At 63.2% G+C, this 56,884-nt stretch carries 50 protein-coding genes and 1 riboswitch (2 of these 51 running past the window's edge); of the genes, 25 read left to right on the top strand and 25 right to left on the bottom strand.

The window, feature by feature from the left end:
- Positions 1–401, bottom strand: the start of a protein-coding gene (locus tag ACT6VE_RS02325; RefSeq protein ID WP_444797006.1) for a carnitine 3-dehydrogenase. 1,090 nt of this gene lie to the left of the window's left edge; 401 of the gene's 1,491 nt are visible here — the first part of the coding sequence; it begins with the start codon at positions 399–401; its stop codon lies beyond the left edge, outside the window.
- Positions 398–1,309, bottom strand: coding sequence for a 3-keto-5-aminohexanoate cleavage protein (locus ACT6VE_RS02330; protein WP_444797007.1), 912 nt, complete (start codon positions 1,307–1,309; stop codon positions 398–400). The genes ACT6VE_RS02325 and ACT6VE_RS02330 overlap by 4 nt, the downstream gene beginning before the upstream one ends.
- 93 nt (positions 1,310–1,402) lie before the next feature.
- Between ACT6VE_RS02330 and ACT6VE_RS02335 the strand changes: the two genes are divergently transcribed.
- A complete protein-coding gene (locus ACT6VE_RS02335) occupies positions 1,403–2,398 on the top strand; it encodes a GlxA family transcriptional regulator (RefSeq protein WP_444797008.1) in 996 nt (331 codons plus the stop codon).
- Here ACT6VE_RS02335 and ACT6VE_RS02340 read toward each other — a convergent pair.
- Positions 2,395–3,558, bottom strand: coding sequence for a LysR family transcriptional regulator (locus tag ACT6VE_RS02340; protein ID WP_444797009.1), 1,164 nt, complete (start codon positions 3,556–3,558; stop codon positions 2,395–2,397). The two genes, ACT6VE_RS02335 and ACT6VE_RS02340, sit on opposite strands and share 4 nt — an antisense overlap.
- A 117-nt stretch (positions 3,559–3,675) precedes the next feature.
- Here ACT6VE_RS02340 and ACT6VE_RS02345 point away from each other — a divergent pair, with 117 nt between their 5' ends.
- The 7 genes from ACT6VE_RS02345 (at position 3,676) to ACT6VE_RS02375 (ending at position 12,420) form a co-directional block, all read left to right on the top strand.
- The gene (locus ACT6VE_RS02345; RefSeq protein ID WP_444797010.1) at positions 3,676–5,214 is read left to right on the top strand and encodes an aromatic amino acid lyase; all 1,539 of its coding nucleotides are present in this window, start codon (positions 3,676–3,678) and stop codon (positions 5,212–5,214) included.
- Positions 5,215–5,227: 13 nt separating this feature from the next.
- Positions 5,228–6,607, top strand: a complete 1,380-nt coding sequence (locus tag ACT6VE_RS02350; RefSeq protein WP_444797011.1) for a dihydroorotase — start codon at positions 5,228–5,230, stop codon at positions 6,605–6,607.
- Positions 6,607–7,887, top strand: a complete 1,281-nt coding sequence (locus tag ACT6VE_RS02355) for a Zn-dependent hydrolase (protein WP_444797012.1) — start codon at positions 6,607–6,609, stop codon at positions 7,885–7,887. The genes ACT6VE_RS02350 and ACT6VE_RS02355 overlap by 1 nt, the downstream gene beginning before the upstream one ends.
- Positions 7,887–8,975 (top strand): DUF917 domain-containing protein, encoded by a 1,089-nt coding sequence (locus ACT6VE_RS02360; RefSeq protein ID WP_444797013.1) that lies wholly within the window; start codon positions 7,887–7,889, stop codon positions 8,973–8,975. Before ACT6VE_RS02355 ends, ACT6VE_RS02360 begins: the two co-directional genes overlap by 1 nt.
- A 33-nt stretch (positions 8,976–9,008) precedes the next feature.
- Positions 9,009–10,676: a urocanate hydratase gene (locus ACT6VE_RS02365; protein WP_444797014.1), complete on the top strand. Its 1,668-nt coding sequence runs from the start codon at positions 9,009–9,011 to the stop codon at positions 10,674–10,676.
- Between the two features lie 8 nt (positions 10,677–10,684).
- Positions 10,685–11,257: a hypothetical protein gene (locus ACT6VE_RS02370; RefSeq protein ID WP_444797015.1), complete on the top strand. Its 573-nt coding sequence runs from the start codon at positions 10,685–10,687 to the stop codon at positions 11,255–11,257.
- A 140-nt stretch (positions 11,258–11,397) separates the two neighbouring features.
- Positions 11,398–12,420, top strand: a complete 1,023-nt coding sequence (locus ACT6VE_RS02375; protein WP_444797016.1) for a glycoside hydrolase family 25 protein — start codon at positions 11,398–11,400, stop codon at positions 12,418–12,420.
- Between the two features lie 16 nt (positions 12,421–12,436).
- Here the strand turns inward: ACT6VE_RS02375 and ACT6VE_RS02380 are convergent, their stop codons facing one another.
- Positions 12,437–13,036 carry a YdeI/OmpD-associated family protein gene (locus ACT6VE_RS02380; protein WP_444797017.1) on the bottom strand — a complete coding sequence of 200 codons (600 nt, stop codon included), beginning with the start codon at positions 13,034–13,036 and terminating at the stop codon, positions 12,437–12,439.
- A 164-nt stretch (positions 13,037–13,200) separates the two neighbouring features.
- Here ACT6VE_RS02380 and ACT6VE_RS02385 point away from each other — a divergent pair, with 164 nt between their 5' ends.
- On the top strand, positions 13,201–13,926 hold the full coding sequence (locus tag ACT6VE_RS02385; RefSeq protein ID WP_444797018.1) for a L,D-transpeptidase: 726 nt from the start codon (positions 13,201–13,203) through the stop codon (positions 13,924–13,926).
- Positions 13,927–14,024: 98 nt separating this feature from the next.
- On the opposite strand, the gene ACT6VE_RS02390 is transcribed toward ACT6VE_RS02385, so the two are convergent.
- From ACT6VE_RS02390 to ACT6VE_RS02410, 5 genes are all read right to left on the bottom strand, one after another.
- Complete coding sequence (locus ACT6VE_RS02390; protein ID WP_444797019.1) at positions 14,025–14,786, bottom strand: SDR family NAD(P)-dependent oxidoreductase; 762 nt, start codon at positions 14,784–14,786, stop codon at positions 14,025–14,027.
- 5 nt (positions 14,787–14,791) lie between these two features.
- Positions 14,792–15,616, bottom strand: a complete 825-nt coding sequence (locus ACT6VE_RS02395) for an ABC transporter permease (protein WP_444797020.1) — start codon at positions 15,614–15,616, stop codon at positions 14,792–14,794.
- A complete protein-coding gene (locus ACT6VE_RS02400) occupies positions 15,616–16,482 on the bottom strand; it encodes an ABC transporter permease (RefSeq protein WP_444797021.1) in 867 nt (288 codons plus the stop codon). The genes ACT6VE_RS02395 and ACT6VE_RS02400 overlap by 1 nt, the downstream gene beginning before the upstream one ends.
- 276 nt (positions 16,483–16,758) lie before the next feature.
- Positions 16,759–17,922: a polyamine ABC transporter substrate-binding protein gene (locus ACT6VE_RS02405; protein WP_444797022.1), complete on the bottom strand. Its 1,164-nt coding sequence runs from the start codon at positions 17,920–17,922 to the stop codon at positions 16,759–16,761.
- 38 nt (positions 17,923–17,960) lie between these two features.
- On the bottom strand, positions 17,961–19,037 hold the full coding sequence (locus ACT6VE_RS02410; RefSeq protein ID WP_444797023.1) for an ABC transporter ATP-binding protein: 1,077 nt from the start codon (positions 19,035–19,037) through the stop codon (positions 17,961–17,963).
- Positions 19,038–19,234: 197 nt separating this feature from the next.
- Here ACT6VE_RS02410 and ACT6VE_RS02415 point away from each other — a divergent pair, with 197 nt between their 5' ends.
- Positions 19,235–20,032, top strand: a complete 798-nt coding sequence (locus ACT6VE_RS02415; protein ID WP_444797024.1) for a helix-turn-helix transcriptional regulator — start codon at positions 19,235–19,237, stop codon at positions 20,030–20,032.
- A gap of 97 nt (positions 20,033–20,129) precedes the next feature.
- Here ACT6VE_RS02415 and ACT6VE_RS02420 read toward each other — a convergent pair whose 3' ends face one another.
- The 6 genes from ACT6VE_RS02420 to ACT6VE_RS02445 all read right to left on the bottom strand — a co-directional run bounded on the left by ACT6VE_RS02420 (position 20,130) and on the right by ACT6VE_RS02445 (position 25,946).
- Positions 20,130–20,606, bottom strand: coding sequence for a 6,7-dimethyl-8-ribityllumazine synthase (locus ACT6VE_RS02420; protein WP_444797025.1), 477 nt, complete (start codon positions 20,604–20,606; stop codon positions 20,130–20,132).
- Between the two features lie 94 nt (positions 20,607–20,700).
- Positions 20,701–20,865: riboswitch (FMN riboswitch) on the bottom strand.
- A gap of 110 nt (positions 20,866–20,975) precedes the next feature.
- The gene (locus ACT6VE_RS02425; protein ID WP_444797026.1) at positions 20,976–22,037 is read right to left on the bottom strand and encodes an ABC transporter ATP-binding protein; all 1,062 of its coding nucleotides are present in this window, start codon (positions 22,035–22,037) and stop codon (positions 20,976–20,978) included.
- Between the two features lie 9 nt (positions 22,038–22,046).
- The gene (locus ACT6VE_RS02430) at positions 22,047–22,829 is read right to left on the bottom strand and encodes an ABC transporter permease (protein WP_444797027.1); all 783 of its coding nucleotides are present in this window, start codon (positions 22,827–22,829) and stop codon (positions 22,047–22,049) included.
- Positions 22,826–23,716, bottom strand: coding sequence for an ABC transporter permease (locus ACT6VE_RS02435; RefSeq protein WP_444797028.1), 891 nt, complete (start codon positions 23,714–23,716; stop codon positions 22,826–22,828). Before ACT6VE_RS02435 ends, ACT6VE_RS02430 begins: the two co-directional genes overlap by 4 nt.
- A 144-nt stretch (positions 23,717–23,860) precedes the next feature.
- Positions 23,861–24,964, bottom strand: coding sequence for an ABC transporter substrate-binding protein (locus ACT6VE_RS02440; RefSeq protein ID WP_444797029.1), 1,104 nt, complete (start codon positions 24,962–24,964; stop codon positions 23,861–23,863).
- A gap of 103 nt (positions 24,965–25,067) precedes the next feature.
- On the bottom strand, positions 25,068–25,946 hold the full coding sequence (locus ACT6VE_RS02445) for a MurR/RpiR family transcriptional regulator (RefSeq protein WP_444797438.1): 879 nt from the start codon (positions 25,944–25,946) through the stop codon (positions 25,068–25,070).
- A 190-nt stretch (positions 25,947–26,136) separates the two neighbouring features.
- On the opposite strand from ACT6VE_RS02445, the gene ACT6VE_RS02450 reads away from it, so the two are divergent.
- The 8 genes from ACT6VE_RS02450 (at position 26,137) to ACT6VE_RS02485 (ending at position 36,354) form a co-directional block, all read left to right on the top strand.
- Complete coding sequence (locus ACT6VE_RS02450) at positions 26,137–26,895, top strand: N-formylglutamate amidohydrolase (RefSeq protein WP_444797030.1); 759 nt, start codon at positions 26,137–26,139, stop codon at positions 26,893–26,895.
- Positions 26,896–27,014: 119 nt separating this feature from the next.
- On the top strand, positions 27,015–28,598 hold the full coding sequence (locus tag ACT6VE_RS02455; protein WP_444797031.1) for an amino acid permease: 1,584 nt from the start codon (positions 27,015–27,017) through the stop codon (positions 28,596–28,598).
- Positions 28,599–28,697: 99 nt separating this feature from the next.
- The gene (locus ACT6VE_RS02460) at positions 28,698–30,062 is read left to right on the top strand and encodes a glutamine synthetase family protein (protein ID WP_444797439.1); all 1,365 of its coding nucleotides are present in this window, start codon (positions 28,698–28,700) and stop codon (positions 30,060–30,062) included.
- Positions 30,063–30,180: 118 nt separating this feature from the next.
- Positions 30,181–31,560 carry an aldehyde dehydrogenase family protein gene (locus ACT6VE_RS02465; protein ID WP_444797032.1) on the top strand — a complete coding sequence of 460 codons (1,380 nt, stop codon included), beginning with the start codon at positions 30,181–30,183 and terminating at the stop codon, positions 31,558–31,560.
- Positions 31,561–31,565: 5 nt separating this feature from the next.
- Complete coding sequence (locus ACT6VE_RS02470) at positions 31,566–32,711, top strand: iron-containing alcohol dehydrogenase (protein ID WP_444797033.1); 1,146 nt, start codon at positions 31,566–31,568, stop codon at positions 32,709–32,711.
- 166 nt (positions 32,712–32,877) lie between these two features.
- On the top strand, positions 32,878–33,636 hold the full coding sequence (locus tag ACT6VE_RS02475) for an AAA family ATPase (RefSeq protein ID WP_444797034.1): 759 nt from the start codon (positions 32,878–32,880) through the stop codon (positions 33,634–33,636).
- Between the two features lie 218 nt (positions 33,637–33,854).
- Positions 33,855–34,571 carry an AAA family ATPase gene (locus tag ACT6VE_RS02480; protein WP_444797035.1) on the top strand — a complete coding sequence of 239 codons (717 nt, stop codon included), beginning with the start codon at positions 33,855–33,857 and terminating at the stop codon, positions 34,569–34,571.
- A 259-nt stretch (positions 34,572–34,830) separates the two neighbouring features.
- The gene (locus ACT6VE_RS02485; protein WP_444797036.1) at positions 34,831–36,354 is read left to right on the top strand and encodes a methyl-accepting chemotaxis protein; all 1,524 of its coding nucleotides are present in this window, start codon (positions 34,831–34,833) and stop codon (positions 36,352–36,354) included.
- A 57-nt stretch (positions 36,355–36,411) separates the two neighbouring features.
- Here ACT6VE_RS02485 and ACT6VE_RS02490 read toward each other — a convergent pair whose 3' ends face one another.
- Positions 36,412–37,605, bottom strand: a complete 1,194-nt coding sequence (locus ACT6VE_RS02490) for a glycoside hydrolase family 5 protein (protein ID WP_444797037.1) — start codon at positions 37,603–37,605, stop codon at positions 36,412–36,414.
- 176 nt (positions 37,606–37,781) lie between these two features.
- The gene (locus tag ACT6VE_RS02495) at positions 37,782–39,158 is read right to left on the bottom strand and encodes a L,D-transpeptidase family protein (RefSeq protein WP_444797440.1); all 1,377 of its coding nucleotides are present in this window, start codon (positions 39,156–39,158) and stop codon (positions 37,782–37,784) included.
- Between the two features lie 281 nt (positions 39,159–39,439).
- Between ACT6VE_RS02495 and ACT6VE_RS02500 the strand changes: the two genes are divergently transcribed.
- Both ACT6VE_RS02500 and ACT6VE_RS02505 read left to right on the top strand, forming a co-directional pair.
- Positions 39,440–40,294, top strand: a complete 855-nt coding sequence (locus tag ACT6VE_RS02500) for a DUF4432 family protein (protein WP_444797038.1) — start codon at positions 39,440–39,442, stop codon at positions 40,292–40,294.
- A gap of 72 nt (positions 40,295–40,366) precedes the next feature.
- Entirely contained in the window at positions 40,367–40,705 is a 339-nt protein-coding gene (locus ACT6VE_RS02505; protein WP_444797039.1) for a TIGR01244 family sulfur transferase, read from the top strand.
- A gap of 187 nt (positions 40,706–40,892) precedes the next feature.
- Here the strand turns inward: ACT6VE_RS02505 and ACT6VE_RS02510 are convergent, their stop codons facing one another.
- The 4 genes from ACT6VE_RS02510 to ACT6VE_RS02525 form a co-directional block, all read right to left on the bottom strand.
- Entirely contained in the window at positions 40,893–42,542 is a 1,650-nt protein-coding gene (locus ACT6VE_RS02510; protein WP_444797040.1) for a thiamine pyrophosphate-binding protein, read from the bottom strand.
- Positions 42,539–43,735 carry a CaiB/BaiF CoA transferase family protein gene (locus ACT6VE_RS02515; RefSeq protein ID WP_444797041.1) on the bottom strand — a complete coding sequence of 399 codons (1,197 nt, stop codon included), beginning with the start codon at positions 43,733–43,735 and terminating at the stop codon, positions 42,539–42,541. Before ACT6VE_RS02515 ends, ACT6VE_RS02510 begins: the two co-directional genes overlap by 4 nt.
- Positions 43,736–43,880: 145 nt before the next feature.
- Entirely contained in the window at positions 43,881–44,825 is a 945-nt protein-coding gene (locus ACT6VE_RS02520) for a DMT family transporter (RefSeq protein WP_444797042.1), read from the bottom strand.
- Positions 44,822–45,781, bottom strand: a complete 960-nt coding sequence (locus ACT6VE_RS02525; RefSeq protein ID WP_444797043.1) for a lysophospholipase — start codon at positions 45,779–45,781, stop codon at positions 44,822–44,824. Before ACT6VE_RS02525 ends, ACT6VE_RS02520 begins: the two co-directional genes overlap by 4 nt.
- Positions 45,782–45,954: 173 nt before the next feature.
- Between ACT6VE_RS02525 and ACT6VE_RS02530 the strand changes: the two genes are divergently transcribed.
- The 5 genes from ACT6VE_RS02530 (at position 45,955) to metF (ending at position 52,501) form a co-directional block, all read left to right on the top strand.
- Entirely contained in the window at positions 45,955–46,707 is a 753-nt protein-coding gene (locus ACT6VE_RS02530; protein WP_444797044.1) for a ribonuclease, read from the top strand.
- A gap of 114 nt (positions 46,708–46,821) precedes the next feature.
- Positions 46,822–48,639: a hypothetical protein gene (locus tag ACT6VE_RS02535; protein WP_444797045.1), complete on the top strand. Its 1,818-nt coding sequence runs from the start codon at positions 46,822–46,824 to the stop codon at positions 48,637–48,639.
- A 127-nt stretch (positions 48,640–48,766) separates the two neighbouring features.
- Positions 48,767–50,416: an energy-dependent translational throttle protein EttA gene (ettA, locus tag ACT6VE_RS02540; RefSeq protein ID WP_444797046.1), complete on the top strand. Its 1,650-nt coding sequence runs from the start codon at positions 48,767–48,769 to the stop codon at positions 50,414–50,416.
- Positions 50,417–50,586: 170 nt separating this feature from the next.
- Positions 50,587–51,594, top strand: coding sequence for an ArsR/SmtB family transcription factor (locus ACT6VE_RS02545; protein WP_444797047.1), 1,008 nt, complete (start codon positions 50,587–50,589; stop codon positions 51,592–51,594).
- 1 nt (position 51,595) lies between these two features.
- A complete protein-coding gene (metF, locus tag ACT6VE_RS02550; protein ID WP_444797048.1) occupies positions 51,596–52,501 on the top strand; it encodes a methylenetetrahydrofolate reductase [NAD(P)H] in 906 nt (301 codons plus the stop codon).
- A gap of 484 nt (positions 52,502–52,985) precedes the next feature.
- Here metF and ACT6VE_RS02555 read toward each other — a convergent pair whose 3' ends face one another.
- The 4 genes from ACT6VE_RS02555 to ACT6VE_RS02570 form a co-directional block, all read right to left on the bottom strand.
- The gene (locus tag ACT6VE_RS02555) at positions 52,986–53,918 is read right to left on the bottom strand and encodes a DMT family transporter (RefSeq protein WP_444797049.1); all 933 of its coding nucleotides are present in this window, start codon (positions 53,916–53,918) and stop codon (positions 52,986–52,988) included.
- Positions 53,919–54,058: 140 nt separating this feature from the next.
- The gene (locus ACT6VE_RS02560) at positions 54,059–55,267 is read right to left on the bottom strand and encodes a lytic murein transglycosylase (RefSeq protein WP_444797050.1); all 1,209 of its coding nucleotides are present in this window, start codon (positions 55,265–55,267) and stop codon (positions 54,059–54,061) included.
- 188 nt (positions 55,268–55,455) lie between these two features.
- The gene (locus ACT6VE_RS02565) at positions 55,456–56,235 is read right to left on the bottom strand and encodes a glycoside hydrolase family 25 protein (RefSeq protein ID WP_444797051.1); all 780 of its coding nucleotides are present in this window, start codon (positions 56,233–56,235) and stop codon (positions 55,456–55,458) included.
- Positions 56,236–56,391: 156 nt separating this feature from the next.
- Positions 56,392–56,884: the 3' portion of an outer membrane protein gene (locus ACT6VE_RS02570; RefSeq protein ID WP_444797052.1), read on the bottom strand. It continues 176 nt past the right edge of the window; only the last 493 of its 669 coding nucleotides appear in the window; its start codon lies beyond the right edge, outside the window; the stop codon is at positions 56,392–56,394.

The raw sequence follows: 56,884 nt of genomic DNA on the forward strand, positions 1-56,884 counted from the left end.
AGGCGTTCGGGGTGTTTCATGTCGCGCTGGAGATCGGTCGGCATCAGGCCTGACGTGGACGAACCGATGAGGGCATCGGGCTTTGCGGCCGCATCGATCTGGGTGAGCACGCCGCGCTTCAATTCGAGGCGCTCGGGAACGCTTTCCTGAATCCAATCAGCGTCTTTGACGGCGTCTTCCAAGCTCTTGCAGAAGGTGATTTTGCCCTTCGGCGGCAGCGGCGCCATGGTAAGCATGCCATAGGCGCGCTCGGCGTTCGCCATCACTTCGCCGATGATGCGCTCGGCTTCCGGATGCGGATCGAAGATGTTGACGTCGATGCCCACGAGCGCGAAGCGCGCCACCCAGGCGCCGCCGATGACGCCGCCGCCGACGCAGGCTGCTTTCTGGATCTGGCTCATTTCGGCGCCCGCTTCTGGAGTTTCAGCTTTTCGCGCACTTCGGCCGGGCCGATGATGCGGGCACCCATGCTTTCAACCACGTTCACGGCCTTTTCGACGAGCTGGGCATTGGTCGCGAGCTGGCCCTTGCCGACATAGAGATTGTCTTCAAGCCCGACGCGGACATTGCCGCCGGCCAGTATGGACGCGGCCGGATAGGCCATGGCGTTGCGGCCGATGGAGAAGGCCGAGAACGTCCAGTTGGCCGGCACGTTATTGACCATCGCCATGAAGGTGTTGAGGTCGTCGGGCGCGCCCCACGGAATGCCCATGCAGAGCTGGATGAGCACCGGATCCTCGATCACGCCCTCCTCGACGAGCTGCTTGGCGAACCACAGGTGGCCGGTGTCGAAGGCCTCGATTTCCGGGCGGACGCCGAGGTCGGTCATCATCTTGCCCATGGCGCGCAGCATGGACGGCGTGTTGGTCATCACGTAGTCGCCGAGCGAAAAGTTCATCGTGCCGCAATCGAGCGTACAGATTTCTGGCAGGCATTCGGCGACGTGGCTGACGCGCTCGGTGGCGCCCACCATGTCGGTGCCGTTGGGGTTCAGCGGCAACGGCTGTTCGGTGCCGCCGAAGATAATGTCTCCGCCCATGCCGGCGGTGAGGTTCAGCACCACGTCCACCTCGGCATCGCGGATGCGCTCGGTCACTTCGCGGTAGAGATCGTTGCGGCGGCTCGGTGCGCCGGTTTCCGGGTCGCGCACATGGCAATGCACGACGGCGGCGCCGGCCTTGGCGGCGTCGATCGCCGATTCGGCGATCTGCTTGGGCGAACGCGGCACGTGGGGCGATTTGCCGGCGGTGTCGCCGGAGCCGGTGACGGCGCAGGTGATGAAGACATCACGGTTCATGGCTAAGGGCATTCGATCTCTCCCAGTATTCTCATTGGGTCCATTACGAGCCAAGAGACGGCGCAATGCTTTCACTTTTCGGATCCATTCTTGACAATTCGAGAGATGAACACGCATGCTTCCGCCATGCTCGATCCCTCTTCCGATACCCTCGACATCGATATCCTCGTGCTGCCCGAGACGAACCTCATCCTCGTCGCCTCGGTCATCGAGCCCTTGCGCGCCGCCAACCGCATTTCCGGCCAGGAGCTTTACCGCTGGCGGATTTTTTCCCCCGATGGCCAGCCGGTCGAGACGCGGAGCCGCATTCCCGTGCCGGTCGACGGCCTGTTCCGGCCGGAGCGGGAGAAAGAGCCGCTCTTCGTGCTTTCGAGCTATCAATGGCAGATGAGTGCGACGCCTCTGTTGCGGCGCCAGCTTTCGCAGACAGCGCGTCACCGCACGATGATGGCCGGCATCGAATCGGGAAGCTGGCTGCTCGCCGAAGCCAGCCTGCTGAACGGCCATTCCGTGACGATCCACTGGGAGGACATGGAGGAGTTCGCCTCCCGCTATCCGCAGATCGCGGTGATGCGCGAGCGCTACGTCATCGACGGCAAACGCATCACCACCGGGGGCTCATTGCCGACGCTCGACCTGATGCTGGAGATCATCCGCCGCCGGCAGGGCTATTCGCTGGCGCTCGAAGTGTCCCGGCTCTTCATTTACGAACACGAGCGGACCGGCGGGCTGCTGCAGGTGCCGGCCCTTGGCAATATGCGCATCGCCGACCAGCGCGTCAGCCAGGCGGTGCGGTTGATGGAGGAGACGGTGGATGCGCCGCTGACGCTGACGCGGCTTGCCAAACGCGTCGGCATCAGCGCACGCCATCTCCAGGACCTGTTCCAGGAATCGATGGGTGTCGCGCCGCACCAGCACTATCTGGCGCTAAGGCTGAACGCCGCCCGGCGGAAGGTCATCGAGACCAAGGCCGAGTTCGCCGATATTGCGGCGCTCACCGGGTTCAATTCCTCCTCCGCCTTTTCGCGCAGCTACCGCGCGCACTACCACGAAAGCCCGACGGAGACCCGGCGGCGATTGCGGGCCGGGGCGAAGGGCTAAGGTTTCGAAAGGAACGCGATCATTGTTTCGGCCGCCTGCCGGGAGAGCGCGTCGCGTGGCCAGACGAGACTCAGTGATTGCTGGTAGGCCGCATCCAACGGCAACAGCGTCGGTGGCGGATTGATGTTGGCGATGGAATGCTCTGGCAGAACCGAAAGATGACCGTGGTTCAGCACGAGATTGATGATGACCGGGATGGAATCGACCTCGACCAGGGTTAAGCGGGCGCGTTCGGCTGTGGAAAGCGTGGCTTCCAGGAAGCGGTCCGTCATCTGCCGCAGGCCGCTGCGTGGACTTGGCACAGCGATTGGGTGGCGGCGCAGAAGTGCTGGAAAATCCTGCGGTTCCGATGCATCCATTGAGCGCGGGCCGGCAAGCGCCAGTTGCGAGCGGCCGATCAATTTGCCGTCGAACTCGGCGGGGTAGTGGTCGGTGTCGAGCAGGATCAGGTCGAAACGGCGGTTTTTCAGGCCGGAGACAAGTTCGTCCGCCGTGGTGGAGGACAGGAAGAGCGGCTGGCGTGGTCGTGCTGAGCGCCATGCGACGGCAAGGCGCGCCAGCATGGCGGCAATCTCGCTTTCATGGCCGAAGGGAATGATCGCGCCGAGACGCCAGGTGGCGGCACTGCGGCGGAAGCGTTCGGCGGAGGCGGCGAAAAGCGATTCCCATGCGGCACCGATCTGTTCGGCGAGAGCCAGGGCCTCGAGACCGGCCGGCGTGCAGCTTATGCCGGTCGCCGAACGGTCGAGCATCTTGCAGCCGATCGCCGCTTCCAGATGGCTGAGCTGGCGGGTGAGTTGCGGTTGGCCAAGGCCGAGGCTTTTGGCGGCGGCGTTGATGCTGCTGGCCCTTGCCGCCGTGGCGAATCGGGCGAGGGCGGAGAGCGAAATGGTGGAGCGTGGCCGCCCACCTTCGCCAAGGATGACGAGGGCGTCGGCGGCGCGCGCGATTTCGGCGAAGCGGGGCAGGCGGGCTTCGGCCTCCAGGGTGGGCACGAGCGCCTGACCGTCCCGCCGCACAAGCGGTACGGAAAGCACGGCCTCGACGCGGCGGAGTGCTGCGCTGGCGCTGGACGCGGGGCGTCCCGCAATGGCGGCTGCCCTGCGGATGCCGCGTTCTTCGAGAATGCTGTGCACAAGGCAAAGCGTGGATAGATCCACAGGCGGTCCTTCGGCTTCCGATGACTGTTCGGCTTATAGCATGAACCGTACGGACTTTGGGATATCTGTTTGCACCGCGATCCGCATAACATCACCTTGAAAACAGGTTTTTTGAAAATGCTCGCTTCCGCCGATATGCTCTATCTGACCGGCCAACCGCTCGACTTCGCCACGCTGGAGGCGATCGGCGGCGGCATGAGCCACCCCGTTGCCTGCGAAATCGGCATGGGTCGTGTCAACGCGTCGCGGCGCGTCATCACGGATCGCCTCGCCATCGGCCTGCCGATCTACGGGGCGAACACCGGCGTCGGTTCGATGAAGGACAAGCTCTGGACGGCGGATGATCTCGACGAGTTCAACAACAACCTCGTCAGGGCGCACCATTTCGGCACCGGCGAACCCTTCACGCTGCCGATCGTGCGCAAGGCAATGGCGATCCGCGTCAACACGGCGCTCGGCGGCTACTCCGGCTGTAGCCCGGAACTGATCGAGGCTTTCCTTGGCCTGCTCGAAAAGGACGTCGTGCCTGTCGTGCGCCGCCATGGCTCGATGGGCTGTGCCGATATCGGCCTGATGGGGCAGATCGCATCGGTCATGACCGGTGAGGGCGAGGCCTGGTATGGCGGCGAGCGCCTGCCTGCCGCCGAAGCGCTGAAGCGCGCCGGCCTCAAGCCTTATCGTATGCAGCCGCGCGATGCGCTGGCAGCCCTCAGCGTCAACGCCATCTCGCATGCCGCCGCCGCCAATGTGGTGCGCGAGGCGGCGAAGGCGATCCGAAATCTCATGGTGACGGGGCTTCTTTCCTCACTGGCGCTTGGCGCCTCGGCGGATCCGTGGCGTGTGGCCGCGCGGCTCTCGGCGCATGGCGAGGCGCTGGCCGGCTGCTGGTTCGAGGCGCAGGCCTCCTCCGGCCATTGGCCAAAGCCGTCCGCGATCCACGATCCGCTCAGCCTGCGCATGACCGCGCAGGTTTTTGGCGCCAGCCTCGATACGCTGATGAACGCCGCGGAGCGCATCGTCGAGGCGACGGCGCAGTCGGATGACAACCCGGTCGTCATCGACAACCACGTCATGGCCTCCGGCGGTTCCCTGCCGCTGTCGACGACGCTCTATGTCGAGGCCGCGCAGACCGGTTTTGCGCATCTTGCGCGCAATGTGCTCAATCGCTGCGTCCTGCTCTCGAATGGCGTGCGTCGTAACCTTCCGGTCAATCTCGTTGCGCCCGGCGAGGCCGCGACGGGTTTCGGCCCGCTGCTGAAACTCGCCGTCGAACTCTATATGCGCATCCAGTCGCTGGCCGTGCCGATTTCCGCACAGTCGATCGTCGTTGCCGGCGGCCTTGAGGAGGAAGCGACCTTCCTGCCGCTTATCGTCGAGCGCATGGAGAGCCAGGTGCGGGATCTGCGCCAGCTCGCGGCGCTCGAAGCGATGCTTTCGGCGCAGGCGATCGATCTTGCCGGCGACAATGTCGAAGGCGTGGCTGCCGTCGCCTATCATCGCACTCGTGCGGTCACGCCCTTCTATCGCAAGGATCGTCCGCTGTCCTCGGAGATTGAAGCGCTCGACCGCGATCTTGCGAGCCCCGAGGCGCTTGCTGCCTTTGTCGAGGCTGCACCGATGGCGCCGGTCGATAGCTTCTTCGCCCTCACGCAATAACGGAGACACGGGAATGGCCGATTTCGATCTCGTTCTGAAAGGCACCGTGGTTCTGGCGGACCGTATCGTCGAGGGCGGCCATGTCGCCGTGCGGGACGGTAAGGTGGTGCATGTCGGACAGGGCGCGATGCCGGCGGGAAAGGAACGGCACGACCTTTCCGGCGCGCTGATCCTGCCGGGCGCGATCGACGCTCAGGTCCATTCCCTGTCGCAGAAGAACCAGGAGGATTTCATCTGGTCGACGCGTTCGGCCGCAGCCGGCGGTGTCACGACCATCGTCGACATGCCCTACGACGAGGGCAACCTCGTCTGCTCGGCGGAAGCCGTGAAAATCAAGGTCGACCACGCCTCGCCGCAGGCGCGTGTCGATTTCGCGCTTTATGGCACGGTCGACCCGGAAGAGGGGCCGGCACGCATCGGCGAGATGGTCGAGGCCGGCGTCGCCGCCTTCAAGTTTTCGACCTTCGGCACGGACCCAAAACGTTTCCCGCGCATTCCGGCGGCTTTGTTGGAGGACTGCTTCCGCGGCATAGCGCCAACGGGGCTGACGGCCGGCGTGCACAATGAGGATGACGAGGCAGTGCGCGCGGCGATCGCCAAGGTGAAGGCTGCCGGCATCACCGACTATCGTGCGCACGGAATGTCGCGCCCGCCGCTGACGGAACTGCTCGCCTCCAACCAGATCTACGAGACGGGCGCCGAAACGGGCTGCCCGGCGCATGTGGTGCATTGCTCGCTCGGCCGTGGCTACGAGATCGCCGCCGCCTATCGGGCACAGGGTTTTCGCGCGACGATCGAGTGCTGCATTCACTACCTGACGCTCGACGAGGAAAACGACGTGCGCCGGCTGGGCGGCAAGGCGAAGATCAACCCGCCGATCCGCCCGCGCGCCGAGGTGGAAAAGCTCTGGCGGCATGTCGCGGAGGGCAATGTGACGCTGGTTTCCACCGACCATGTCAGTTGGTCGGAAGACCGCAAGACCAATCCGGACATGCTGGCCAATGCCTCCGGCGTGCCGGGGCTGGAGGTCATGGTGCCGCTCTTCGTCAAGGGCGCGCTGGAGCGCGGCATTCCGCTGACGCGCGCCGCCGAATTGATGACGCTGAACCCGGCGCGGCATTTCCGGCTCAACCATGTGAAGGGCGCGCTGGAAGCCGGCAAGGATGCCGACATCACCGTGCTGACGCCCGAGCCCTACATCTATGATGCTGCCACGAGCGGCCACAACGTCGTCGGCTGGTCGCCCTATAACGGCATCAAGCTGCCATGGCGCGTCTCGGCAACCTATCTGCGTGGCAAGCTTGCCTTCGACGGCACGAGGGTGCTGGCCGAACCAGGCACCGGCGCCTTCGTGCGGCCGCTGCCGACGCTCGTTTCGTCCGGTGCCCGCTGATGGCGGCGCCAAAAACCAATCTGCCGGTCGATCCCACCCGTATCGCGGATGTTATCGACGGCCTCGCCCGGCTCACCGAGCCCGGCCGGCCCTACACGCGGCGTGCTTTTACCGCTCTGTTCCCGGCGGGGCGGGATTTTCTTCTCGAAAAGTTTCAGGCCGCGGGGCTTGAGGCGCGCATCGATGCCGCAGGCAATCTCACGGCGCGCCGGCCGGGTAAGAAGCCGGGTCTTGGCACGATCATGCTTGGCTCGCATTCCGACACGGTGCCGGATGGCGGGCGTTACGACGGTATTGCCGGCGTGGCGGTGGCGCTGGAAGTGGCCTGCGCGCTGGCCGATCAGGGCATCGAACTCGACCATGATCTGGAGGTCGTTGATTTCCTTGCCGAGGAGGTCTCGATCTTCGGCGTCTCCTGCATCGGCAGCCGCGGCATGGCCGGCGTGCTGCCGGAGGACTGGTTTTCGCGCGAGAGCAACGGACTGACGCTGGAGCAGGGTATCCGCAATGCGGGCGGTGACCCGGCACGCATCCAGGCCGAGGCGCGCAAGGACATCACGGCCTTCCTCGAACTGCATATCGAGCAGGGGCCGGTGCTGGAGACCGAAAGGCTCGATATCGGCGTGGTGACGGCGATCGCCGGCATCACGCGCATCGAGATCATCGTGCAGGGGCGCGCGGACCATGCCGGCACCACGCCGATGGGCAACCGCGCCGACGCGCTGGCCGCCGCCGCGCGGCTGGTGACGGGCATCGAGGCGTTGGCGAAATCGCTGTCTGGAGGACCTAGCCATTTCACGGCGACGGTCGGCGAGTTTTCCATCGAGCCGAATGCCGCCAATGTCGTGCCGTCCTGCGCCCGCCTGCTGATCGATGCGCGGGCGGAGGATCGCACGGCGATGGAGCTGTTCGCGGCGTCGGTAGATCTGCTGGTCGAACAGATCGCCCGAGAGACGGGCACCGTCATAGAGAAGCCGCGCCGCATCTCCGACAACATGCCGACACCCGGCGATCCGCTGCTGCTCAACGTTCTGGACGCCGCCTGCGAGGCGGTGGGGGCGAGCCATCGCCGAATGGCCTCCGGTGCCGGGCACGACACGGCCTGGATGGCGCGGGTGACGCGGTCTGCGATGATCTTCGTGCCGTGCCTTGGCGGGCGCAGCCATGCGCCGGAAGAGTTCGCCGAGACGGACGATATCGCGCTTGGCGCGGCGGTGCTTCTTAACGCAGTGATTCAACTCGACGAAAAACTTCAGAAAGTGATTCAGGGAGACGTCTAATGGGCCGGATTCTAAAGGAAAAAGACGTCGAGGCGGCGGTCAAGGGCGGCTCGGTCTATGCCGCCGGTGGCGGTGGCTGGGCGGATCATGGCCGCATGCTGGGCTATGCCGCGGTGTCGATCGGCAAGCCCGAACTTGTCTCCATCGATGAGCTTTCGGACGACGACTGGGTGGCGACGGCTGCCGCCATCGGTGCGCCCGCCTCGACCACGCCGTGGGAAATGCGCGGCGTCGACTATGTGAAGGCGGTGGAACTTTTGCAGGAGGCGCTTGGCGAAAAGGTCGCGGCGCTGATGGTCGGGCAGAACGGCAAATCCTCGACGCTGAACGGCTGGCTGCCCTCGGCCATTCTCGGCACGAAGGTGCTGGATGCGGTGGGCGACATGCGCGCGCACCCGACAGGCGACATGGGCTCGATCGGCATGGCCGGCTCGCCCGAGCAGATGATCCAGACCGCCGTCGGGGGAAACCGCGACGAGAACCGCTATATCGAATTGGTCGTTCGCGGCGCGACCGCAAAAGTCTCGCCAATCCTGCGCACGGCCTCGGACATGTCCGGCGGCTTCATCGCCTCCTGCCGCAACCCGCTGCGTGCCTCCTACGTCCGCAGGAATGCCGCACTCGGCGGCATTTCGCTGGCGCTGGCGCTCGGCGAGGCGATCATTGCCGCGGAAGGCAAGGGCGGCTCGGCGATCATCGATGCGATGGTCAAGACGACGGGTGGTTCGATCCTCTCCGAAGGCACGATCACCGACAAATCGGTGGTCTACACCAAGGAGGCTTTCGACATCGGCACAGTGACGCTCGGCAAGGGCGACAGTGCGACGGTTCTACATGTGATGAACGAGTATATGGCGGTGGAATCGGCCGAAGGAAAACGCCTTGCCACTTTCCCGGATGTCATCACCACGCTCTCGCCGGATGGAGAGCCGCTGAGCGTTGGTCAGCTTCAAATCGGCATGAACGTTTTCGTGCTGCATGTGCCGAAGACCATCATCCCGCTCGCCTCCAGCGTGCTCGACCCGACCGTCTATCCTTCGGTTGAGAAGGCGATGGGGATTGATCTGGTAAGCTACGCGCTCGCCTGAGGCACAGCCGTACAGAGATTTTAGGAGATAGCGATGCCGAAGCCTAATGCGCGTCATCCGAACTACCCAATCCCAAGCGGCCCCACGCTGCGCGCCAAGGGTTGGCGGCAGGAAGCCTTGCTGCGGCTGCTCGAAAACGTGCTGTCGGTCGGCGAGGATCCGGACAATCTCATCGTCTATGCCGCACTCGGCAAGGCGGCGCGCAACTGGGCGGCGCACAGGGCGATCGTCAAGGCGCTGACGGAGATGGACGAGGATCAGACGCTGGTCATCCAGTCCGGCAAGCCGGTCGGGCTCTTGAAGACCCATGCCAAGGCGCCGCTCGTCATCATGGCGAACTGCAATATCGTTGGGCAGTGGGCGAAGGCCGAGGTGTTTTATGAACTCCAGCGCAAGGGGCTGATCTGCTGGGGCGGGCTGACGGCGGGTGCCTGGCAATATATCGGCAGCCAGGGCGTCATTCAGGGCACCTATGAAATCTTCATGCGCATCGCCGAAAAGCGGTTCGACGGCAGCCTTGCCGGGCGTTTCATCCTCACTGCCGGGCTTGGCGGCATGGGTGGCGCGCAGCCGCTCGCCGGCCGCATGGCGGGTGCCGCCATTCTCTGCGTCGATATCGATCCGGCACGCGCCGCGGCCCGCAAGGCCGTCGGCTATCTGGAACATGTGGCGCCGGATCTCGATACGGCGCTCGCGATGATCGACGCGGCTGTGCAGGACAAGCGGGCGACCTCGATCGGCCTCGTTGGCAATGCGGCGGAGATCTATCCGGAAATCGCCCGGCGCGGCATCGTGCCTGACATCGTCACCGACCAGACTTCGGCGCATGACCTCGTTTACGGCTATGTGCCGAAGGGCATGAGTCTCGACCAGGTGAAGGGGTTGCGCGACGACGGGCAGGGGCAGTTGATGGCGGCAAGCCGGGCTTCGATCGTCGAACATGTCTCGGCCATGCTGGACTTCCAGAAACGCGGTTCCGAGGTCTTCGACAACGGCAATCTCATCCGCACGCAGGCGCGGGAAGGCGGTGTCGCGAATGCCTTCGACATTCCGATCTTCACGGAGGCTTATCTTCGCCCGCTCTTTGCGCGGGCTATCGGGCCGTTCCGCTGGATGGCGCTGTCCGGCGAGGAGAGCGATATCGCGCGTATCGACGACCTCGTCATGGACATGTTCCCGGACAACCAGATCGTCACCAACTGGATCCGGCTTGCCCGCGAGAACGTGCCTTTCGAGGGGCTGCCGGCGCGCATCGCCTGGCTTGGTCATGGCGAACGCACGGAGCTGGCGCTGGCGGTCAACCGGCTGGTGGCGGCTGGCGAACTCAAGGGGCCGATCGCTTTTTCGCGCGATCATCTCGATGCCGGCGCCATGGCGCATCCAAACATCATGACGGAACGCATGAAGGACGGTTCGGACGCCATCGCCGACTGGCCGCTGCTTGACGCCATGCTGCTGTGCTCGTCGATGGCCGACCTCGTCGTCGTGCATTCCGGCGGGGGCGGTTATGCCGGTTACATGACGAGTTGCGGCGTCACGTTGGTCGCCGACGGGACGGAAGCGGGGGCGGAGCGGTTGGAGCATGCTCTGACGAACGATACCTCGCTTGGTGTGATCCGGTATGCTGATGCCGGCTACGAAGAATCGTTCGACGAGATCGAGAAGAAGCAGATCGGCCATGTCAGGATCGGCAACGCCTGAGGGGTGGAATGCTGTTCAAGGCGAAGATGCTTGAAAGGATCGGGCGAGGCGAGGTGACGCTCTCCTTTCGCCGCTGGGCAAAGCCCACCGTGCGGGCCGGCGGCACGCTGCGCACTGCGGCGGGCGTGCTTGCCATCGACAGTATTGAAAGGATGGACCTCGATGCCGTCTCAGCGGGGGATGTCCACGCGGCAGGTTACGCCTCGCGGGAAGAACTCGCGCGCGATCTTCGGCCCGGTGGCGAACTCTACCGGATCGCCTTCCATGTCGCCGGCAAGGACCCGCGAGAAAACCTGCGTGAAAACGATACGCTCGACCCGGGTGAAATCGAAGCCTTGAGGGAGGCGCTTGCGAAGCTCGACCGTGCGGGATCCTGGACGAACACGGCTCTTTCCATGATCGCGGAACGGGACGGTCGGACGGCCGCGGAGATGGTCGAGCGCCTCGATATGGAGAAGCTGACACTCAAGCGAAAGATACGCCAGCTCAAGGAGTTGGGGCTGACGGAAAGCCTGGCCGTGGGCTACCGGCTTTCGCCGCGTGGACACGCTTTCGTGAAGGGCAATCGTCAGGAATCGTGAGAGCTTTCGAGCCTAAGTACCTGAAATGTCGACTCCGCCGTAAACCTCGCATTTAACATTTCGCGGTAATCTTCCGTTAGTAATTCCGTCCATGTGTCGAAAGGGCGGGGCCTTCGGTTAGTTTTGCGTGCGAGTGCCTTATGCGTCTTTCGGTCCTTACAGCGGTCCTTCTTGGCTGTGCCTCCATGGCCGGCTGTGCGTCGAGCTCGAATCCCGAGGCGGTGCTATCCATAAAACCGTCGGCGGAAATCACCAGCTCCGTTTCCAAGGGCAATAGCCCCGTTCCTGAAGTCGCAGTCGGTGAAAGCCGGGTGACGGCGGATGGTGCGGAAATGCTGGCCTGGGCCGGGCCGGGGCCGGACGGTAAGGTCTTCGAATCCGTCACGAAACAATCGGCGGTTCCTTCCGAACGGCCGGAGGACGCGGTTTCCGTCATCGAGATGCCGTCCGAGGGGCGCTCGCGCAAGCGTTCGCGCGTCTACAGCCAGCAGTTCCGCGACGCGCACCCGATCAATTTCGGCAAGCGCGCGCCAAAACACTATCAGGTGCACGGCGTGGACGTCTCGCGCTGGCAGGGTGACATCGACTGGATGAAGCTGCGCACGCAGGGCGCCAACTTCGCCTTCATCAAGGCGACGGATGGCGGCGACCACCTCGACCCGATGTTCCAGAAGAACTGGCGCAAGGCCAAGGAAGCGGGCATGCGGCGCGGCGCCTATCATTTCTTCTACTGGTGCCGGGTCGCAAGCTCGCAGGCCGAATGGTTCATCCGCAACGTGCCGAAGGATCCCGATGCGCTGCCGCCGGTGATCGATGCGGAATACAATGGCGAATCGAGCTGCAAGAAGCGGCTGACGCGTGCGCAGTATGTCGAGAAGATCAAGGTCTTCTCCGACATGCTGGAACGCCATTACGGCAAGCGGCCGATCATCTATACCGCGCCGGATTTCTATGAGGACAACCTTTCCGGCGAGCTCCAGAACCATCCGTTCTGGCTGCGCTCGGTCGCCGCGCACCCGTCCAAGCGTTATCCGAACCGCCGCTGGATGTTCTGGCAGTATTCCGGCTCCGGCCTGTCGCATGGTGTCGAGGGCAAGATCGACCTGAATGTCTTCTCCGGCAGCGAGAACGACTGGCACAACTGGTTGAACGGCCAGTCCTGAGCGAACATAGGGCGGTCTACTTCTGCTTCTGCGGGTAGATCGTCTCGCCGCGCTTCAGCATGTCCACGAAGGTGTCGACGTTTCGCTTGCGCGCGACATCCGTCTTGATGTTGTGCATGCGGAAGGCCAGCGCAAATCGGTTTTGCTCGGTGAGCTTGCCGAGCATCTCCTTCGCTGCTGGCTCCGCGTCGATGGCTGTCTGGAGGTCGGGCGGGATTTTCAGGTCCTTGCCGCTGCCATAGGCCTTGTCCCAGCGACCGTCTGCCTTTGCGGCGTCCACCTGTTTGAGGCCGTGTTCGGTCATTCGGTTGTCTGTGATCAGCCTGCCGACGGTCTCGACATTCTTCTTGCTCCACACGCTCTTCTTGCCGCGCGGGCAATAGCGTTGGAAGAAGCTCTTCTCGTCCAGTCCCTTGCGGATGGCGTCGATCCAGCCCCAGCAGAGCACGGCCTCGATCGCCTCTTCAGGATTGATGGATTTCAGCCCGGAGCCGCGCTTGTGGATCTTGATCCAGACTTCGGGAGCGGAGTCATGGTTTTCAGCAAGCCAGCGGTAGAAGCTTTCCGGGTCGGTGAACTCCCGCACATGGGCGGGATTGATTTCCACAGGTGCCATTGCGTTTTCCCCCTCATCGTTCACCGGACGTGACTGCTTTGCATCGGTCGGGCGGAATGAATAACCGTTGCCGAAGATGTGATGCCATTGCTTCTTGCCAGCCCGCTCACGGTCTGGCTAGCCATCACTCCTAACCAGTCTTTCCCATTGGAGTCTTATCGAGAATGCCTACGGTGTGCTCATTGTCGCGCAGGGCCTTTTTCCTCGGCGCTGCGGCGACGCTTGCGGGCTGCGCGACCACGGAACAAACGCCGGTCAAGATTGCGCCAGTCCCCCAGAAGGTCAGTTATCCCATCGTGCCGGCAGCGGACGAGGAACTGGTGGCGCGTTATGCGGCCGTCGAGGACGGTGGTCATCTCATCCCCGCCATCCCCTATACGAAGATCGACCCGAAATATTATCGCCAGCGCGTGAAGGACCCGACCGGCGAAGCGCCGGGCACCGTGGTCGTCGATACGCCGGGCCGCTTCCTCTATGTGGTGGAGCCGGGCGGCACTGCCATGCGCTATGGCGTCGGCATCGGCCGCGACGGCTTTGCCTGGGAAGGCGAGGGCATCATTCACTGGCGCCAGCCCTGGCCGCGCTGGAAGGTGCCGGCCGACATGATCGCGCGCACGCCGAGCCTTGCAAAATACTCCGTCGAGAATGGCGGCATGGAGCCGGGTATCAAGAACCCGCTCGGAGCGCGCGCGCTCTACATCTTCCAGAACGGCAAGGACACGCTCTATCGGCTGCATGGCTCGCCGGACTGGGCGTCGATCGGTAAAGCAACGTCATCGGGCTGCGTGCGGCTGATCAATCAGGATGTGCTCGATCTCTACAAGCGCGTGCCCTATCACGCCCGCATCGTCGTGCATCAGGGGCCGATGGGGGCTGCGGCCGGCGCTTAACGCAATTCCAGCAAAGGTGCGCAGCGGTTTTGTGTCCGGAATTGCGTAAAAACAAAGAGTTAGAGCTTTTCCGCGGTTCGAAGAAAAGCGGAAATATTCTAGGTGACGGTCTCCCCGCCGTCGACGACAAGAATCTGGCCGGTCATGTAGCTTGACCGGTCGGAGACGAGGAAGAGGATCGGTTCGGCGATCTCCTCCACATCGGCCCACCTGCCCATCGGCACCTTTTCCTTGATATAGGCCTCGATCGCCTCGCGTCCGCCCATCTGGTTGATGAAGGGGGCGTTGAAGGGGGTGTCGACCCAGCCGGGGCAGAGCGCGTTGACGCGGATGCCGTGCCCGGCATAGTCGCCGGCCATCTGCTTGGTCATGGCGATGACGGCGTGTTTCGTCGTCGTATAGGCGATCATCTCGCGGTCGTAGAGCACGCCGGAGGAGGAGGCGGTGTTGAGGATGACGCCCTTGCCCTGCGCCTTCATGGCCGGCATGACGAGGCGGGCTGCCATCAGGTGGGCGCGCACATTGAGGTTCCAGGAAAGATCCAAACCATCGAGCGGCACGCTTTCAAGGTCGCCGGCAACCTGGGCGCCCGCATGGTTGTGCAGGATATCGACGCGGCCATGACGGGAGAGCACCCCGGCGATCGCCATCTTCAGCTCCATGTCGTCGGTCACGTCGACGATGACCGCCTCCGCCTTGCCACCATCCGCGCGGATGAAATCGACGGTCTCGGTGGCGCGCGTCTCGTTGAGGTCTGCAACGCAGACCGTAGCGCCCTCACGCGCCATGATGCGCGCGCCGGCCCGGCCGATGCCGGAGCCTGCTCCGGTGATAATGGCGACACGGTTCTTCAGGATCATCGGTCTCACTCCCCGGCAGTCGTTTTTCTGGTTTTTTCCCGCATCAGCACGCGGGCAATCACGATCAACAGCAGCGATGCGACCAGCACCATGGTGGCGATGGCGTTGACCTCCGGCGTCACACCGCGGCGGATCGAGGCGAAGACATAGATCGGCAGCGTCGTCTTCGAGCCCGCGACGAAGAAGGCCACGATGAAATCGTCGAAGGAGAAGGTGAAGGCGAGCAGGAAGCCGGCGAGCACCGAGGGCAGGATCTGCGGCAGCACGATCTGGCGAAACGTCGTCAGTGGCGTGGCATAGAGATCGGCCGACGCCTCGACGATATCGCGCCCGAGCGTGGCGATGCGCGCCTTCACGATCATGGTGACGAGCGCCATGGTGAAGAGGCCGTGTGCGGCAATGATCGAGCCGTAGCCGAGGCCGAACTGCGGCGGCCTTTCGCCGGGCCACAGGCTGGCGATGGCCGGATTGATGACACCGAAGACCGCGACGAGCGCCACCAGCGTTGCAATGCCGATCACCACGCCGGGCACGACGATGGCGGCAGCGAGCAGGCCATCGAAGATCGCGCGGGCGCGGCTTCCCAACCGTTCGAGGCCTAGGGCTGCCATCGTGCCGAAGACAGCGGCGAGCGTGGCGCTGACGACGGCAATGATCAGGCTGTTTTGCAGCGCGGTGACGAGGAACGGATTGGCCAGTGCCTTGCCGTACCATTGTACGGAGAATCCGGTGAACTCGCTCGCATTGCGCCCCGCATTGAAGGAGAACAGCACGACGAGCGCGATGGGCGCGTAGAGGAAGAGGTAGACGGAGGTGATCAGTGTGCGCATCAGACGAGGTCCACCTGTCTGGTGCCGGAAATGCGCCAGGCGATGCGCATGGCGACCATCAGCACCACCACAACCACGGCGACGAGTGTCACGGCAATCGCCGAGCCGAACGGCCAGTTGCGCGATTGCAGGAAGAGATCGACCAGCGCATTGCCGATGAAGAACACCTTTCCGCCGCCCAGGAGCTGCGGAATGAGATATTCGCCGAGCAGCAGGATGGTGACGAGTGCCACGCCCGTCATGACGCCCGGCAGCGAGAGCGGCAGGGTGACGGAGAAGAAGGTCGAGACGGGTTTTGCGCCAAGATCGGCGGAGGCTTCCAGCAGCCGGAGGTCCAGTTTTTCGAGGCTGACATAGATCGGCATGATCATCAGCGGCAGGTAGCCGTAGACGATGCCGAGCAGCACGGCGCCCGGTGTGTTGAGCAGGCGGACGTCCGCGATGCCGATCATGTCGAGCAGGTTCGGAATGCCGCGCGAACCGAGGATGTACATCCAGGCATAGGTGCGCACGAGCAGGCTCGTCCAGAACGGCACGACGACCAGCGAGACGAGCAGGAGGCGATACCGCGGGGGGGCCTTGACCGCGAGGTAATAGGCCGTCGGGTAGGCGACGATGAGGCAGACGAAGGCGCCGACCGGCGCCAGCATCAGCGTGTTCCAGTAGGCAGCGGCGCGGGCCGGCAGGTTGGCATATTGCGCGAAGGTGAAGGCCGGCTGGTAGCCGCCCGCAGGTCCGCGCTCGCCGACGGAAAACACCACCATGGCGATGAAGGGCAGCACGAGGAAGACGAACAGCCAGAGGGACGCCGGCGCCAGCAGCGCCGTCGTCACCAGCCGTTTCTTCGTCGTCATCGTCAGGGGCATAACTTCGGGTCCTGTTGCGTATTCATCCGGCTAGCCTGCCGCCGGTTCCTCGTGTGCGGCAGGACACTCGGGTATGTGGTTGCCACTTTCCCCTTCTCCCCGCCGGGGAGAAGGTGGCCCGAAGGGTCGGATGAGGGGGCAAGCGTGCCGTCTTTCGCCGGCGCACCCCCCTCATCCCGCTGCGGCGACCTTCTCCCCGCGGGGGAGAAGGGGCAAGAAGCACCCTTCGAATTCCATAAGCGGTTGCCTCGCCGCTTGGGGCTCTGTCCGCGCCGACTACGCCGACTTGAACCGCGCCATCAGCTCCGCACGCGCCGGGTCGGTCAGCGTCACCGCGGCGCCGAATTCCAGCGGCGTCAGGGATGCTTCGTCCGGATAGACGATCTTGTTGCTGGTGACTTCCGCCGGTAGCAACGACATTACGCGGCTGTCGGTCGTCGGCGCGCCGTTGGCGATGTGCTCCTTCACGGCGTTCTGCGGGTCCATCAGGAAGTTGAGCAGCGCATAGCCGGCCGGCTTGTTGGCAGCGCTCTTCGGAACCGCGTAGAAGTCCGACCAGATCTCGCCGCCGTCCGTGCCCAGCACGAACTGGATTTCCGGAATGTCGCGGTTGAGCTGCGCGCCGTCATTGGTCCAGCACATGGTCATCCACGCGTCGGAGGCGCGCATGGAGGGCTGGTAGTCGCTGTTGATGGCGTAGAGGTGCGGCTTAACCTTGATCAGCAGCTCCTCAGCCTTTGCAAGTTCCTCCGCCTTCACCGAGTTGAACGAGAAGCCGAGCGAGACGAGGGCGTTGCCGATGGTGGTGAGCTGGTAGTCGTGCACCATGGCGCGGCCGTCGGCCTCGGTCATGGCGAGCTCGAAAAAGTCCTTCCAGCTCGTGACCTTCGACTTCATCTTGTTGGAATTGAAGGCGATGCCCGTCGTGCCCCAGTTCTTGGGCAGGGCGAAAACCTTGCCGTCGACCGTACCCTCGTTGGTGAAGCGGGTGTTCTGTGTCTTCGGGTCGAAATTCGGCACCTTGGCAATGTCTATCGGATCGATCAGGCCGAGGCTCACATAGGTGGAAATCGTGTAGTTGGTCGGAACGAAAAGGTCCCAGCCGGTGCCGCCGGCCTGGAGTTTTGCCAGCATCTCCTCGTTCGAGCCGAACACGTTGACCTCGACGGCCACGCCGGTTGCGGCTGTGAAGGCTTCGAAGGTCGCCGGGTCGTGGTAGTTCGGCCAGGTGGCGAGCGACATGGAGGAGCCGAGGTCCTCGGCCGCATGGGCTTCGGAGGCGAAGAGGCCCGGCTGGCGGGCAAGGACTGCGGCGGCAAGGCCGAGACCAGTGACGCCAAGAAAGTGGCGGCGCGTGACCGAGCCGCGTTTCAGGCGCATGAATTCTTCCGTCAGCTCACGGGCACTGATCGGGGCATTCTCTCTGAACCATTTCGACATCACACTGTTCCCTTGTTGTTGTGACGGGCCTGTTTCCCTCAGGCTGGAAAGATATGCGCTTTGCCGGGATCGAAGCTTATTGCGACCCGCTCGCCCGGCGCGACGAGGTCGTTTTCTGATTGGCTGTGGCGTTCGGCGGTGACCAGCAGGTCGCCGAGGCCGGCGACCGAGACGGAATATTCGGCGGCCGAGCCGAGAAAGATGCGATGGGTGACGATGCCTTCGAGTGCGGCGCCCTCGGCCTGACGGGACAGGCGGATTGCCTCCGGCCGTAGCGCGACGGTGACGGCGCCGGGGGCAAGCTCGCTGCGCGAGGAAACAAGGGCCGAACCGTTGCGAAGGCGCACGGTGCCGCCGGTTTCCAGCATGCCGTCGAGGCGGTTGGTCTTGCCGACGAAATCGGCGACGAAGAGATCGGCCGGACGGTCGTAGACTTCCTGCGGCGTGGCGAGTTGGCGGATGCTGCCGGCGCTCATCACGCAGACGAGGTCGCTCATCGACAGGGCTTCCTCCTGGTCATGGGTGACGAGCACGAAGGTGATGCCGAGGTCGCGTTGAAGGGTTTGAAGCTCGATCTGCATCGCGGAGCGCAGCTTCTTGTCGAGGGCCGCCAGCGGTTCGTCGAGCAGGAGCACGGAGGGCTTGTTGACGAGGGCGCGGGCGAGCGCTACGCGCTGCTGTTGGCCGCCGGACATTTCATGGATGCGACGCTTGGCGAAGCCGGAGAGGCGCACCATCTCCAGCGCCTCGCCGACGCGGCGCGAAATTTCCGCGGTCGGCAGTTTCGGGCGAAGCTGCTTCAGGCCATAGGCGACATTCTGCTCGACATCGAAATGCGGGAAGAGCGCGTATTGCTGGAACACCATGTTGACGGGGCGTCGATAGGCCGGCACGCCGTTGACGACGCTGCCCGCAATCAACACCTCGCCCTCGCTCGGCTGCTCGAAGCCGCCGATCATTCGAAGGCAGGTGGTCTTGCCGCAGCCGGACGGGCCGAGAAGGGCCACGAAGGCGCCCTTCGGCACGGCGAGGTTGATGTCGGAGACCGCGGTCACCGCGCCATAGCGCTTGGTCACCGAACGGAACTCGATGTCGTTCGTTGGGGCGGATATCACGTCTGTTCCCTGCGGTTGTTGGTCTCTCAGCGATCTCTGCCGCTATGGCCACCGTCAGCTCGAATGCTAGTCAGCGGCCTGCCGGTTGGTATATACCCCGAGAGAGGTATTTTATCCATAAATCGGCTGTGGGAGGAGTATACCCCTGCGATGGCGGTAGAGGGTTTCCGCGCGCGGAACTGGGGAGCAGGAACGCCATGCAGGTCGATTTCAAGGCACTTTTCCATACGCTCGCCGATTGGACGGGGGCTGCGGAGACACCTGATCGCAAGACGGGCGAAACCTTGCTGGCGATGATGCGGGCGCTCGTGCGCTTCGACGACATGGTCATCTTCGCCTATCGCGACAAGGCCCGGCCGATCGACCTGTTCAGCACCTTCGATGCGGATGACCATCATATCTTCGTGACGCTCTACCAGGCTGGCCCCTATCTGCTCGACCCGTTCTACCACACGACCCGCGCGGCCCGGGCCGGCGTTTTCCGCATGCGGGAGCTGGCGCCGGATCGCTTCTTCTCCAGCGAGTACTACCGCACCTACTACTCTCAGACCCGGCTTGCCGAAGAGCTCGGCTTCTTTGTGCCGACCGCCGATGGCGTCACGGTCGTCGTCTCGCTGATGCGGCGGGAAAAGACCGGCGTCTTCCCGGCTGCAGAATACGGGCTGCTCAACGATGTGGAACCCTTCGCTACCGCCTTCGTGCGCCGGGTCTGGGGTGATCTTGCCGGGCGCTTTGCGGATACGGGGCAGGGGCGTGGGCGACGCAGCGAGCCGGTGAGCGCGGCGGACCGCGTCTGGCGCAGGCTCAATCTCACGGACCGCGAGGCCTCGATCATCGAACTGGTTCTGCAAGGGCATTCGTCGGAATCAATCGGGCTCAAGCTCGATATCTCTACCGGTACGGTGAAGGTCCACCGCCGCAACGTCTACCGCAAACTCGGGATTTCCTCGCAGATCCAGTTGCTGTCGATCTATCTGAAGAACCTGCAACCTTAAAAGCGAAAGCCCGGCATTGCTGCCGGGCTCCCTTGAGTCTTTTCAACGGCTTGCGATCTCATCCTGTCGGATTGATTCTGGTCGTTGAGATGTTGATTCAAGCGACCGCTGCGAGCGCGACCTGCGCGCGGGCGTCGATGATCTGGCGGGCGGCGTTGGCGGCTTCCTTGCCCTTGAGGACGAAGTGCTCGCGGAAAAACGCGATGTGGGCTTCCGATTCCTGGAAATTGTGCGGGGTCAGCACGGCGGAGAGCACCGGAACGTTGGTGTCGAGGCCGACGCGCAAGATGGCATCGACTACGCTGCCGGCGACGAAATCATGGCGGTAGATGCCGCCGTCGACGACGAGCGCGACGCCGAGGATGGCGGAGTAGCGGCCGGTCTTTGCAAGAAGCTGGGCGTGCAGCGGGATTTCCAGCGCGCCCGGTACGTCGATCACGTCGACATCTTCGGCACGGCCGCCAAGCGCTGCCCATTCGGCAACGAAGGAGTTGACCGCCTGGTCGACGATGCCGGCGTGCCAGCGGGCACGGATGACGGCGATCCGGGAGGAGGGGGTGGCATTCGCATTCATGTCTAGGCCTTTCAAGGGTTGAGCCATTTTTCAATGATCCCCTTGGGCGAACACGCATGAGGCACGCTGACCCACCTTGCGGCGGGTGCCTCATGCTTGCTCTCTTCCATCCGGACTATGACCGTCGGCTCCGGCATTGCACCGGATCTGCTGACCCTTCCGTTTTGGCGGAAGGCGCTCGCGGGCTCCGGAATGCTTCCTGTCGGGAAGAATGGCCGATACCGCCGGTGGGGAGTTTCACCCCGCCCTGAGAACGATGGAAGACTAGCCGGCCATCGCGCCAAGATCAAATCCGCAGGCGACGGAAAACACGCAATTCACGACAGATTTTTCCAAGCCTTTTGCAAGGCCTGGAATGAAACCGCTGTCTCAGTCGCGGATGATCAGCAGGTCGCCTGCCGTGAATCGCAGCGTCGACGTCTCGCCGACCGCCGGCGGCACGAGGCCGGGGCTGTTGAACATGTCGAAGGAGATGATGGCATCGCCCACCTTCATGCGGGTGCGAATGACCGAACCGAGGAAGTTGGAGGAGGTGACCTCGCCGGTCAGCGCCGTGTCGCCCTTGGCGTCGGGTGCCGTCGAGCCGGCTTCCGGGCGTAGCGCCAGCGAGACCGTGTCGCCGGCTTTCAGGGCGCCGAGTGGCTCGCGCAACGTCACACCCTGGTCGCCGATCGTGATGCGGTTCGTTGCGGGATCGACGACCTTGGCCTCGATGAGGTTCAGCGTACCGACGAAGTTCGCGACGAAGCGGGTGGCCGGGCGGTTGTAGATGTCGGCCGGCTTGCCGATCTGGTCGGCCTTGCCGGCGTTCATCACGACGATGCGGTCGGAGATCGACAGCGCCTCTTCCTGGTCGTGCGTGACGAAGACCGTGGTGATGCCGAGCTGCTGCTGGATCATGCGGATTTCTTCGCGCAGCGATACGCGGATCTTGGCGTCGAGGGCCGACAGCGGTTCGTCGAGCAGCAGCACCTGCGGCTTCGGGGCGAGTGCACGGGCGAGCGCCACACGCTGCTGCTGGCCGCCGGACATCTGGTAGGGGTAGCGGTCGGCGAGATGATCGAGCTTGATGAGGCCGAGCATTTCCTTCACACGGGCGTCGATCTCGGCCTTCGGCCGGCCGGCGACCTTGAGGCCGAAGGCGACGTTTTCCGCGACGTTCATGTTGGGGAAAAGCGCATAGGCCTGGAAGACCATGCCGATGTTCCGCTGGTTCGGGCGCAGGTTTACCTGGCTCTTGCCGTCGATGGTGATGCCGCCGCCCGAGGGCGTTTCAAAGCCGGCGATCATGCGCAGCACGGTGGTCTTGCCACAGCCCGATGGCCCGAGGAACGAGACGAACTCGCCCTTTTCGATCGACATGTTGAAGTCCTTGACGACCTGCACGGGGCCAAAGGACTTCTGGAGGCTAGTGAGGGTGAGAAAGCTCATGAAAGATCCTTAGGCGGCGCTTTGCGCGCCCTTCTGGAAACGGGAAACAAGCTGGATCAAGCCGAGGCAGCCCCAGGTCAAGGCGAATGACATCACTGCGAGCGCTGCGGGTTCATAGGCACGGTTGGCGCCAAGCAGCTGCATGTAGGGTCCGAAGGCGGGACGGTTGAGCAAGGCGGCCATGGTGAACTCGCCGATGACGATGGCGAAGGTCAGGAAGGCGCCGGACAGAACCGCGATCAGCACGTTCGGGAGGATGATTTTTGCGAGAATCGTCATCCAGCCGGCACCCAGGCTCTGCGCCGCTTCGGTGAGCGTGGCAATATCGATGGAGCGCAGCCCGGTATCGACCGAGCGATACATGTAGGGCAGCGACAGCGTGGCGTAACCGAACATCAGGAGGATGTTCGTTCCGGTGATCGAGCCGGTCAGCGGCAGCCAGCTCGACGTGTTGTAGAGCCGGATATAGCCGAAGACGATGACGATGGCCGGGATGACGAGCGGCAGCAGCGTGATGAACTCGATATAGGGGCGAAGGCCCGGTAGTTTCAGGCGCACCCAGTAGGCGGTGGGCACCACCATCAGCACGCCGAAGATGATCGTCGCGAGCGCCATCAGGATGGAATAGGTGAAGGTTTCCTGGAAGCGAGGGTCGTTGAGAACCACGGCATAAGCGTCGAGCGAATAGACGCCGCGACGCATCTTCAAGGAAAAATTGGTCATGCCGAGCAGCGGCAGGATGAAATAGAGCAGCCCGAAGATGAGGGCGCCCCAGGCCCAGAACTTCTTCATTTCAGCCACCTTTCGCTGCGGGCGCGAAGCCAGATGTAGATCGTGTTGGCGATGCCGGTGACGACGATCATGCCGAAGGCCAGCGCATAACCAAGATGCGGATTGCCGAGCACGTCGCCGCGGATCTGTGCGAAGAGCAGGATCGGCACGATGTTGAGCGAGGAGCCGGTCAACGCGATCGCCGTCGCAACGGCGCCGAAGGCATTGGCGAAGAGCAGCGCCAGCGTGCCAAGGAAGGAGGGCAGCAGGATCGGGAATGCGACCATGCGCCAGTACTGGGTATTGGTCGCGCCAAGAATCTGGGCGGCTTCCCGCCACTCGCGCTTCAGGCCATCGAGAGCCGGCGTGATGATGAGGATCATCAGCGGGATCTGGAAGAACAGATAGGTGACCGTCAGGCCCCAGAAGGAGAGGATGTTGAAGCCGAGCGCGCGCAGGTCGATGCCGATCTGGGTCTTCAGGAACACCGTAAGGAGACCGACCGGGCCGAGCGTCGCGAGAAACGCGAAGGCGAGCGGCACGCCGGCGAAATTGGAGGCGACGCCCGAGAAGGTGAGCAGCGGGCCGCGGATCCATCTCGGCAGGCCGCCGAGCACCGCGGCGGCGGCGACGGAAAAGCCGATCAGGCAGCCGAGCAGCGCGGAGGCGATGCTGATCTTGATGGAGATCCAGTAGGCCGAAAGGATGGACGTGGTGAACAGGCCCCGGATGTTGTCCAGGGTGAAGCTTCCGTCGGGTGTCTGAAAGGCGCCGATGACGATGCGCATCGTCGGCATGATCAGGAATAACAGGACGAAGATCGCGAACGGCGCCGCGCCCAGCCAATGCAGCGGGAAGCGGAAGGGCGCTCGCGTTTGAGGTGTCGCGGCTGAGCTGTCTGAAGACATCAAGAGAGCCTTATGGGGTTGCCGTAACTACAGCTCTCTCTGCGCGTCGTTCCTGATGCGCAGAGAGAGCTGTAGCACTTTGAATGTGCTTGGTTCCCGCAGTCGTCGCCCCGGCTTGTTGGCCGGGGCGACGAGGGATGTCGTTTACTGGACGTTCGCGCCGACGACGGAATCCCAGGCGCCGGTGACAGCAGCCTTGTTGGCATCTACTTCCTCGAGCGTCGGGAAGTAGGCCTTTTCATAGGATGCTGCCGGCGGCAGGGCGTCGATCAGGTCCTGCGGAACCTTGCCGGCCTTGACCATGGCGTTGAAGCGAGCCGGGTGGCAATAGCCCTTCAGCCAGCCGAGCTGACCGTCGTCGGAGTAGAGGTGCTCCATCCACAGCTTGGCAGCGTTCGGGTGCGGCGCATAGGCCGAGATACCCTGAACGTAGACGCCGGCGAGAACGCCCTTCTCCGGAACGACGACTTCCGTCGGCGGGTTGCCGTTGAGCGTCTTCGCCCAGCCGAGAGCATTGTAGTCCCAGGCGACGATGATCGGGGTGGAGCCCTGTGCCAGCGTGCCGGACTTGCCGATGACCGGAACGAAGTTGCCGGCCTTGTTCAGTTCGGCGAAGTAAGCAAGACCAGCTTCGCCGGCTTCCTTGCCGGACTTGGCATCCTTGGAAAGACCAGCGGCGAGAACGCCGAGAATCGCCTGGTTGGAGGCGCGCGGGTCACCAGCGAGAGCGACCTGACCGGCATATTCCGGCTTCAGGAGGTCAGCCCAGTCCTTCGGGGTGTTGGCGACGAGGTCCTTGTTCACGAGGAACGACATCACGCCGTAATAGTCGCCGTACCAGAAGCCTTCGGCATCCTTGATGCTGTCCGGGATTTCGTCCCAGGTGGAGACCTTGTAGGGCTGCAGCAGGCCTTCGGCCTTTGCCTGCGGACCGAAGGCGAGGCCGACGTCGATCACGTCGGGCGACTGCGGGCCCTTGTTGTCCTTGTTGGCCTTGATCGCTTCGACTTCATCGGCCGAACCGGCATCGGGGTTCAGTTCGTTGACCTGGATTTCCGGGTACTTGGCCTTGAAGGAGGCGATGACGTCACCGTAACCGCACCAGTCGTGCGGCAGCGCGATCGTCGTCAGCATGCCTTCCTTCTTCGCGGCTTCGATGAGCTCGGCGCTCGGCTCGGCGAGGGCGAGCGACGGAAGCGCGATCGCCAGGGCAGTGGAGAGCGAAAGCAGACGTTTCGTTTGTGACATCACGGGTGTTCTCCTTTGGTGTGTCAGTCAACTTCGGCGAAGCTGATACTGGTGGCAGATGAAGGTTATGTGACAGTTTTGTTTCGGTTTTTTCGTATGCCTGTCAGGATTTGCCGGGCACCTCCGGCCGGGGCTTGCGGAAAAGCCGGCTGGCCTCGAAGAGGCCCTCCAGCGTCTTCATTCGGCCGCTGGTTTCTTCCCAGCCCGAACTCTGCACCGCTTCGATCAGCGCCTCGACGATGAATAGCGTCACGACGGACGAGTCCCATGCTGACGGCGCCTCGATATGGACCCGGAAAACCTTCGCAGCCGCTTTGGCCACGGGCGAGGCCCATTGGTCGGTGAAGAGCACGATTTCCACGCCGCGCTCGCGCGCCACCCGGCCAAGCGTCTCCATTTCCTGCTCGTAGCGGCGGATGTCGAAGATCACCAGAACGTCGCCAGCCTTCATGTTCAGCACGTAGTGCGGCCAGGAGCTGGGATTGGACGCGATCTGCGTGACGTTCGGGCGGATGACCTGGAGATGCGTGAAGAGATAGTCGGCAAGCGCCTTCGTGATGCGGCCGCCGATGATGTAGATGCTGCGCTGGCGGTCAGCGAGAAGCGTGGCGGCGCTGTCGAATTCGGCGGTTTCCATCTGCGAAAGCGTCTGGCGCAGGTTGGTCATGATCGCGTCGGCGAAGCGGTTCAGGATATGCGTGCCCGGCGCCTTGGCGGCCCAGCGATCGTGCTTGGTGATCGGGTTTGAAAGGGTGGCTTCCAGCTCGTGGTGCAGGCGGGCCTGAAAATCCGGAAAGCCGCGAAAGCCGAGCTTCTGAACCATGCGCGCAACGGTCGGCGTCGATACGCCAGCGTTCTCCGCGACAGTGGTGATGCTGCCGAGACCGGATACGGGGTAGTTGTCGAGCAGCGAAGCGGCCAGCTGCCTTTCGGCGCGCGTCAGCGTGTCGAAATGGGCAGTGATCACATCCGACACCGTCATGGATGCTTGGTTGAGAGTCAACTTGTTCCCCTGCACCCGGTCTTCGCCGGGGTTTTGGAAATAAAACGCGCTGTCACAATTCGAGTCAAATGTTTTTTTGAAGAGATTTTTTCATTCCCCCGTTGACAGCGGCCGAACTGTGAAGAATTCTTTTCAGTAATGACAAAAGCCGGTCGAGGGGATCAGGCTCATGGGAATTCTGACTGGAGATGAGGGCGACCCCGTCGCCCTTGAAAATGCGTCTGCGCGTGGCCGGGTCATTCTTGTCTGCGAGCATGCATCGCGCCTTCTGCCCAAATCGCTCGGCACGCTCGGCTTGTCCGAAGAAGCGCTGGCGAGCCATATCGCCTGGGATCCGGGTGCACTCGCCGTGTCGCGCCTCATGGCGAAGAGCCTTGATGCGACGCTGATTTTCCAGCGCTTTTCGCGTCTCGTCTATGATTGCAATCGCCCGCCGGAATCGCCGGCTGCCATGCCGGAGAAGAGTGAGATATTCGATGTTTCCGGCAATGTCGGCCTTGATCAGGCGTCGCGCGACGCCCGCACCGAGGCGCTCTACCAGCCGTTCCGCGAAAAACTTTCCCGCCTGGTGAAGGACGGCATAGCGGAGGGGAGGGCGCCGGTGATCGTGACCATGCACAGTTTTACACCGATTTATTTCGGCAAGCAGCGGGCCGTCGAGATTGGTGTCCTGCATGATGCTGATACGCGTCTTGCCGATGCGATGCTTGCCGCCGCCGGCACCGGCGGTCTCTACAATATCCGCCGCAACGAGCCCTATGGGCCGGAGGACGGCGTGACGCATACGCTGAAGGAGCACGGCCTTGCCAACGGCCTGCTCAACGTGATGATCGAGGTCCGCAACGACCTCATTCGAGATGAAGTCGACCAGAGGGTCGTGGCCGACTATCTGGCGGGGTTGCTCATCGAGAGCCTTCCTGCCGCATAATCAAGAAAAAGACCCGGGGAGCGGCATGGCCGCGGCGCATATCCCACGCATTTCGTGGGCCTCAGACACAGGCGGGCCTCGGCAATTCCGCCAGGGACCAGTCGATACAGGGGAAAAACATGTCAGATTATTCGGATAACGATAAGCATGAGGATATGCAGGTCCTGCATTCCATGGGCTATGCGCAGGAACTCGAGCGGCGGATGAGCCAGTTCTCGAACTTTGCCGTGTCCTTCTCCATCATTTGCATTCTCTCCGGCGGCATCAACTCACTCGCGCAGGCGACATCTGGCGCGGGGGGCGCCGCGATCGGCATCGGCTGGCCGCTTGGCTGCTTCATTTCGCTCGTCTTCGCCGTCGCCATGGCGCAGATCAGCTCGGCCTATCCGACGGCCGGCGGCCTCTACCACTGGGGCTCGATCCTCGGTAACCGCTTCACCGGCTGGCTGACCGCCTGGTTCAACCTGCTCGGCCTCGTCACCGTGCTCGGCGCCATCAATGTCGGCACCTACTATTTCTTCATGGGCTCGTTCGGGACGCCGTATTTCGGCCTGGAAGACACGACCATGACCCGCATCCTGTTCCTGACGGTCATCACCGGTGCGCAGGCGCTCGTGAACCACATGGGCATCGGCCTCACGGCCAAGCTGACGGATTTCTCAGGCTACCTGATCTTCGCAACGTCGATCGCCCTCGCCATCGTCTGCCTCATTGCAGCCGACAGCTACGATATCGGCCGCCTCTTCACCTTCTCGAACTATTCCGGCGCGGCTGGCGGCAACGTCTGGCCGGAAAATTCCGGCACCTGGGTGTTCCTGCTCGGCCTGCTGCTGCCGATCTACACGATCACCGGCTACGACGCCTCCGCGCACACCTCGGAAGAAACCGTCAAGGCGGCGACGTCCGTGCCGCGCGGCATGGTCTCTTCCGTACTGTGGTCGGCGCTCTTCGGCTACATCATGCTGTGCTCGTTCGTTCTGATGATCCCGTCTTCTGTCACCAATGCCGACGGCACGACCACCGAGGGCATGGCGGCTGCCGCAGCGCAGGGCTGGAACGTCTTCTTCTGGACGATGGATACGCAGGTTCATCCGGTGATAAAGGATGTGCTCTATTTCTTCATCCTGATCGCGCAGTGGCTGTGCGGCCTCGCGACCGTTACGTCCGTTTCGCGCATGATCTTCGCCTTCTCGCGTGACGGCGGCCTGCCGTTCTCGCGCGGCCTGTCCAAGGTCAGCCCGAACTACCGCACGCCGGTTGCCGCCATCTGGACCGGCTCCATCCTGTCGGTGCTGTTCGTCTGGGGTTCGTCGCTCGTCTCCATCGGCGAGACGCCGGTCTACACCGTCGTCGTTTCGTGCACCGTCATCTTCCTGTTCTTCTCCTTCGCGATCCCGATTGCACTCGGCCTCTTCGCCTGGGGCACCTCGAAGTGGGACAAGATGGGTCCGTGGAACCTCGGCGAAGGCGTCTTCAAGCTCTTCGCCGTCCTGTCGATCATCGCCATGGTGCTGATCTTCGTGCTCGGCATCCAGCCGCCGAACGACTGGGCGCTCTACATCACCGTCGGCTTCCTCGTCCTGACCGCGATCATCTGGTTCGGCCTTGAAAACCGCCGCTTCAAGGGCCCGCCGATCGGTGAGGAAGTCGCTCGCCGCCAGGCCGAGATCGCTGCCGCCGAAAAGGCTGTCGGCCAGGTCTAAGCCATCTTAACGCGGGGGCCGCGCGTGCGGCCCCCGTTTTCATTTCCGACCGACGCGCGGCGATTGCCGGGCACCATTCTGGGACCAAGCACCATGAGCATGACCTACACATTCGATGATCTGAAGAAGGATGTTGCCGAGGGCCGCATCGACACCGTTCTCGCCTGCCTCGTCGACATGCAGGGCCGCCTCATGGGCAAGCGTTTTCAGGCGGAATATTTCGTCGAAAGCGCCTACGAGGAAACGCATAGCTGCAACTACCTGCTCGCCACCGACATCGAGATGGAGACCGTCTCCGGCTACAAGTCGACGAGCTGGGCCGCCGGCTATGGCGACTATACGATGAAGCCCGACCTTGCCACGCTGCGCAAGCTGCCCTGGCTGGAAGGCACGGCGCTGGTGCTCTGCGACGTGCTCGACCACCATACCCACGCGGAAGTGCCGCATTCGCCGCGCGCCATCCTCAAGAAGCAGGTGAAGCGGCTGGAGGCCCTGGGCCTCAAGGCCTTCATGGCGAGCGAACTCGAATTCTTCCTCTTCGATCAGACCTTCGACGATGCGCGCGAAAGCGGCTACCGCGATCTGCGCACCGCTTCCGGTTACAACGAAGACTACCACATCTTCCAGACGACCAAGGAAGAAGACGTCATGCGCGCGCTGCGCAACGGCCTGCAGGGTGCCGGAATTCCGGTGGAAAACTCCAAGGGCGAGGCTTCGCCCGGCCAGGAAGAAATCAACGTTCGCTATGCCGAGGCCGTCACGATGGCCGACCGGCATTCGATCATCAAGAACGCCACCAAGGAAATCGCCTGGCAGCGCGGCAAGTCCGTGACCTTCCTGGCCAAGTGGAACTACACCGCCGCCGGCTCCTCCTCGCACATTCACCAGTCGCTGTGGAGCCTGGACGGCAAGGAAGCAAAGTTCTTCGACAAGGACGCCAAATACGGCATGTCGGAGTTGATGCACAACTACGTGGCCGGGTTGCTCGCCCATGCCAGCGAGATCACCTATTTCCTCGCGCCCTATATCAATTCCTACAAGCGTTTCGTCGCCGGCACCTTCGCGCCGACCAAGGCAATCTGGAGCAAGGACAACCGCACGGCCGGCTACCGCCTGTGCGGCGAGGGCACCAAGGGCATCCGCATCGAATGCCGTGTCGGCGGCTCCGACCTCAACCCCTATCTCGCCATGGCGGCGCTGCTCGCGGCCGGTATTGCCGGCATCGAGGAAAAGCTGGAACTTGAAGCGCCCTTCGTCGGTGACGCTTATGGTGGCAAGGATGCCCGCGAGATTCCGAAGACGCTGCGCGGCGCAACCGCAGCACTGACCGACTCCAAGATGCTGCGCGAAGCCTTCGGCGACGACGTCATCGATCACTATGTCCGCGCCGCCGAATGGGAGCAGGAAGAATACGATCGCCGCATCACCGACTGGGAGGTAGCGCGCGGCTTCGAGAGGGCGTAAGGCTGCGGCCAGTCAAGGTCGAACCGGCCCCGGCGTAATCCTTCAGGGATATTTGCCGCGTGGCTGGATCGGCTATTGTCCGGCGCTAAAGTTCATAATCTGAAACAGGAAGTCGATCATGACTGTGATCAAATGCATATCCCCCGTGGATGGCTCGGTCTATGCCGAGCGCGAGGCGATGCCGCTGGCGGCCGCCCAAGAGATCGTTGCCCGCGCCAAGAAGGCACAGAAGAGCTGGGCCAAGCGTCCGCTTGAAGACCGTATCCAGCTGGTGCTGAAGGGTGTCGCCCGCGTCAACGAGATGGCCGACGAGATCGTGCCGGAAATTGCCTGGCAGATGGGCCGCCCGATCCGCTACGGCGGTGAGTTCAAGGGTTTCAACGAGCGCTCCAACTATGTCGCCGAGATCGCCGGCTCATCGCTGGCGCCGATCGTCGTCGAGAACAGCGCGCGCTTCGAGCGCCGCATCGAGCGCGAGCCGCATGGCGTCGTTTTTGTCATCGCGCCGTGGAACTATCCCTATATGACGGCGATCAACACGATCGCGCCGGCGCTGATGGCCGGCAATGTCGTCATCATCAAGCATGCCGCCCAGACGCTGCTGGTCGGTGAGCGCCTCGTGCGCGCCTTTGCCGAAGCCGGCATGCCGGAAGGCGTCTTCCAGAACGTCTTCCTCGACCATGACACGACCTCGGCGCTGATCGCCGCCAAGAGCTTCGATTTCGTCAATTTCACCGGTTCCGTTGAAGGCGGCCGGTCGATCGAGCGCGCCGCTGCCGGCACCTTCACGCCGGTCGGCCTCGAGCTCGGCGGCAAGGACCCGGGCTACGTCATGGAAGACGCGGATCTCGACGCTGCCGTCGATACGCTGATGGATGGCGCGACATTCAATTCGGGCCAGTGCTGCTGCGGCATCGAGCGCGTCTACGTCAACGAGAAGCTCTACGACGCTTTCGTCGAAAAGTCTGTTGCCTGGGTGTCCAACTACAAGCTCGGCAACCCGCTCGACCCGGACACCACCCTCGGCCCGATGGCGCACAAGCGCTTTGCCGCGACCGTGCGGTCGCAGATCGCCGATGCCGTCTCGAAGGGCGCCAAGGCGCTGGTCGACCCGAAACTGTTTCCGGCCGATGACGGCGGCGCCTACGTCGCCCCGCAGGTGCTCGTCGATGTCGATCATTCGATGGAGTTCATGACGGAAGAGACCTTCGGTCCGGCCGTCGGCATCATGAAGGTGAAGAACGACGCGGAAGCGCTCGCGCTGATGAACGACTGCAAGTACGGCCTTACCGTCTCGCTCTGGACGAAGGACAGCGACCGCGCCGCGACGATCGCCCGCGATCTGGAGACCGGCACCGTGTTCCAGAACCGCGCTGATTACCTCGACCCGGCGCTTTGCTGGACCGGTGTGAAGGAAACGGGCCGCGGCGGCTCGCTCTCCGTCATCGGCTTCCACAACCTTACCCGACCGAAATCCTACCATTTCAGGAAAGCTTGAAGAGCATGACCATCACCGCCAACTGGAGCTACCCGACCGCGATCAAGTTCGGGGCGGGCCGCATCAAGGAACTCGCCGATCACTGCAAGGCGGTCGGCATGAAGAAGCCGCTGCTCGTCACCGACCGCGGCCTTTCGACGATGCCGATCACGCAGGGTGCGCTCGATATCCTCGCTGCCGCTGGCCTTGGCCGCGCGATGTTCGCCGAGGTCGACCCGAACCCGAACGACAAGAACCTCGACGCCGGCGTCAAGGCCTACAAGGATGGCGGCCATGACGGCGTCGTCGCCTTTGGCGGCGGCTCCGGCCTCGACCTCGGCAAGGCGGTCGCCTTCATGGCCGGCCAGACCCGCCCGGTCTGGGATTTCGAGGATGTCGGCGACTGGTGGACGCGCGCCAATTCCGATGGCATCGCACCGATCATCGCCGTGCCGACCACGGCCGGCACCGGCTCGGAAGTCGGCCGCGCCTCGGTCATCACCAATTCCGAGACGCATACCAAGAAGGTGATCTTCCATCCGAAGTTCCTGCCTTCGGTGACGATCTGCGACCCGGAGCTGACGGTCGGCATGCCGAGGGTCATCACCGCCGGCACCGGCATGGACGCATTCGCCCATTGCCTCGAAGCCTATTGCTCGCCGTTCTACCACCCGATGAGCCAGGGCATCGCGCTCGAAGGCATGCGCCTCGTCAAGGAGTACCTGCCGCGCGCTTACAAGGACGGGACCGATATCGAAGCCCGCGCCCACATGATGTCGGCCGCCGCCATGGGCGCCGTCGCCTTCCAGAAGGGCCTTGGTGCCATCCATTCGCTGTCGCACCCGGTCGGCGCCATCTACAACACGCACCACGGCATGACGAATGCCGTCGTGATGCCGCCGGTGCTGACCTTCAACCGCCCGGCCATCGAGGCGAAGATCGTCAGCGCTGCGGCCTATCTCGGCATTGCCGGCGGCTTCGACGGCTTCTTCGACTATGTGCTGCGCCTGCGTGAAGAACTCGGCGTGCCGGACAAGCTGTCGGCGCTCGGCGTCGGCACCGACCGGATCGACGAAATGTCCGAAATGGCGATCGTCGACCCGACGGCTGGCGGCAATCCGGTGGAACTGACGCTCGACGCGGCCAAGCGCCTCTTCGTTGAGTGCATCTGAGTTTTACTTTTGACGAGCGGGGTGGCGGTCAGGTGGCTGCCACCCCGATTTTTTATTACAATTATTACGAATTGCGCCGCATGATGCTTGTCATCAGAATGTCATGCGACTGTCATGATTTGCGCCGCTCCGGCGTATCCTGGCGGTCTGATGCGGCGGTAGAGTCATGGCAGTCATATCGGTAGCGAACGCCAAGGGCGGTTCGGGCAAGACGACGGCGGCGGTTTTGCTTGCCACCGAACTCGTGCAGCGTGGTGTGCGCACCGCTCTTCTCGATTGCGACGAGCTGAAACTGGCGGCAAGCTGGGCGCGCGCCGCAAGGCTCGGCGAGGGGCTGACGCTGCTGGACAATGTCGCGGTCTCCAATTTCGCCGGCAATCTCAAAACCCTGCGCGGCAGCCATGACCACGTCATCATTGACCTGTCGGGCGCGCGGGATTCGTTGGTCGCGTTTGCTGCCGGCCTTTCCGATCTGGTGCTGGTGCCCGTCCAGGGTTGCGCAATGGATAGCCGTGGTGCGGCGCATGTGCTGGAACTGATCGATCTCGTCAGCGCCAATGCCCATCTGCCGATCAAGCGGGCGGTCGTGCTCTCCCGTGTCAATCCTCTCGTTACCACCCGTGCCCTGCGCAATGTGAAGGCGGTGCTCGATGCAGCACGGATTCCTGTCGTCGGTACGCCTGTCATCGAGCGCAGCGCCTTTCGCGACATGTTCGAGACGGGCGGCACGCTCTATTCGATGAATGGTGGCCGGGTGAGCAATCTCGACAAGGCGATCCTCAACATGCAGGTCCTTGCCGATGAGGTGTTGCGGCTTGTCGGCGTCGGGGAGGGGGGAAAGACATGGGCGAAGTCCGCCCCTGCCGCTTCGGCGCGAGCTGGCTTGTCTTCTTCGCCGCCCGTGAGCGTGCCGGCAGGTCCCTGAATTCTTACCGTTAACAATTGGCACGCGCCCGGAGAACACTGGTTTCCGGGCTTTTTTCTTGCGGTCGGCAAGCACCGTTCGTCGTCTCATTAATCTTCGCGATACGGAAATTTCCGTTTTGTTAACCATGTTTTGAAAGGTTTGAGCAAGCGGGCGCCATTGCACAGGGTCGCCCGACGAGAGCGATGAGCAGGCTCGCAGAATTCACGGGGAAAGACATGCCAGTCATCACATTTGCTAATGCCAAGGGCGGCGCGGGCAAGACCACCGCGGCCCTTATCCTGGCAACCGAGCTTGCCAGCCAGGGCCACCGCGTCACCATTCTCGACGCCGACCCGCAGCGCTGGATCAGCCATTGGCACGAGATTTCCGGCCGCCAGCACAATATCGCCGTCATCTCGGAAGTCTCGATGGCCTCCATCCAGTGCCATATCCGCGAGAACCGCGACACGACCGACTATTTCATCATCGACCTTGCCGGTGCTCGCGATGCGCTGGTCGCCACCGCCATCGGCCTTTCGGACCATGTGATGATCCCGGTGCAGGGCTGTGCGATGGACGCACGCGGTGCCGCGCAGATCCTCGAACTGCTGAAGCAGCTCGACGAGAAGGCGGGCATCCGTATCAACCATTCGGTCGTGCTCACCCGCATGAATGCGATGGTGACGACGCGCGCCATGACGGCCATCAAGGCGTTGCTGGCATCGCGCGGTGTTGCCGTGCTGGACACGCCGATCGGCGAGCGCACCGCCTTCCGTGATATTTTCGACGGTGGCGGCACGCTGTATTCGATGGACCCGGCCAGGGTGAGCAACCTCGACAAGGCCCGCGAAAACGCGCGGCTCTTCGCCGAAGAGGTGCTGCGTCTCATGCCGACGCGCAAGCGGGGTTCCCTCGAAAGGGGCTTCTTCCGCACCATCCCGCGCGCGGCCTGAGCAGATAGACTTGACGAACGGCAGGAACGGCTGCGACCAAACGCGCAGCCTTTGTCCCCATTAGGCGCAAGGCTTGGTAATGAACAATTTACCATGCCTAACCTAGTGATATTGCGTCTGAAAGCTATTCTCGAAGGCTCTGTGTCTTCGGCGTGATCCATGAGGGGTCGCGGGCGCGTGCGTGCCATTTGGCATTGCCGTCCCGATAGAGCGTTGTCGCTTTCCCCAGTTTCTCGTGTTGCCAGGATACCCAATCAGAATGAAGTCAGCCCCGCAGACTGCCAGCCAGAACCACGATATCGCGCGCCGCCTGGATTATCTCGGCCTCGACGAGCCGGCGCTGAAGCGGTTGCGCAGCCTGAAGCCCTTCATCGAGAAGGAGCTCGGTCCGGCGCTCGACAAGTTCTATGCCGTCGTGCGCAAGAGCCCGGAAGTCAACCACCTCTTTTCCAGCGATGCGCACATCAATCGCGCCAAGACTGCGCAGCTCGGTCACTGGGCAAACATCGCTGCCGGCGATTTCACGCATGACTATGCCGCGAAGGTGCAAACGATCGGCCATGTGCATGCGCGCATCGGCCTGGAACCGCGCTGGTATATCGGTGGCTACGCGCTGATCGTCGAGCATCTTCTGGCGGAAGCGGTGAAATCACTTTGGCCGAAACAAGGGTTTTTCAGCCGCCAGGAAATCACGCCGGAAGAGTTTGCGGCGAAATTTTCCAGCCTGCTCAAGGCCATGTTCCTCGACATGGACCTTTCCATCTCCGTCTATATGGACACATCCGACGTCACCAAGCAGCAGGCAGTGCAGGCGCAGGTCGTTGCCGAGGAGCGCAAGATCGTCGGCGACAGTTTCGGGGCGGCGCTGAAGCGGATTTCGGACGGCGACCTCACCGCGCGCATCACCGGGCCGCTGCCGGAAGCCTATGAGACGCTGCGCGAAGATTTCAACCACGCCATTTCCACGCTCTCGCAGGCCATCGGCGGCATTGGTGTGGGGGCGGGCTCCATCCATCTGAGTGCCCAGGAGATTGCGGCGGCCTCCGACGATCTCGCCAAGCGCACGGAGCGGCAGGCTGCCAATCTCGAAGAAACCGCGGCTGCCGTCGAAGAGGTGACCACCACCGTGCGCCAGACGGCGCAGAGTGCCAACGAGGCGAATGCGCTCGTCATGGCGGCGCGCGACAATGCGCAGCGCGGCGGCGAAGTCGTGGAACACGCAATTGTCGCGATGGGCGAGATCCAGGCTTCGTCGTCGGCGATCGCCAACATCGTCGAGGTCATCGACGAGATTGCCTTCCAGACCAATCTTCTCGCACTCAATGCCGGCATCGAGGCGGCGCGGGCAGGCGAGGCGGGACGTGGCTTCGCGGTCGTGGCGTCGGAAGTGCGTGCGCTTGCCCAGCGCTGCGCTGATGCGGCAAAAGACATTCAGGACCTGATCGCCAAGTCGCATGGTCAGGTCGAGGATGGGGTGCGCTCGGTCAACGAGGTTGCGCAGTCTCTGCGCCAGATCGTGTCTCAGGTCGTGGACGTGAGTGCAGTCTTCAACACCATCCGCTCCAGCACCGCGGAGCAGGCAACGGGCCTTCAGGCGGTCAACCAGGCGGTCAACGCCATGGACCAGATCACCCAGCAGAATGCCGCGATGGTCGAACAGGCCAATGCCGCGAGCCAGGCGCTGACGCAGGAGGCCGCCTCCATTGCCGCCCAGCTCAGCGCTTTCCGGACCGGCGGTACCGCACAGCCGGCACACGGTTCAGGCTATCGCCGCGCTGCCTGAGCGTTTTGACGGACTGAAAAGGAAGGCCGGGCGGCGTTTGCGTTGCCCGGCCTTTTCTCATTTCTGCATTCTCGCCTTCAGGATATCCATGAGTTTGCCATCGCGGGGCAGCTTTCCAGCCTTGCCTTGTCCGGAGAGCCAGTAGAACTGCCCGGGTTTCACCTTTGCCGGCAGCTCGTAATCCATGCCTTCCCACTCGTCCTCGCGGAAGGAGTAGAAGGCCCAGTGTCCGCCCTTTGCCTCGACAGCATCCATGACGTCGGTGAGATAGGTGCCGCAATCGGCCCACAGCCGCATGCAGCCGAACTCGGCGGCGACCACGCGGGTCGGCGGCAGGCCTTGCGTCTTCGCCCAATCGAAGGCCGTGTTGATGTGGTCCGCAACAGCCTTGCGGCCCCAAGACATCGTGCTGCCGGCATAGTCCGTTTGCGCGCCGGGATACCGAAGCGGCGTCTCGCGCTTCATGTTCGGTGCACTCGTCGCGTCATAGGGCTCGTACATGTGGAAGGCATAGAGCACCTTGTCATCAGCGAGCCGCTTCGGCCAGGCGGCGAGTGCGCGCGGATTGGCGTAGTAGCCGCTATCCACCATCACCGGCGTCACCGGATCGACGGCGCGGATCGCCTCGATGATGCGCGTGTAGAGTTTTGGCAGGTCGCGCGTGCCGCCGGCATGCTTTTCCTGCCAGGTCTGGATGTCGGCCATCGCACCGTTTTCGGCGAGCCCGGTGGTCTTTTCCGGTGCCGGTTCGTTAATGAGATTGTAGCCGGCGACGGCCGGGTGATCCTTCAGCGCGGCGGCGAGATCGCTCCAGAATTTCACGGCCTGATCGGCAAAGGCAGGATTCGACCAGAGCCGGTCGTCGAACTTTTCGCCGTTCTGCTGCTTCCAGCGCGCGCCCGGCAGGCTGAGCGGCGTTATCACGACCTTGACCCCGGCAGTCTGCGCCGCATCGAGCGTTTCCCGCAGCTTGGCGAGGTCCTTCGGCGGCAGACCCTTGTAGTGGTCGGCATCGCCGAGCAGGAAATCGCGGCCTTCGCCTTTCCATTTGCTGAAGGTGAGGCGGACCCAGGTTGCGCCGGTTGCGGCGAGCGCCTCGAAATAGGCCTTATCCGGCTCGGCGGCGTTGAAACTGTTGCCGCCCATTTGCGGCGTGTCCCAGAAGGTCATGAGATCGGCGGCTGAGGCGGCCTGCGGCATCGCGCCGGCAAGGGTGAGGCAAAGGAGGGCAGTGCGGAATTTTTGCAGCATGGGATACCGGTTTGACGGTTGGAAGCGAGGTGGTCGCCGCGTTGGGTGACCGTCGGCTGCTTCGCCGCAAAAACAGGCGTTTTCCGGTTCGCATCATGGCGGAACCGGATTTTCCCCCAGGAAAACAAAAAGCCGGCCCTGAAAGACCGGCTTTGCTTGTTCGTCTTCGATGTTCGTCAGTCGACGAATTCGACCGTGACGCCGGCGCTCGTCATCTTGGCAAGTTCAGTCGCATCCCAGTTGGTCAGGCGGATACAGCCGTGGCTCTGGGTCTTGCCGATCTTCGACGGTTCCGGCGTGCCGTGGATGCCGTAGGTCGGCTTGGAAAGCGCGATCCAGACGGTGCCGACCGGGCCGTTCGGGCCGGGCTGCAGGGTCAGCACCTTGTTGTTGGCGCCCTGCTGGAAGTTGATCTTCGGATTGTAGGTGTAGCCGGGATTGAGCGCGATACGCTCGACGGTCACCAGACCTGATGGCGATGGCGTGTCGGCGGAGCCGATGCTGGCTGGGTAGGCGGCAATCAGCGTGCCGTTCTCATCATAGGCGAGCACCTGCTTGCGGCCCTTGTCGGCGAGGATCTTCGCCACCTTGCCGGTCTTCTTTTCACCCGTGTCGACGACCTTGATGATCGTGCCCGGGATCGTGAAGTCGACACCCGGGTTGATATCCTTCAGATAGGCCTCGTCCATGTGGAACTTTTCGGCCAGCATCTCGATCGTCGAGGTGTAGGAGAGGTGCGGCAGCGCCGCCTTCTCCGCATAGTCGTTCGGAATGGAGGCAACGTAGGGGCCGGCCGCGTCGACAGCGGTGATCTCGTAGGTGGTGAAGGCCATGCCGCCGGAGAGGCGCAGGCGCTCCAGAATGTCATCGGCATTGTTCGGGTCGAGCGTTTCGCCGGTGCCGTTCTGCCAGGCCTCGATCGCCTTGGTGACGTTGGAACCCTTCTTGCCGTCGATCACGCCCGGCGAATAGCCTTCGCGGTCGAGAAAGACCTGAAGCGCCGTAATCTCCGCGGAAGACAGCTTGCCGAGCGCCGTTGCCGGCACGAATTTCGGGCCGGGCACGAATTCGGCGTTGGGATCGACGCCGTTTTCGGGGAGGGCGGCGTTGTCGTCGTTTCCGTTGAAGTCCGGCAGGGGCTGCGATCCGCCGAAATCGGCGTCCGGCAGGGTCTGGCGCTCGATATCGCCCGGCAGGGCCTCGCGCATTTCCGGCACGGAGCTGGTCGTCAGTTCATCGCCATAGTCGGATTCGGGCGCTGGCGGGAAATAGTCCGGGCTGGTTTCGGGATAGCCGCGCACTTCGCGGTAACGGTCCCGGCGCGGACGGTAGTCGTCCCCGCCACGGGCGAAATAGCGGTCGGCGGGCATGACGGTCGCAACCACATTGCCCCAGTCGTCGACATAGACCGTGCGGCCGCGATTGTCGCGCATAACACGCATGCGGTCATCGGGAACGTAGTCCAGAATATCGCCGTTCGGCGTGATCAGCACCGTGTCGGGTGAGGAATAGCGCTGCTGGGCAACGGCAGGCGTGACGGCGATTCCCAGGATGGATGCCACTGCGAGGAGCGAAATGCTTGTTTTAATAATAGAATTCACGGCTCTTGACCTGCCAGCTTGCACGTATCGTGCGGACGGAACACTTCAATTCGGACCTTAATATGGAAAAACTGAATCGATGGTGAACGTTACGTCAACACATACTGCAAAAACTTGTGATCGGCCGCGATGGTTCCGTGGAAAGATCGGGACCGAGGTGCTGCACCCCATGGTCTTGCGAACGCCTTGCCACTAGCATGGGTTCCTTTCATCGCTTTCCACCGGAGCCGCGGATGCCCTTCGCCTTGACCGCCGACACGCCCGAGCAATCGTTTCGCCTCGACCTGACGCCGCAATCGGTGCTCGATGTAGGCAGTGCGGTCTTCCATGGCGTCGATCTTTCGCCGGGCTCTGCCGTTCCCACGGATGGCGATCCGCGCATCGACAAGGCTCTGCCGGGTTTCCTGTTCACCTGCGGGCCGGATCACATCCGCCATCCGGTGCCGATCGAGGGGGCTTCCGACGGGCGGCGTTACCCGCTGCATGGTTCGCTGTCGTCGAACCCGGCGCAGGACATCCTGATCGAGGAGGACGAGGGCGAGGTGATCTGCGAGGCGCGCGTCGCCGTTTCGCTGGCGCAGGGCGGGTCCGCCGCGCTTGCCCGTCGCTGGCGTGCAGACCGCCGCGTCGGCCACATCACCCTCGACGACATCATCAGCAATGTTGGCGACACGCCCTGGCCGCGGTTTGCCATGTACCATATCAATTTCGGCACCGGCCTTTTCGACGAAAACACCCGGCTGACCGGGGCCATGCTGCCCGGGGGTAGCCTGCCGTGGCGGTTCGGCGATGGCGCTACGCAGATTTTCTGCGTACCGGCGGCCGAGACAGCGGAACATGGCTGGGCGGAAATCACCGTCGGGCCGATCGCCGCACTTGACGGGCGCAGTGTCCATATCCGCTTCCGCACCGATAGCCTGCCCTATCTTCAGGTCTGGCGAAACCAGTCGCCGGGTTCGGCCGTGCTGGGTATCGAGCCGGTCTCGCATCGCTTTGCGCCGCGCGACGAGTTGATTGCGGCCGGCGGCGCGCCGGACTTCGCCCCGGGAGAAAGTGCCAGCTACGGCCTTGCCTTCGAGGTTCGCTAGATTTCGCACGATTGACGCTCTGGCAGTGCGCGCTTAAACGGTGAGCGCCCCTATTTCGGAAAGGACCCATCCATGGATATCCGTGAGATCAACGACGAATATTCCGTCTCCGGCCAGATCACCGTCGAGGATCTCGACGCCGTTGCGGCTATGGGCTTCAAATCCATCGTCTGCCACCGCCCGGACCACGAGGAAGCGGGCCAGCCGGAGTTTGCAGCGATCGCCGCCCGTGCCAAGGAACTCGGCATCGAGACGGCCCACGTGCCCGTCGGGCCGATGGGTGTCACGGCGGAAGCGGTGAACGGCATGGTCGATGCGCTTGATGACTTGCCGCGCCCGATGCTCGGGTATTGCCGTTCCGGCATGCGCTCGACGAAGACCTACGAGCAGAGCCAGCGCCTTCGCGGCTGAGGGAACCCCCTCATCCGCCTGCTGGCACCTTCTCCTCGCAAGCGGGGCGAAGGATTGTGCCGAACCGGTTTCCTGAAAATATCATCCTGCGAAAAAGAATGGGACAGTGCCTCATCTCCCTTCTCCCCGCTTGCGGGGAGAAGGTCGCAGCAGCGGGATGAGGGGGCATTCACGCCCCCGCACAAAGCTATTTTCCGCTGCGAATATCCGAAAGCGTGCGCGTCGGCGTGATGGCTTCCGGATCGAGTTTCACCTCGATGATCGCCGGCTTGCCGCTGGCGCGGGCCCGCAGGAATGCGGCGGCGAAATCTTCCGTCTTCTCCACCGTCTCGCCGTGGCCGCCGTAAGCGATGGCGAGTGCTGCAAAGTCCGGATTGGTGAGGTCCGTGGCGCTGACCCGGCCCGGATAGTCCCGCTCCTGGTGCATGCGGATCGTGCCGTAGATGCCGTTGTTGACGACGACGGTGATGATCGGGAGCTTGTAGCGCACGGCGGTCGCGAATTCCTGCCCGTGCATCATGAAGCAGCCGTCACCGGCAAAGCAGATGACCTCGCGGTCGGGGTGAAGCTGCTTGGCGGCGACAGCGGCCGGCAGGCCGTAGCCCATCGAACCGGAGGTCGGGGCGGCCTGCGTGGTGAAGCGGCGGAAGCGGTGGAACCGGTGCACCCAGGTGGCATAGTTGCCGGCGCCGTTGGTGAAGATCGTGTCCTCCGCCGTGTTTTCCTCCAGCCAGGCCATGATCGGCCCCATCTGCACGTCGCCCGGACCGGTCATCGGCGGGGTCGACCATTTGAGATAGCTGTCATGCATGGCGGCGGTGCGGGCGGCCCAGCGCGGTGCGGCCTTCGGCGTCAGGGTTTCCAGCGCGGCGACGAAATCGTCCGGTGCGGCGCAGATCGCCAGATCCGGGCGGTAGACACGGCCGAGTTCCGACGGATCGGGATAGACATGCACCAGCTTCTGCTGCGGGTAGGGAACCTTGAGCAAGCTGTAGGTCGAGGACGGCATTTCGGAGTAGCGACCACCGAGCAGGACCACGAGGTCCGCCTCGCGGATTTCCTTGCCCAGTGCCGGGTTGATGCCGATGCCGGAATCGCCTGCGTAGTTGGGGTGCTGGTGATCGAACAGCATCTGCCGGCGGAACGAACAGGCGACCGGCAGCGACCAGCGCTCGGCAAAGGCGGTGAAGGCGGCAACGCTCGTCTCCGACCAGCGCGTGCCGCCGAGGATGACAAGGGGGCGTTCGGCCGCTTCGAGCAGGCCTGCGAGTTCTTCCATCTGCTTGCGGCCCGGATGGGCCTCGACCGGCATGTAGGCCTTCGCGGCGACCGTCTCGACCGTATCCGTCAGCATGTCTTCCGGCAGCGCCAGCACGACGGGGCCGGGCCGGCCGGAGGTGGCCACGGCGAAGGCGCGGGTGATGAATTCCGGAATGCGGCGTGCATCGTCGATCTCGGCCACCCATTTGGCGACCTCGGTGAAGGCGCGGCGGTATTCGACCTCCTGGAAGGCCTCGCGCTCGCGCGCATCGCGCTGCACCTGGCCGATGAACAGGATCATCGGAATGGAATCCTGCCGCGCGATATGCAGGCCGGCCGACGCATTGGTGGCACCGGGGCCACGTGTGACCATGCAGATGCCGGGCTCGCCGGTGAGCCGGCCCCAGCAATCCGCCATCATCGCCGCCCCGCCTTCCTGGCGGCAGACGAGCACGTCGACATCCGTATCATGCAGCGCATCGAGCACCGCGAGATAGCTTTCGCCCGGCACGCAGGCGACGCGCTTGACGCCGTTGGCTACGAGGGCGTCAACGATCAACTGGCCACCGGTTTTCATACGCTGTTCTTTCCTGCTTCGATAATGCTGAGTTCCGCCATAACGGCATCGGTATGTTCGCCAAGCCGCGGGCTCGGCCGGTCGTAGGCGAGCGGCGTGCCGGAAAACACGATGGGTGTGCGCACGCCCGGGATAAGGTTGCCGTCGGTATCCGGCAGGTCGACGCGAAGCCCGCGCGCTTTCACCTGCGGGTCATCGAAGGTTTCGGCAATGGAATTGATCGGCCCGGCCGGCACGCCCCCGAGCTCGCAGGCGTCGAGCAGGTCGGCCTTGGTGATGCCGGCCGTCGCGCCCGTGACCAGGCGGCGGACCTCCTCGCGGTTGGCGACACGGGCGCGGTTCGTGGCGAAGCGTTCGTCCTCGCTCACACCGTCGAGTTTCAGGATGCCGCAGAGCTTGCGGAACTGTCCGTCATTGCCGACCGCAAGGATGATGTGTCCATCGGCTGTCGGCACGACCTCGTAGGGCGAGATGTTCGGATGCGCATTGCCGAGCCGGTTCGGCGCCTTGCCGGAGGCGAGAAAGTTCATGTTCTGGTTCGCCATGACGGCCGACTGCACATCGAGCAGCGCCATGTCGACATGCTGGCCTTCGCCGGTCTTCATGACATGGATGAGGGCAGCCTGGATGGCGGTGACGGCATAGATGCCGGTAAAGATATCGGCGATGGCGACGCCCGCCTTCATCGGCTCGCCGTCCGGGGCGCCCGTCACGGACATGAAGCCGGACATGCCCTGCACGATATAGTCGTAGCCGGCACGGGCCGCGTAGGGACCGTCCTGGCCGAAGCCGGTGATCGAGCAATAGATGAGCTTGGGGTGCTTTTGGGCGAGGCTCTGGTAGTCGAGCCCGTATTTCACAAGGCCACCGACCTTGAAATTCTCGATGACCACATCGGCGGTGGCGATCAGCCGGTGGACGGTATCGCGACCTTCCTCCGTCTTGAGGTCGACGGCGATGGAACGCTTGCCGCGGTTGGTGGAGTGGTAATAGGCAGCAGACAGGTTTTCGCCGTCCTTGCCCATCACGAAGGGCGGCCCCCAGGCGCGCGTGTCGTCGCCGCCATCGGGGTTTTCGATCTTGATGACGTCCGCGCCGAGATCAGCCAGCATCTGGCCGGCCCAGGGACCGGCGAGAACCCGTGCCAGTTCGATGACCCGGATACCGGCAAGCGGCAGGTTCGATTTCTCCATCGTGCACTCCCTCCACGACGGGTGCCAGGCACACCGCCGGGCTTTTCGCCCATTTTCACTCTGGATAACAAAAAGCCGGCGGGCACGATAGCGGCAGGGGAGAAGGACATCATGACGGCTGAGACTGACATGATGCCTGCTTTCTTCAGATCGGCATGGAGACGGGTGGTGTCGTCGCTGTCTTGTTCAGTTGCCGCTCGCGCCAGATGACGTAGAGGCCGGAAGCGATGATGATCGCGATGCCGAGCCACTTCACTGCATCCGGCAGGTGGCCGAACACCCACCAGCCGAGAATGGTGGCCGAAACGATCTCGAGATATTGCAGCGGTGCCAGCGTGGAGGCGGGTGCTGCGCGATAGGCATAGACGCCGAGCACGCCGGCAATGGTGGCGGCGACGGCGGCACCGGCGATATAGAGCATGTTCGTCATGTCCGGCATGACGGGCGTCAGGAAAGAAATGCCGGCAATGCTGCCGACAAGGAGCAGTGCTCCGGCAAAAAGCCCGCCCCACATCCCGGCATAGAACTGCATCGACCAGGGGTCCTCCTTCTGCGCGACGAGACGCGTCAGCATGAAGAAGAGCGCAAGCGAGAAGGCCGAGACGACCGGCAGCAGCGCGATCAGGCCGACTTCCTGCAGGCTCGGCTGGATGACGAGCAGCGAGCCGAAGAAGCCGACGCCGCAGGCCGTGTAGCGCCGCCAGCCGATGGTTTCTTTCAAAAAGATCGAGCCGAGGATCGTCAGGATGATCGGCTCGACGAAGAAGATCGCGATGGCATCGGCCACTTCCATGACGGCAAGCGGCGTCACGAAAGTGATCATGGTGATCGCCATCAGCAGGCCGCGGGTGGCATGCAGGCCCATCTTCTTCCAGGTCACGTCGAAAAGCGTGCCGCGTATCAGACAGATCGGCCCCAGCACCGTCATCTGGAAGAGCAGGCGCACGAAGGTGATTTCGGTTGCGGGCACCGAAGTGACTGCGAGCTTTGCAAAAACATCGATGATTGGCGAAATCAGTACCGAAAGCACCATGAGGAAAAGCCCGAGACTGACCTCGTTGCGCAGCGGTATTATGGCGGATTTGGTCATGCGTGTTCCGGAGTTCGGGGCCTTTCGCCTGCGACGCGCCGGCACCAGCCGGCAAAGGCTTCAATGGCGGGGTCGCGCAACGCCGGGCTTTCGTTCAGCGTTTCGTGGCGCATGCCGGGATAGACGATCGTGGTCACGTCCTCAAGCCGTGATTTTTTCAGCCGCTCGGCGAACGCCAGGGTTGCGCGCCCGAGATCCGTCGCGGGATCCTCTTCGCCGCCGACGAGGTGGATCGGCATTCGCTTCGGCAGGCGGGCGAGCCCGGCCGCGGAGGCATCGGCGAAGGTGACTACGAAGATATCGATCCACATCGAGACGTTGATGTCGAAGCCGCAGAGCGGATCGGCGATATAGGCATCGACTTCGGCGGGGTCATGCGACAGCCAGTCGAACGCCGTGCGCCGCCCGGTGATGGATTTGCCCCAGGCATCGAAGGTAAGACGCGGCAGCACGCCGCTTGGAACGTCCGAGCCTTTCAGCATGCGCTCCGCCGCCAGAACGGCTTGCGCGATGCGCCCAGCCAGCCCCGGTTCCAGGTTCGAGTTCCAGACGGCGAGCGCGTCAATGTCGCTCGGATGGGCCTCGGCGAAGGCGAGCGCAAACAACCCGCCCATCGAATGCCCGAAGAGCACGACGGGCAGGCCCGGATGCCGGCTGACCGCATGGTCGCGCACCGCGCGCATGTCGGCAAGAACGCGGCTCACGCCGTCTCGTGGGGCGAACTGCCCGAGGGGCGCATCCGGCGCGGTGGTGAAGCCATGGCCGCGATGGTCATGCGCATAGACGTGAAAACCTTGCGCCGCCATATGCGCGGCGAACCGGGCGTACCGTGCGCTGTGCTCTGCAAGGCCATGGCTGATGAGAAGAATACCGTGCGCCTCCCCGCGGGCGGCCTCGTGCCGCAGCGCAAGCGTCGCGCTGCTCGGGCTTTTGAGCGTCTCGGCCTCTGAAAACACGGCTGGTCCTCCCGTTTGCCAAAGGTCAACGCGATTTGCCATGCAAAGACAATGGGATGCGACGTGTATTTTTTGAAGGACTCCCGTTTTTCGCGATTTTACGGATTCCTGGTTGCATTTTCCTGATTTTTGGTTGCATATGATCTTGTTTTGTTCTCGTGCGGAGACTGGTCATGAAGACGAATGCTGCACTGATTTTCAACGCCGTTTTGTTCCTTTGCATTGTGTGTCTCTCCTGCCTCGTCGGAGCTGGCCTTGCCGTCGCCCAGTCCGCGCCCGCTGGCGGCGACCAACGGGAAGTCCTCTCCGTCAGTTGGCAGCCCGGCTATTGCGCGGCGCGGCCGAAGAGCCGCGGCTGTGCGGATTTTTCGGCGACGTCGCCGGCTGCCCGGCAGCTTTCGCTGCTCAGCCGCTTTCAGGTGCGCAAGAGCTATTGCGGCATCGAAGCCGATCTCAAGCAAAGGGCGCGCAAGGGAAAGTGGACGGATCTGCCGGAAATCGTTCTGGCGACCGGCACAAAGGAGCGCCTGCTCGCCGCCATGCCCGCCGCACGCCTCGGCCTCGATCGTCAGCAATGGTTGAGGAGCGGCAGCTGCGTCGCGGCCTCGGCAGAAGTCTATTACAGCCGTTCGCTGGACCTCATGGATCAGTTGAATGCCTCTCCGGTGCGTGCACTCTTCACGCAAAAGGCCGGCGGAACCCTGTCGCTCACGCAGGTCCGGGCGGCGTTCGACGAGGCCTTTGGCCCGGGCGCCGGCGAACGGGTGCGGCTCAGCTGCCGCAAGGCCGGCGACAAGACCCTCATTGTCGGCCTGACGATTGGCCTTGCAGCGGGCGAGGGTAGGCTTGCGGACTTGATCGATGGTTCATCGCCAACGAAGTCGCGCTGCACCGAGGGCGATCTGGGCATGGGGCAGGCCGGCTAGCCATAGCCCGGGCCTGGTTTCTGCGAAGGCGCCATTGCTTCTGGCAAGGCGGGAGGACGTGGAGCTGGCAACGCAATTTTAAGCGGACCCACCCTATCGTCCGGATCGCAAGAGATGCGGGGCAAGGCGATGGCGGAGAGTGTTTCCGAAGCGGAAATTGGGGCCGGCACGCTGGATGCCGCCTCCACGACGCGATCCTTCGGTGTCGTCTTTGCTACCAGCCTTCTGATCGTACTCATGGACTTTGCGGACGGCAGCCTCTTCAATGTCGATGTCGATGACCGGCTTCGTGAATTGCAGATCCGGTTCCTGCTGTCGGAAAAGGGCAGCTGGTACGATCCGGCGCTGCCCTTCATCGCTATGCCGGCCCCATATCTCTCCCCCTGGTCGCGTCTCGTCGATCTTCCCTATGTCGTGATCGCCAAGGGCCTGTCGCTTGTGATGTCGGCGGGCCAGGCGCTGCAGGCGGCGTTCTGGATCTGGCCGCTGGTCATGCTGGCGGTTTTCAGCCTGCTTGTGACGTCCCTTGCTACGCGGCTGTTCGGTAGATCGACGCTGCCCCAGCGAACGCGGATGATCGCGCTCGCTTTGATGACCATGTTCATGGCGATCGCGGTTCTGGAGTTCGTGCCTGGACGCATCGATCACCACAATGTGCAGATCCTCGCCCTGCTTGCGATCGCTCTCGGTGTCTGCCGGTGGGATCGGGTGGGCGGAATGCTGATCGGCCTTGCAAGTGCCGCGTCTCTCATCGTCGGTCTCGAAGGCCTGCCGTTTGTTGCCTTTGCCTATGCAGCACTTGTCGGTGCATTTGTCCTTGATGTTCGCGGCGCCCGCGCAATGTTGTGGACGGCGTCGCTCGGCATGTTTGCTGCGACGGTTTGCGGTGCCGTTGCGTTTCTCGGTGTTCCCGGCATCCTCTCGGTGCAATGCGATGCCTTTTCGGCGCCCTATATCGTCCTGATGCTCTGCTTTTCCGGCATTCTCGGATTGTGTTGCCTTATGGTGCGCGGTAATGCCTTCGTGCGCCTCGCAGCATTGGCCATACCATCGGTTGCTCTCTCCGGGGTCGCCGGCTTCGGCTTCCGGGCCTGCCTTGCCGGCCCCTATGCTGTGATCGACCCGCTGTCGCAGGCCTACTGGTTCGACAGGATATGGCAGGAGCACAGCATCCTGTATTTCTATGCAGGCGAGCGATATAGTCTGGTCGTGCTGTTTGCCCTGCTGGCGGCCGTGCTGCTTGCCGTAGCGCCTCTGGCCGTGCGGCAGGCCCGTTCCACCTTTGCGCCGTGGCTGATTGTCTATGGCCTAGCGGTCGTCGCTCTTGTCCTGACCGTCGTGCAAACGCGCTATATCCGCTTTCCCATTGCGCTGGCGCCACTGTTCCTGCCGGTTTTGATTGGTTGGGCTGCTGATGGTGCCGACCGGAACTACGGCCGTCGTGCGATGATTGGGGCTGTAGCCCTTTGCTGGACCATTTTGGCCGGGCTGTTCTTTCTCGTTCCTCCCTTCCAACCGGCGGCCGATGCCGTCGATTTCATGGCGAGTGATCAATGCACAGGGCAGGATTTTTCCGTGCTCGATGCGGTCACGCCGGGGCGGATCGCCGCGCCGAGTGGTGTCGGCATGCCGATCCTGTTCACCGCGCCGGATGGATTTTCGGTCGCCGCGCTGCCGTTCCACCGGGCGTCGCCCGGCATGAAGCGCATGTACGAGGCGTTTCTGTCCACCGATCCCGCCATCCGCAGAGCCGCTCTGGCGCCGTTCGACTATGTCGTGGTCTGTCGGTCTCCAGTGGCGGCCGACCCGCAGCGCGCGCCGCTTTACGCCGCCTTGTCGGCGGGAAAGGACTGGCCGGGCCTCGTTCGCATGAAACCGCCGCATGAATCCGGCTTTCAGCTCTTCCGCATCGACCATGCCGCCCTGCGATAGGGGAAGGCCGGAAGGCTGAAAAATTCCGGCGGCCTTGCCTCCCCTTGTGCAACTGCGGCTTTCCGCGATTGCCGCGGGGGCAGAATTCGCCTACATAGCGGGCAAATTTCCATGCGGAGCACGCTTAATGGCACGTCAGTTCATCTATCACATGTCGGGGCTCAACAAGTCCTACGGCGCCAAGAAAATCCTCGAAAACGTCAACCTGTCTTTCTATCCTGACGCCAAGATCGGTATCCTCGGCCCGAACGGCGCCGGTAAGTCGACGGTGCTGCGCATCATCGCCGGCCAGGACACGGAATATACCGGTGAAGCCTGGCTCGCCGAAGGCGCGACCGTCGGTTACCTGGAGCAGGAACCGCACCTCGATCCGACCAAGAACGCCTTCGAGAACGTCATGGTCGGCGTTGCCGACAAGACCGCCATTCTCGATCGCTACAACGAACTGATGATGAACTATTCCGACGAGACGGCGGATGAAGGCGCCAAGCTCCAGGACATCATCGACAGCCAGAACCTGTGGGATCTGGAACAGCAGGTCGAGATGGCGATGGAAGCGCTACGCTGCCCGCCGAAGGAGTCCGACGTCACGCTGCTGTCGGGTGGCGAACGCCGCCGCATCGCGCTCTGCCGCCTGCTGTTGTCGCAGCCGGACCTGCTGCTGCTCGACGAACCGACCAACCATCTCGACGCCGAAACCATCCAGTGGCTGGAAAAGCACCTGCGCGACTATCCGGGCGCCGTGATGATGATCACCCACGATCGCTACTTCCTCGACAACGTGACGGGCTGGATTCTCGAACTCGACCGCGGCCGCGGCATCCCCTACGAAGGCAACTACTCTGCCTACCTGCTGGCCAAGGCCAAGCGCATGAAGCAGGAAAGCCGCGAAGACGCTGGTCGCCAGAAGGCGATATCGCGCGAACAGGAATGGATCGCCTCCAGCCCGAAGGCACGCCAGGCGAAGTCCAAGGCGCGTATCAAGGCCTATGAACAGCTGGTCGACGCCGCCGAAAACATCCGGCCCGGCGATGCGCAGATCATCATCCCGGTTTCCGAACGCCTCGGCAACGTGGTCATCGAGCTGGAAGGCGTCACGAAGGGCTTTGATGGCCGCACACTGATCAACGATCTGTCGATCAAGCTGCCGCCGGGTGGCATTGTCGGCATCATCGGCCCGAACGGCGCCGGCAAATCGACGCTGTTCAAGATGATCACCGGCCAGGAAAAGCCGGATGCGGGCACGCTGCGCATCGGTGAGACCGTGCAGCTCGGTTATGTCGACCAGAGCCGCGACGCGCTCGATGGCAGCAAGACCGTCTGGGAGGAGATCTCCGGCGGTGCCGAAGTCATCAAGCTCGGCAAGTTCGACATGAACTCCAGAGCCTATTGCGGCGCCTTCAACTTCAAGGGCGGCGACCAGCAGCAGAAGGTCGGCAACCTTTCGGGTGGCCAGCGCAACCGCGTGCACCTTGCCAAGATGCTGAAGGCCGGCGGCAACGTGCTGCTGCTCGACGAACCGACCAACGACCTCGATACGGAAACGCTGGGTGCGCTTGAAAGCGCGCTCGAAAACTTTGCCGGCTGCGCCATCATCATCAGCCACGATCGCATGTTCCTCGACCGTCTGGCGACGCATATCCTGGCCTTTGAAGGCGACGGCCATGTCGAATGGTTTGAAGGCAACTTCGAGGACTACGAAGAGGACAAGGTCCGTCGTCTTGGACCCGATGCCCTCAACCCCGGCAGCCAGTCCTACAAGCGTCTGACGCGCTAAGCATTTTGACGCTGCGGAAGTACCGCCGCTCATTCGCATCATCTGAAAAACCCCGGCTTGCCGGGGTTTTTCTTTGGGGCTGTTGATGGGAAGATCGGCGACACGGATTTGCCCTTGCGCGACACGGGGTAATCACATAAACATATCTTTATGTCTTGATTGGATTTGTCATGGGCGACACGCAGAAACTCGGACTGGATGACATCGTTGAGATCCTGAAGGCGGCGGGCGAGCCGACGCGCCTTCGCCTGCTCGCGCTCCTGTTCCACGGCGACCTGACCGTGACGGACCTCACCGATATTCTCGGCCAGTCGCAGCCGCGCATCTCGCGCCATCTGAAGCTGCTTGCGGAAGCAGCGCTTGTCGATCGCTACCAGGAGGGCGCCTGGGCATTTTTCCGGCTGAGCCAGGGTAGCCCTGCCGTGACCCTTGCCCGCCAACTTCTCGATGCTGCCGATCCGGCTGATGCGGTTTTTGCCCGTGACGACGAGCGGCTGCGGGCGCTCAAGAAAATCCGTTCCGACAAGGCGCAAGCCTATTTCAGCCGCAACGCAGCCGATTGGGACGCGATGCGGCGCTTCCATGTCAGCGAGGCCGAGGTCGAGGCGAAGCTCGCCGCGATGATCGGCACCGAGCCGGTCGATGCCTTCCTCGATCTCGGCACCGGCACCGGGCGTATCCTGCAGTTGTTCGAGGGCCTGTACCGGCGCGGCGTTGGCGTCGATGCCAGCCGCGACATGCTGGCGGTCGCCCGCGCCAATCTCGACCGTGCCGGCATCACCAAGGCGTCGATCCGCCACGGCGACATTTTCAACCTGCCGCTGGAGCGTGACGAATTCGACGTGGTGACGATCCACCAGGTGCTGCACTTCCTCGAGGAGCCGGAAGCGGCGGTCGCCGAGGCGGCCCGCATGCTGGCCCCCGGCGGGCGGCTCGCCATCATCGACCTTGCGCCGCACACGCTGGAGCACCTGCGCGACGAGCACGCCCATATCCGCCTCGGCTTCTCGCACCAGACCCTCTCCGAATGGCTGGAGAAGGCGGGGCTGGCCGTTGAAGAGGTCGTCGACCTGAAACCCGCGCCATCGACCGCCGATGCGCTGACCGTCACCATCTGGCTTGCCCGCGACCAGCGCGAACAGGCGGCCGACCCTATCGCAATCCGCAGGAGGAGTTGACATGAACCCGGCGACCGCAAGCCTGAGCCGCAAGGACATCCGCCTGTCTTTCGAATTCTTCCCGCCGAAATCGGCGGAGGCCGAAGGCCAGCTCTGGGAGACGGCGGCCGCACTTTCGGCCTATGCGCCGGGTTTCATGTCGGTCACCTACGGTGCCGGCGGCTCCACCAAGGCGCCGACGCTGGCGACCGTGCGCCAGCTTCTGGACATGGGCCTGCCGGCCGCCTCGCATCTCACCTGCGTCGGTGCGACGAAGGACGAGGTCCATGCCGTCGTCGCCGAGTTCCAGGCCGTCGGGGTCAAACATTTCGTGGCGCTGCGCGGCGATCCGCCGGGCGGTGTCGGCGCGGCCTACCAGCCGCATCCGGAGGGCTATGCCAATGCGGCCGAGCTTACCGCCGGTCTGCATGGCCTTGCCGATTTCGAGATCTCCGTCTCGGCCTATCCGGAAAAACACCCGCAGAGCGCGGATGTCGCCGCCGATATCGACATGCTGAAGCGCAAGGTGGATGCGGGCGCAACACGCGCGCTGACGCAGTTCTTCTTCGAGAACGACGATTTCGAGCGTTACCTTGAGCGCGTGCGCAAGGCGGGCATCACCATTCCGGTCGTGCCGGGCATCCTGCCGGTGCACAATCTCGCGCAGGTCCAGAAATTCGCCGGCCTCTGTGGCGCTTCCGTGCCCGGCTGGCTGGCCGATCGCCTCGGCCCGGTGGACGATCGGCCGCAGGAGCGGGCCGCCGTGGCGGTCGAGCTGGCCATCCGCCAGGTCAGCGACCTCATCGCCCGCGGCAACAGCGAGTTCCACTTCTATACGATGAACCGGGCGACCATGGTTTCGGCGGTCTGCGATGGCGTTGGTTTCGCCAGGATCGACCGTCAGCGCGCGACGGGCGCTGCCGCCTGATACGTTTCAGAGCTGGAAATGAAAAATGCATGGCGCCGTCTCCGGGGCCATGCATTTCTATAATGAGCTTCGGCAGGGTTTCTTGATTTTGTCCCTGGCCTCTCTCTGCTTCGCTTTGGTCGCCTTAGATGAAGATCATCGTTGCGACGAAGAGGAATGCTGCACTGATCATCAGAACATTCAAGGAATGTGTGAGTCCCATCGGCTTACCTCCTTGCGTTGACGGTTCGATATTACGACCGAAAAAAGCGGGTTGGAAAGGTATTTTGTTGCTGCATTGCAACATCCGATCTCCGCCGGATGGTTATTCACAGTGCTAATCTACTGAATTTCCTGTGCTATTATGCTCGCCACAAAAAATTCACAATCCCTACCAAATGACGAATGCCGACAGTGTGCGTTTACCTGTGTGGCGAAAAGGCGGCGCCGCAATCTGGCGTATCATCTTGGAACGGCCGGGAAAGCATTTTGTTCCCGATTCTTTTCAAGAGGCTTGGAAACGGGCGAAAACACGGCCATCGAGCACCACGAGGCCCAGCAGCACCAGCGCCATGCCGAGTATGCCGAGGGGCGTCAGCTGTTCGCCGAGGAAGAGCATGCCGGCAAGAATAGCGCTCGGCGGCACAAGCAGTGTGACGAGCGAGGTGTTGGTTGCCCCGGCGGCCGCCATGATTCGGAAGAAGAGGATGTAGCCGTAGGCCGTCGAGAGGAGCGCCAGCGCCAGCACGGCGAGGATCGCACCCAATGGGGGCAGGGGAAGCTGCCAGGGCGCATCAAGGGCGAAGGACATGGGCAACATCAGCAGCGTCGAGGCGGTGAGCTGGCCGGCGGCGATGGTCGGTGGGGCAACGCCGCGGAAACGTTTGCCATAGGTTGCGGCAAAACCGTAGGAGACGGCGGCGAGCACCGGCAGAAGGACCGCCCAGAGCGGCGGGCCGCTGTCGCCGGTAAAGGGCGCCAGCGCGCGCGGGCCGATCAGCACGGCGGTGCCGGCGAGGCCGATGAGGCAGCCTGCGATTTTCTTGGAAGAGAGTTTTTCGTCCGCTGTCATCTGGTTGGCGATGAGCACGGTGAAGATCGGCGTGGTCGCGTTGAGGATGGAGGCAAGGCCGGCGCCGATCTGCGTCTGACCGAGGAAGATCAGCATATGCGGCACGGCATTGTTGACGAGGCCGAGAAGCAGGAATTCACGCCAGCGGGCGCGCAGCGTCGGGTAGATGTCGAAACGGCCGGCGATATAGATGTGCAGGGCCAGCGCGGCGATGCCGACGCGCAGCAGCACAAGCGTTGCGGGCGGTACATGGGCGACGGCGACACGCGCGAAGAAGAAGGAGCCGCCCCAGATCATGCCAAGCAGCGCAAGCAAGCCCCAGGTCTGTGCGCTCATGCGTGTGGGTGCCGATACGGTCTGCTCCATCCTGTCCTCCCGAGGCCTCCTGCGCCAGAAATGCGGCAGGGGAAAAAGATAGAGCGGCAGCCCGGTCGTGACCGGGGCATGCCGCTCTGGGTCTCTTTGTGCCTATAGCATTCGAGAGGCGTTCAGCCACCCGATTTCCGTCAGAGGGCGGAAAGCAGGGCCTGCGTCGCCCAGCCGTCCGCCGGGAGGCCAAAACGGAGCTGTTCCTTCTGGATTGCGGCGCGCGTGCCCGAGCCCAGAATGCCATCGATCTTGCCGACGTCATGGCCGAGACCTTGCAGCTTGGTCTGAAGCTGCTTCATGCTGTCTTCCGAAAGGCCTTCCTCCGGTACGCCGCGCTCATAGGGCGGAGCGCCGGCAAGACGGGTCGCGAAATAGGCGGCCGACGTCGTGTAGATGAAGGACTGGTTCCATTCGAGATAGATGTTGAAGTTCGGATAGGTGATGAAGGCGGGACCCTTGCGGCCCTGCGGGATCACCAGCGAGGCTTCAAGGTTGCCAAAGGAGGTGTCGCCGTCGCGCGGCTTGACGCCAAGGGCGAACCAGTCGGCGGCCTTCATGCCGGGCTGGAGGCCGGTCTTCTCGAAGGGCAGCACGTCCGGCACCGAGACTTCCTGGATCCATGGCTGGCCCTTGGTGAAGCCGAGATGCTGGATGAACTTCGCGGCCGTCAGAATCGCATCGGGTGCGCTTTTCTTGACGTCGATATGGCCGTCGCCATCGCCGTCCACGCCGAATTCGATGATGTCCTTCGGCAGCATCTGCACCTGGCCGACTTCGCCGGCCCAGGCACCCGTCGTGCCGTTCGGATCGAGGTCACCATGGCCGACCATCTCGACGGCGGCAATGAGCTGCGGGCGGAAAAGTTCCGGGCGGCGGCAGTCGTGCGAGAGCGTCACCAGCGCGTTGCGGGTGTTGAAATCACCCTGCACGGCGCCGAAGTCGGTTTCCATCGCCCAGAAGGCGGCGATGATCGGGCCGGGGACGCCGAATTCCTGCTCGGCACGGGCGAAGACGGAGGACAGGTCGTTCAGCTTCTTGCGGCCGATATCGAGGCGCGACTGGCTGACCGTGCGCTTGGAGAATTCAAGGAAGGTCTGGCGGAAGACGCCCTGGGCGCGGTCACGCGACAGCACTTTCGGGTCGATGGCGGCGCCGGCAAGCGCCCGGTCGGCGATATCGGCGGAAACGCCGCGCGTCAGGGCCTCGGCCTTCACACCCTGGAGGAAGGTGTTGAAATCGCCGCCGCAGGCGGCTGCCGTTGCTGTCGCCGTCTGGGCATGTGCGCTGCCGGCTAGCAGGAAGGCCGCAAGGCCTGCCGCAAGTGTCGTCTTCAGGTTTTGCCGCATCTTGAATGCTCCTTGGGCCGTTGCCCTGCTGTCTTTGGTTTCAGCATGCCGTCATCGTAAAATCGCTGCACATTTTTTGCGCGACACGCTCTGATTGACCCGGCTGTCTCAGATGAATGTGACGTAAGCAAGAAGAAAAAGGCAACCGCGGCGTGCTGTCGCCCTTTGTCACGCAAATGTTGTTGTGGTCAGCGGGAAACCGAGGCGACCCACGTCTTCCAGTTCTTCGCCGAGCCGGCAAAGACATTGATGTCGGTGTCTGTCGAAATACCTGGTACCACACCCGTCGAAGTATATTGCCAGAAGGCCCACTTGCGGGCCGAATAGATGTTTTCCGGGTGGTTCGCCACCGAGCGCAGCCAGAAATGATAGCCCTCGAAATGCCCGACGAGGTTTTCTCGGTGGAAATCGACCGTCGTATAGATGATGGGCCGCTTGCCGTAATGTTTTTCGAGGCGGTCCATGAAGCGTTGCAGTGCTACGCGCACCTCGTCCGCCGGCGGGCGGAGCTTGCAGGTCGGCGAGGCGGCGTTCCATTCGGCATCCAGCACCGGCGGAAGCTGGACTGCCTCCTTCGGCACATTGGCGATGAACCAGTCCGCCTGCGCATCCGCCGTCGAGCAGAAATAATAGAAGTGATAGGGCGCGTGGGCGACGCCGGCCGTGCGCGCGCCGCGCCAATATTCGGCAAAGCGGCTGTCCAGGCGGTCAGTGCCTTCGGTCGCCTTCAGGAAGGCGAAGGAGACCCCGCCGTTCTTGACGGCCGGCCAGTCGATATCGCCATTCCACTTCGAAACGTCGATGCCGTGTACCTGATGGCGATGCGGCGTGCGGGCGCCGAAATCCTGCGGGTCCTTGTCCTCGAAACGCGGCGGAACCGACGCGGTCGACACGAGGTCGTAGTCAGTGGTGGAGCATGACGTAGCGAGAAGGGCGAGGGGCAGGAGAGCCAGAATGAGCCGACGCATGGGTGTCCCGTTGTTCGCGCGTTTCCTAATCCTGCCTTGAACGCGGCGGGCCGTAAAGGGGAGCGCGCGAGACAGGGTCTCGACCTCTCGCATATTTGCGTAAAATTATGGTTAGCGGCCGGTTAAGCCGGGCGGGTGAACCGCCCGGCTTCGACGTCAGAACTTCATGCTGACGCCAAGCATGATCGAATGCGAATCAAGATCGCCATCGCGGCCCGCAGCGTTGAAGATGTCGGAGTTGCGATAGTCCGTGTAGCGATACTCAAGACGGCCGGCCACCGTGTCGGTGATGGCCTGCTCGACGCCTGCACCGATCGTCCAACCGTGCGCGGTATCCTTCTCCCGTACGCCGGTATCCTCATTTTCGAGTTCGGCCCTCGTAAAGGCCCAACCGCCCGTCGCATAGATCAGCGTGCGGTCGAAGGCATAGCCGAGACGGGCGCGCACCGAGCCGCCCCAGTTCGTCTCCGCCTCGTAGCTCGTACCGCCCGATGTGAACCGGTCATTGTTGAAGTCGTGCTTGATATCGGCTTCGACACCGTAGACCCAACCGTTGTTGTAGATATTGTAACCGGCAAAGGCGCCAAGCGCGAAGCCGTCAAGACCCTGGTCGATTGCGGGTGCCGGGCCGTCGGAACTGGCATTGGTC

It is taken from the genome of Shinella sp. (assembly GCF_052438155.1).
In the GTDB taxonomy this organism is placed as follows: Bacteria; Pseudomonadota; Alphaproteobacteria; order Rhizobiales; family Rhizobiaceae; genus Shinella.

What these genes read in the sequence shown, in the direction of transcription:
- ACT6VE_RS02330 (WP_444797007.1), bottom strand. Translation starts at nt 1,309, where the DNA reads ATGCCCTTAGCCATGAACCGTGATGTCTTCATCACCTGCGCCGTCACC.
- ACT6VE_RS02335 (WP_444797008.1), top strand. Translation starts at nt 1,403, where the DNA reads ATGAACACGCATGCTTCCGCCATGCTCGATCCCTCTTCCGATACCCTC.
- ACT6VE_RS02345 (WP_444797010.1), top strand. Translation starts at nt 3,676, where the DNA reads ATGCTCGCTTCCGCCGATATGCTCTATCTGACCGGCCAACCGCTCGAC.
- ACT6VE_RS02350 (WP_444797011.1), top strand. Translation starts at nt 5,228, where the DNA reads ATGGCCGATTTCGATCTCGTTCTGAAAGGCACCGTGGTTCTGGCGGAC.
- ACT6VE_RS02355 (WP_444797012.1), top strand. Translation starts at nt 6,607, where the DNA reads ATGGCGGCGCCAAAAACCAATCTGCCGGTCGATCCCACCCGTATCGCG.
- ACT6VE_RS02360 (WP_444797013.1), top strand. Translation starts at nt 7,887, where the DNA reads ATGGGCCGGATTCTAAAGGAAAAAGACGTCGAGGCGGCGGTCAAGGGC.
- ACT6VE_RS02365 (WP_444797014.1), top strand. Translation starts at nt 9,009, where the DNA reads ATGCCGAAGCCTAATGCGCGTCATCCGAACTACCCAATCCCAAGCGGC.
- ACT6VE_RS02370 (WP_444797015.1), top strand. Translation starts at nt 10,685, where the DNA reads ATGCTGTTCAAGGCGAAGATGCTTGAAAGGATCGGGCGAGGCGAGGTG.
- ACT6VE_RS02375 (WP_444797016.1), top strand. Translation starts at nt 11,398, where the DNA reads ATGCGTCTTTCGGTCCTTACAGCGGTCCTTCTTGGCTGTGCCTCCATG.
- ACT6VE_RS02380 (WP_444797017.1), bottom strand. Translation starts at nt 13,036, where the DNA reads ATGGCACCTGTGGAAATCAATCCCGCCCATGTGCGGGAGTTCACCGAC.
- ACT6VE_RS02385 (WP_444797018.1), top strand. Translation starts at nt 13,201, where the DNA reads ATGCCTACGGTGTGCTCATTGTCGCGCAGGGCCTTTTTCCTCGGCGCT.
- ACT6VE_RS02390 (WP_444797019.1), bottom strand. Translation starts at nt 14,786, where the DNA reads ATGATCCTGAAGAACCGTGTCGCCATTATCACCGGAGCAGGCTCCGGC.
- ACT6VE_RS02395 (WP_444797020.1), bottom strand. Translation starts at nt 15,616, where the DNA reads ATGCGCACACTGATCACCTCCGTCTACCTCTTCCTCTACGCGCCCATC.
- ACT6VE_RS02400 (WP_444797021.1), bottom strand. Translation starts at nt 16,482, where the DNA reads ATGCCCCTGACGATGACGACGAAGAAACGGCTGGTGACGACGGCGCTG.
- ACT6VE_RS02405 (WP_444797022.1), bottom strand. Translation starts at nt 17,922, where the DNA reads ATGTCGAAATGGTTCAGAGAGAATGCCCCGATCAGTGCCCGTGAGCTG.
- ACT6VE_RS02415 (WP_444797024.1), top strand. Translation starts at nt 19,235, where the DNA reads ATGCAGGTCGATTTCAAGGCACTTTTCCATACGCTCGCCGATTGGACG.
- ACT6VE_RS02420 (WP_444797025.1), bottom strand. Translation starts at nt 20,606, where the DNA reads ATGAATGCGAATGCCACCCCCTCCTCCCGGATCGCCGTCATCCGTGCC.
- ACT6VE_RS02425 (WP_444797026.1), bottom strand. Translation starts at nt 22,037, where the DNA reads ATGAGCTTTCTCACCCTCACTAGCCTCCAGAAGTCCTTTGGCCCCGTG.
- ACT6VE_RS02430 (WP_444797027.1), bottom strand. Translation starts at nt 22,829, where the DNA reads ATGAAGAAGTTCTGGGCCTGGGGCGCCCTCATCTTCGGGCTGCTCTAT.
- ACT6VE_RS02435 (WP_444797028.1), bottom strand. Translation starts at nt 23,716, where the DNA reads ATGTCTTCAGACAGCTCAGCCGCGACACCTCAAACGCGAGCGCCCTTC.
- ACT6VE_RS02440 (WP_444797029.1), bottom strand. Translation starts at nt 24,964, where the DNA reads ATGTCACAAACGAAACGTCTGCTTTCGCTCTCCACTGCCCTGGCGATC.
- ACT6VE_RS02445 (WP_444797438.1), bottom strand. Translation starts at nt 25,946, where the DNA reads ATGACGGTGTCGGATGTGATCACTGCCCATTTCGACACGCTGACGCGC.
- ACT6VE_RS02450 (WP_444797030.1), top strand. Translation starts at nt 26,137, where the DNA reads ATGGGAATTCTGACTGGAGATGAGGGCGACCCCGTCGCCCTTGAAAAT.
- ACT6VE_RS02455 (WP_444797031.1), top strand. Translation starts at nt 27,015, where the DNA reads ATGTCAGATTATTCGGATAACGATAAGCATGAGGATATGCAGGTCCTG.
- ACT6VE_RS02460 (WP_444797439.1), top strand. Translation starts at nt 28,698, where the DNA reads ATGACCTACACATTCGATGATCTGAAGAAGGATGTTGCCGAGGGCCGC.
- ACT6VE_RS02465 (WP_444797032.1), top strand. Translation starts at nt 30,181, where the DNA reads ATGACTGTGATCAAATGCATATCCCCCGTGGATGGCTCGGTCTATGCC.
- ACT6VE_RS02470 (WP_444797033.1), top strand. Translation starts at nt 31,566, where the DNA reads ATGACCATCACCGCCAACTGGAGCTACCCGACCGCGATCAAGTTCGGG.
- ACT6VE_RS02475 (WP_444797034.1), top strand. Translation starts at nt 32,878, where the DNA reads ATGGCAGTCATATCGGTAGCGAACGCCAAGGGCGGTTCGGGCAAGACG.
- ACT6VE_RS02480 (WP_444797035.1), top strand. Translation starts at nt 33,855, where the DNA reads ATGCCAGTCATCACATTTGCTAATGCCAAGGGCGGCGCGGGCAAGACC.
- ACT6VE_RS02485 (WP_444797036.1), top strand. Translation starts at nt 34,831, where the DNA reads ATGAAGTCAGCCCCGCAGACTGCCAGCCAGAACCACGATATCGCGCGC.
- ACT6VE_RS02490 (WP_444797037.1), bottom strand. Translation starts at nt 37,605, where the DNA reads ATGCTGCAAAAATTCCGCACTGCCCTCCTTTGCCTCACCCTTGCCGGC.
- ACT6VE_RS02500 (WP_444797038.1), top strand. Translation starts at nt 39,440, where the DNA reads ATGCCCTTCGCCTTGACCGCCGACACGCCCGAGCAATCGTTTCGCCTC.
- ACT6VE_RS02505 (WP_444797039.1), top strand. Translation starts at nt 40,367, where the DNA reads ATGGATATCCGTGAGATCAACGACGAATATTCCGTCTCCGGCCAGATC.
- ACT6VE_RS02510 (WP_444797040.1), bottom strand. Translation starts at nt 42,542, where the DNA reads ATGAAAACCGGTGGCCAGTTGATCGTTGACGCCCTCGTAGCCAACGGC.
- ACT6VE_RS02515 (WP_444797041.1), bottom strand. Translation starts at nt 43,735, where the DNA reads ATGGAGAAATCGAACCTGCCGCTTGCCGGTATCCGGGTCATCGAACTG.
- ACT6VE_RS02520 (WP_444797042.1), bottom strand. Translation starts at nt 44,825, where the DNA reads ATGACCAAATCCGCCATAATACCGCTGCGCAACGAGGTCAGTCTCGGG.
- ACT6VE_RS02530 (WP_444797044.1), top strand. Translation starts at nt 45,955, where the DNA reads ATGAAGACGAATGCTGCACTGATTTTCAACGCCGTTTTGTTCCTTTGC.
- ACT6VE_RS02535 (WP_444797045.1), top strand. Translation starts at nt 46,822, where the DNA reads ATGCGGGGCAAGGCGATGGCGGAGAGTGTTTCCGAAGCGGAAATTGGG.
- ettA (WP_444797046.1), top strand. Translation starts at nt 48,767, where the DNA reads ATGGCACGTCAGTTCATCTATCACATGTCGGGGCTCAACAAGTCCTAC.
- ACT6VE_RS02545 (WP_444797047.1), top strand. Translation starts at nt 50,587, where the DNA reads ATGGGCGACACGCAGAAACTCGGACTGGATGACATCGTTGAGATCCTG.
- metF (WP_444797048.1), top strand. Translation starts at nt 51,596, where the DNA reads ATGAACCCGGCGACCGCAAGCCTGAGCCGCAAGGACATCCGCCTGTCT.
- ACT6VE_RS02555 (WP_444797049.1), bottom strand. Translation starts at nt 53,918, where the DNA reads ATGGAGCAGACCGTATCGGCACCCACACGCATGAGCGCACAGACCTGG.
- ACT6VE_RS02560 (WP_444797050.1), bottom strand. Translation starts at nt 55,267, where the DNA reads ATGCGGCAAAACCTGAAGACGACACTTGCGGCAGGCCTTGCGGCCTTC.
- ACT6VE_RS02565 (WP_444797051.1), bottom strand. Translation starts at nt 56,235, where the DNA reads ATGCGTCGGCTCATTCTGGCTCTCCTGCCCCTCGCCCTTCTCGCTACG.